54 protein-coding genes (1 of these 54 cut by a window edge) are annotated in these 56,526 nt (G+C 57.3%); 35 read left to right on the forward strand and 19 right to left on the reverse strand.

Annotated elements, in window-relative coordinates; genetic code table 11:
* Positions 1-127: 127 nt before the first annotated feature.
* The 3 genes from gntR to gntU all read left to right on the forward strand — a co-directional run bounded on the left by gntR (position 128) and on the right by gntU (position 3,144).
* Entirely contained in the window at positions 128-1,123 is a 996-nt protein-coding gene (gntR, locus tag C1Y42_RS15585; protein WP_021507996.1) for a gluconate operon transcriptional repressor GntR, read from the forward strand.
* 141 nt (positions 1,124-1,264) lie between these two features.
* Positions 1,265-1,801: a gluconokinase gene (gntK, locus tag C1Y42_RS15590; RefSeq protein WP_010615889.1), complete on the forward strand. Its 537-nt coding sequence runs from the start codon at positions 1,265-1,267 to the stop codon at positions 1,799-1,801.
* A 2-nt stretch (positions 1,802-1,803) separates the two neighbouring features.
* Positions 1,804-3,144, forward strand: coding sequence for a gluconate transporter (gntU, locus tag C1Y42_RS15595; protein WP_021507994.1), 1,341 nt, complete (start codon positions 1,804-1,806; stop codon positions 3,142-3,144).
* 81 nt (positions 3,145-3,225) lie between these two features.
* Here gntU and C1Y42_RS15600 read toward each other — a convergent pair whose 3' ends face one another.
* The 6 genes from C1Y42_RS15600 to C1Y42_RS15625 all read right to left on the reverse strand — a co-directional run bounded on the left by C1Y42_RS15600 (position 3,226) and on the right by C1Y42_RS15625 (position 9,605).
* Entirely contained in the window at positions 3,226-4,851 is a 1,626-nt protein-coding gene (locus tag C1Y42_RS15600) for a Na/Pi cotransporter family protein (protein WP_031279764.1), read from the reverse strand.
* Between the two features lie 108 nt (positions 4,852-4,959).
* Entirely contained in the window at positions 4,960-5,952 is a 993-nt protein-coding gene (locus tag C1Y42_RS15605; protein WP_021507867.1) for an ABC transporter ATP-binding protein, read from the reverse strand.
* A gap of 2 nt (positions 5,953-5,954) precedes the next feature.
* The gene (locus C1Y42_RS15610) at positions 5,955-6,740 is read right to left on the reverse strand and encodes an ABC transporter permease (RefSeq protein WP_058757571.1); all 786 of its coding nucleotides are present in this window, start codon (positions 6,738-6,740) and stop codon (positions 5,955-5,957) included.
* Between the two features lies 1 nt (position 6,741).
* The gene (locus tag C1Y42_RS15615; RefSeq protein ID WP_104093906.1) at positions 6,742-7,593 is read right to left on the reverse strand and encodes an ABC transporter permease subunit; all 852 of its coding nucleotides are present in this window, start codon (positions 7,591-7,593) and stop codon (positions 6,742-6,744) included.
* Positions 7,593-8,402, reverse strand: a complete 810-nt coding sequence (locus C1Y42_RS15620; protein ID WP_104093907.1) for an alkaline phosphatase family protein — start codon at positions 8,400-8,402, stop codon at positions 7,593-7,595. Before C1Y42_RS15620 ends, C1Y42_RS15615 begins: the two co-directional genes overlap by 1 nt.
* Before the next feature lie 141 nt (positions 8,403-8,543).
* On the reverse strand, positions 8,544-9,605 hold the full coding sequence (locus C1Y42_RS15625; RefSeq protein ID WP_058770009.1) for an ABC transporter substrate-binding protein: 1,062 nt from the start codon (positions 9,603-9,605) through the stop codon (positions 8,544-8,546).
* Between the two features lie 226 nt (positions 9,606-9,831).
* Here C1Y42_RS15625 and C1Y42_RS15630 point away from each other — a divergent pair, with 226 nt between their 5' ends.
* From C1Y42_RS15630 to ubiA, 4 genes are all read left to right on the forward strand, one after another.
* Positions 9,832-10,530: a UTRA domain-containing protein gene (locus C1Y42_RS15630; protein WP_021507862.1), complete on the forward strand. Its 699-nt coding sequence runs from the start codon at positions 9,832-9,834 to the stop codon at positions 10,528-10,530.
* Between the two features lie 70 nt (positions 10,531-10,600).
* A complete protein-coding gene (gene psiE / locus C1Y42_RS15635; RefSeq protein ID WP_010616618.1) occupies positions 10,601-11,011 on the forward strand; it encodes a phosphate-starvation-inducible protein PsiE in 411 nt (136 codons plus the stop codon).
* A gap of 92 nt (positions 11,012-11,103) precedes the next feature.
* On the forward strand, positions 11,104-11,622 hold the full coding sequence (gene ubiC, locus C1Y42_RS15640) for a chorismate lyase (RefSeq protein WP_010616617.1): 519 nt from the start codon (positions 11,104-11,106) through the stop codon (positions 11,620-11,622).
* Positions 11,623-11,646: 24 nt separating this feature from the next.
* Positions 11,647-12,513 carry a 4-hydroxybenzoate octaprenyltransferase gene (gene ubiA, locus C1Y42_RS15645; protein ID WP_021507861.1) on the forward strand — a complete coding sequence of 289 codons (867 nt, stop codon included), beginning with the start codon at positions 11,647-11,649 and terminating at the stop codon, positions 12,511-12,513.
* Positions 12,514-12,648: 135 nt separating this feature from the next.
* Here the strand turns inward: ubiA and plsB are convergent, their stop codons facing one another.
* A complete protein-coding gene (plsB, locus tag C1Y42_RS15650; protein WP_031279763.1) occupies positions 12,649-15,072 on the reverse strand; it encodes a glycerol-3-phosphate 1-O-acyltransferase PlsB in 2,424 nt (807 codons plus the stop codon).
* A gap of 125 nt (positions 15,073-15,197) precedes the next feature.
* On the opposite strand from plsB, the gene C1Y42_RS15655 reads away from it, so the two are divergent.
* From C1Y42_RS15655 to C1Y42_RS15670, 4 genes are all read left to right on the forward strand, one after another.
* Positions 15,198-15,566 (forward strand): diacylglycerol kinase, encoded by a 369-nt coding sequence (locus C1Y42_RS15655; RefSeq protein WP_058780895.1) that lies wholly within the window; start codon positions 15,198-15,200, stop codon positions 15,564-15,566.
* Between the two features lie 105 nt (positions 15,567-15,671).
* Entirely contained in the window at positions 15,672-16,286 is a 615-nt protein-coding gene (gene lexA / locus C1Y42_RS15660) for a transcriptional repressor LexA (RefSeq protein ID WP_031279762.1), read from the forward strand.
* Between the two features lie 128 nt (positions 16,287-16,414).
* Positions 16,415-17,740 carry an MATE family efflux transporter DinF gene (gene dinF / locus C1Y42_RS15665; RefSeq protein WP_104094032.1) on the forward strand — a complete coding sequence of 442 codons (1,326 nt, stop codon included), beginning with the start codon at positions 16,415-16,417 and terminating at the stop codon, positions 17,738-17,740.
* A 159-nt stretch (positions 17,741-17,899) separates the two neighbouring features.
* The gene (locus C1Y42_RS15670) at positions 17,900-18,112 is read left to right on the forward strand and encodes a CsbD family protein (protein ID WP_021507857.1); all 213 of its coding nucleotides are present in this window, start codon (positions 17,900-17,902) and stop codon (positions 18,110-18,112) included.
* Between the two features lie 70 nt (positions 18,113-18,182).
* Here C1Y42_RS15670 and zur read toward each other — a convergent pair whose 3' ends face one another.
* Positions 18,183-18,704 carry a zinc uptake transcriptional repressor Zur gene (zur, locus tag C1Y42_RS15675; protein ID WP_088515725.1) on the reverse strand — a complete coding sequence of 174 codons (522 nt, stop codon included), beginning with the start codon at positions 18,702-18,704 and terminating at the stop codon, positions 18,183-18,185.
* Positions 18,705-19,152: 448 nt separating this feature from the next.
* Between zur and traF the strand changes: the two genes are divergently transcribed.
* From traF to pspG, 3 genes are all read left to right on the forward strand, one after another.
* Entirely contained in the window at positions 19,153-20,400 is a 1,248-nt protein-coding gene (traF, locus tag C1Y42_RS15680) for a conjugal transfer protein TraF (RefSeq protein ID WP_088515724.1), read from the forward strand.
* A 90-nt stretch (positions 20,401-20,490) separates the two neighbouring features.
* Positions 20,491-21,486, forward strand: coding sequence for a tRNA dihydrouridine(20/20a) synthase DusA (gene dusA, locus C1Y42_RS15685; RefSeq protein WP_104093908.1), 996 nt, complete (start codon positions 20,491-20,493; stop codon positions 21,484-21,486).
* A 209-nt stretch (positions 21,487-21,695) separates the two neighbouring features.
* A complete protein-coding gene (gene pspG / locus C1Y42_RS15690) occupies positions 21,696-21,962 on the forward strand; it encodes an envelope stress response protein PspG (RefSeq protein WP_058770016.1) in 267 nt (88 codons plus the stop codon).
* Positions 21,963-22,153: 191 nt separating this feature from the next.
* Here the strand turns inward: pspG and C1Y42_RS15695 are convergent, their stop codons facing one another.
* Entirely contained in the window at positions 22,154-23,137 is a 984-nt protein-coding gene (locus C1Y42_RS15695) for a quinone oxidoreductase (RefSeq protein WP_058774935.1), read from the reverse strand.
* A gap of 73 nt (positions 23,138-23,210) precedes the next feature.
* On the opposite strand from C1Y42_RS15695, the gene dnaB reads away from it, so the two are divergent.
* The 7 genes from dnaB (at position 23,211) to C1Y42_RS15730 (ending at position 30,006) form a co-directional block, all read left to right on the forward strand.
* A complete protein-coding gene (gene dnaB / locus C1Y42_RS15700; protein ID WP_021507851.1) occupies positions 23,211-24,617 on the forward strand; it encodes a replicative DNA helicase in 1,407 nt (468 codons plus the stop codon).
* Positions 24,618-24,745: 128 nt separating this feature from the next.
* Complete coding sequence (locus C1Y42_RS15705) at positions 24,746-25,237, forward strand: Lrp/AsnC family transcriptional regulator (RefSeq protein WP_058757562.1); 492 nt, start codon at positions 24,746-24,748, stop codon at positions 25,235-25,237.
* Between the two features lie 228 nt (positions 25,238-25,465).
* Positions 25,466-26,080: a YitT family protein gene (locus C1Y42_RS15710; protein ID WP_104093909.1), complete on the forward strand. Its 615-nt coding sequence runs from the start codon at positions 25,466-25,468 to the stop codon at positions 26,078-26,080.
* 45 nt (positions 26,081-26,125) lie between these two features.
* Complete coding sequence (locus tag C1Y42_RS15715; RefSeq protein ID WP_104094033.1) at positions 26,126-27,319, forward strand: amino acid aminotransferase; 1,194 nt, start codon at positions 26,126-26,128, stop codon at positions 27,317-27,319.
* A gap of 316 nt (positions 27,320-27,635) precedes the next feature.
* Positions 27,636-29,123, forward strand: coding sequence for a catalase (locus C1Y42_RS15720; protein ID WP_370445712.1), 1,488 nt, complete (start codon positions 27,636-27,638; stop codon positions 29,121-29,123).
* 106 nt (positions 29,124-29,229) lie between these two features.
* Positions 29,230-29,646: a secondary thiamine-phosphate synthase enzyme YjbQ gene (locus C1Y42_RS15725; RefSeq protein WP_104093911.1), complete on the forward strand. Its 417-nt coding sequence runs from the start codon at positions 29,230-29,232 to the stop codon at positions 29,644-29,646.
* A gap of 3 nt (positions 29,647-29,649) precedes the next feature.
* Positions 29,650-30,006: an MmcQ/YjbR family DNA-binding protein gene (locus C1Y42_RS15730; RefSeq protein WP_104093912.1), complete on the forward strand. Its 357-nt coding sequence runs from the start codon at positions 29,650-29,652 to the stop codon at positions 30,004-30,006.
* Here the strand turns inward: C1Y42_RS15730 and C1Y42_RS15735 are convergent, their stop codons facing one another.
* The gene (locus C1Y42_RS15735; protein WP_058757558.1) at positions 30,007-31,071 is read right to left on the reverse strand and encodes an NAD(P)-dependent alcohol dehydrogenase; all 1,065 of its coding nucleotides are present in this window, start codon (positions 31,069-31,071) and stop codon (positions 30,007-30,009) included. It abuts the gene before it with no gap.
* Between the two features lie 272 nt (positions 31,072-31,343).
* Complete coding sequence (uvrA, locus tag C1Y42_RS15740) at positions 31,344-34,172, reverse strand: excinuclease ABC subunit UvrA (protein WP_104093913.1); 2,829 nt, start codon at positions 34,170-34,172, stop codon at positions 31,344-31,346.
* Between the two features lie 221 nt (positions 34,173-34,393).
* On the opposite strand from uvrA, the gene ssb1 reads away from it, so the two are divergent.
* A complete protein-coding gene (gene ssb1, locus C1Y42_RS15745) occupies positions 34,394-34,936 on the forward strand; it encodes a single-stranded DNA-binding protein SSB1 (protein ID WP_104093914.1) in 543 nt (180 codons plus the stop codon).
* Positions 34,937-35,042: 106 nt separating this feature from the next.
* Here ssb1 and C1Y42_RS15750 read toward each other — a convergent pair whose 3' ends face one another.
* Positions 35,043-35,570 (reverse strand): isochorismatase family protein, encoded by a 528-nt coding sequence (locus tag C1Y42_RS15750; RefSeq protein ID WP_104093915.1) that lies wholly within the window; start codon positions 35,568-35,570, stop codon positions 35,043-35,045.
* Between the two features lie 126 nt (positions 35,571-35,696).
* Here C1Y42_RS15750 and C1Y42_RS15755 point away from each other — a divergent pair, with 126 nt between their 5' ends.
* Both C1Y42_RS15755 and C1Y42_RS15760 read left to right on the forward strand, forming a co-directional pair.
* Entirely contained in the window at positions 35,697-36,527 is an 831-nt protein-coding gene (locus C1Y42_RS15755; RefSeq protein ID WP_058757554.1) for an AraC family transcriptional regulator, read from the forward strand.
* Positions 36,528-36,599: 72 nt separating this feature from the next.
* Positions 36,600-37,553 carry a DMT family transporter gene (locus C1Y42_RS15760; RefSeq protein WP_104093916.1) on the forward strand — a complete coding sequence of 318 codons (954 nt, stop codon included), beginning with the start codon at positions 36,600-36,602 and terminating at the stop codon, positions 37,551-37,553.
* Between the two features lie 909 nt (positions 37,554-38,462).
* On the opposite strand, the gene C1Y42_RS15765 is transcribed toward C1Y42_RS15760, so the two are convergent.
* Positions 38,463-38,858, reverse strand: coding sequence for a transposase (locus C1Y42_RS15765; protein WP_031279757.1), 396 nt, complete (start codon positions 38,856-38,858; stop codon positions 38,463-38,465).
* A 527-nt stretch (positions 38,859-39,385) separates the two neighbouring features.
* Between C1Y42_RS15765 and C1Y42_RS15770 the strand changes: the two genes are divergently transcribed.
* Together C1Y42_RS15770 and C1Y42_RS15775 are read left to right on the forward strand one after the other, a co-directional pair.
* Positions 39,386-40,642 (forward strand): polysaccharide biosynthesis C-terminal domain-containing protein, encoded by a 1,257-nt coding sequence (locus C1Y42_RS15770; RefSeq protein WP_021507835.1) that lies wholly within the window; start codon positions 39,386-39,388, stop codon positions 40,640-40,642.
* A gap of 8 nt (positions 40,643-40,650) precedes the next feature.
* Complete coding sequence (locus C1Y42_RS15775; RefSeq protein ID WP_031279756.1) at positions 40,651-41,601, forward strand: ATP-grasp fold amidoligase family protein; 951 nt, start codon at positions 40,651-40,653, stop codon at positions 41,599-41,601.
* A 54-nt stretch (positions 41,602-41,655) separates the two neighbouring features.
* Here the strand turns inward: C1Y42_RS15775 and C1Y42_RS15780 are convergent, their stop codons facing one another.
* On the reverse strand, positions 41,656-41,937 hold the full coding sequence (locus C1Y42_RS15780; protein WP_010618515.1) for a YjcB family protein: 282 nt from the start codon (positions 41,935-41,937) through the stop codon (positions 41,656-41,658).
* A gap of 244 nt (positions 41,938-42,181) precedes the next feature.
* Positions 42,182-42,610 (reverse strand): superoxide response transcriptional regulator SoxS, encoded by a 429-nt coding sequence (soxS, locus tag C1Y42_RS15785; protein WP_058757551.1) that lies wholly within the window; start codon positions 42,608-42,610, stop codon positions 42,182-42,184.
* A gap of 99 nt (positions 42,611-42,709) precedes the next feature.
* On the opposite strand from soxS, the gene soxR reads away from it, so the two are divergent.
* The 4 genes from soxR to C1Y42_RS15805 all read left to right on the forward strand — a co-directional run bounded on the left by soxR (position 42,710) and on the right by C1Y42_RS15805 (position 47,390).
* Positions 42,710-43,186 carry a redox-sensitive transcriptional activator SoxR gene (gene soxR, locus C1Y42_RS15790; protein WP_021507832.1) on the forward strand — a complete coding sequence of 159 codons (477 nt, stop codon included), beginning with the start codon at positions 42,710-42,712 and terminating at the stop codon, positions 43,184-43,186.
* A 43-nt stretch (positions 43,187-43,229) separates the two neighbouring features.
* Complete coding sequence (locus tag C1Y42_RS15795; protein WP_021507831.1) at positions 43,230-43,898, forward strand: glutathione S-transferase family protein; 669 nt, start codon at positions 43,230-43,232, stop codon at positions 43,896-43,898.
* 356 nt (positions 43,899-44,254) lie between these two features.
* Positions 44,255-45,604 carry an NCS2 family permease gene (locus C1Y42_RS15800; protein ID WP_021507829.1) on the forward strand — a complete coding sequence of 450 codons (1,350 nt, stop codon included), beginning with the start codon at positions 44,255-44,257 and terminating at the stop codon, positions 45,602-45,604.
* Between the two features lie 136 nt (positions 45,605-45,740).
* Positions 45,741-47,390, forward strand: coding sequence for a Na+/H+ antiporter (locus C1Y42_RS15805; RefSeq protein ID WP_021507828.1), 1,650 nt, complete (start codon positions 45,741-45,743; stop codon positions 47,388-47,390).
* 60 nt (positions 47,391-47,450) lie between these two features.
* On the opposite strand, the gene C1Y42_RS15810 is transcribed toward C1Y42_RS15805, so the two are convergent.
* On the reverse strand, positions 47,451-48,353 hold the full coding sequence (locus C1Y42_RS15810) for a LysR family transcriptional regulator (protein ID WP_021507827.1): 903 nt from the start codon (positions 48,351-48,353) through the stop codon (positions 47,451-47,453).
* A gap of 103 nt (positions 48,354-48,456) precedes the next feature.
* Between C1Y42_RS15810 and C1Y42_RS15815 the strand changes: the two genes are divergently transcribed.
* The 4 genes from C1Y42_RS15815 (at position 48,457) to C1Y42_RS15830 (ending at position 50,883) form a co-directional block, all read left to right on the forward strand.
* Positions 48,457-48,882 carry a CidA/LrgA family protein gene (locus tag C1Y42_RS15815; protein WP_021507826.1) on the forward strand — a complete coding sequence of 142 codons (426 nt, stop codon included), beginning with the start codon at positions 48,457-48,459 and terminating at the stop codon, positions 48,880-48,882.
* Positions 48,875-49,570, forward strand: a complete 696-nt coding sequence (locus C1Y42_RS15820; protein WP_021507825.1) for an LrgB family protein — start codon at positions 48,875-48,877, stop codon at positions 49,568-49,570. Before C1Y42_RS15815 ends, C1Y42_RS15820 begins: the two co-directional genes overlap by 8 nt.
* An 82-nt stretch (positions 49,571-49,652) precedes the next feature.
* The gene (locus C1Y42_RS15825) at positions 49,653-50,198 is read left to right on the forward strand and encodes a YfaZ family outer membrane protein (RefSeq protein ID WP_199188995.1); all 546 of its coding nucleotides are present in this window, start codon (positions 49,653-49,655) and stop codon (positions 50,196-50,198) included.
* Positions 50,199-50,337: 139 nt separating this feature from the next.
* On the forward strand, positions 50,338-50,883 hold the full coding sequence (locus tag C1Y42_RS15830; protein ID WP_031279754.1) for a YfaZ family outer membrane protein: 546 nt from the start codon (positions 50,338-50,340) through the stop codon (positions 50,881-50,883).
* Positions 50,884-51,040: 157 nt separating this feature from the next.
* On the opposite strand, the gene C1Y42_RS15835 is transcribed toward C1Y42_RS15830, so the two are convergent.
* The 3 genes from C1Y42_RS15835 to acs all read right to left on the reverse strand — a co-directional run bounded on the left by C1Y42_RS15835 (position 51,041) and on the right by acs (position 55,148).
* Positions 51,041-52,693, reverse strand: coding sequence for a cation acetate symporter (locus tag C1Y42_RS15835; protein WP_058774927.1), 1,653 nt, complete (start codon positions 52,691-52,693; stop codon positions 51,041-51,043).
* The gene (locus C1Y42_RS15840; RefSeq protein WP_021313201.1) at positions 52,690-53,019 is read right to left on the reverse strand and encodes a DUF485 domain-containing protein; all 330 of its coding nucleotides are present in this window, start codon (positions 53,017-53,019) and stop codon (positions 52,690-52,692) included. Before C1Y42_RS15840 ends, C1Y42_RS15835 begins: the two co-directional genes overlap by 4 nt.
* 173 nt (positions 53,020-53,192) lie before the next feature.
* Complete coding sequence (gene acs / locus C1Y42_RS15845) at positions 53,193-55,148, reverse strand: acetate--CoA ligase (RefSeq protein WP_058774926.1); 1,956 nt, start codon at positions 55,146-55,148, stop codon at positions 53,193-53,195.
* A gap of 580 nt (positions 55,149-55,728) precedes the next feature.
* Here acs and gltP point away from each other — a divergent pair.
* On the forward strand, positions 55,729-56,526 hold the 5' portion of the coding sequence (gltP, locus tag C1Y42_RS15850; protein ID WP_021507820.1) for a glutamate/aspartate:proton symporter GltP. 504 nt of this gene lie beyond the right edge of the window; 798 of the gene's 1,302 nt are visible here — the first part of the coding sequence; its start codon is at positions 55,729-55,731; its stop codon lies beyond the right edge, outside the window.

The following is a 56,526-nucleotide window of genomic DNA, read 5'->3' on the forward strand; positions in this document are numbered from 1 at the left end:
TTTTTGCCTGCGCCTCAGCCGAACGCCGTCCTCAGCATTTTATCCCTCTTCTCCTTCCGTGGCCGCAACGGCATAACATGACAAAAAAATGATAAACTCAGCGTATCTCTGACCTCAGGCGCACACGATGAAGAAGAAAAGACCGGTATTACAGGATGTTGCCGATCGCGTCGGCATCACAAAAATGACCGTCAGCCGCTACCTGCGGAACCCCGATCAGGTCTCTGCGGCGCTGCGCGACAAAATCGCCGTGGCGCTGGATGAACTCGGCTATATCCCCAACCGTGCGCCCGACATGCTCTCTAACGCCACCAGCCGCGCGATTGGCGTGTTGCTACCCTCGCTCACCAACCAGGTGTTTGCCGACGTGCTGCGCGGCATTGAAACCGTGACCGATGAAGCGGGCTATCAGACGCTGGTGGCGCACTTCGGCTATAACCCGCACAAAGAGGAGCTGCAGCTGCGTTCGCTGCTGGGCTGGAACATTGATGGCGTGATCCTGACCGAACGTTCCCACACGCCGGGCACGCTGCGCATGCTGGAAGTGGCGGGCATTCCGGTGATCGAAATGATGGATTGCGTCACGCCGTGTCTTGATATGGCCGTGGGCTTCGACAACGTCGAGGCGGCGCGGCAGATGACGCATGCTATCCTCAGGAAAGGCCATCGTCACACCGTCTATCTGGGCGCGCGCCTCGATGAGCGTACGCTGCAAAAGCAGCAGGGCTACGAACAGGCGATGCGCGAAGCCGGGCTGACGCCACACAGCGTCATGATGGAAGATGCCTCCTCCTTCAGCGCCGGTGCCCAGTTGCTGCGCGAGGCGCAGAAGCGCTATCCGCACACTGACAGCCTGTTCTGTACCAATGATGACCTGGCGGTAGGCGCGATGTTTGAGTGCCAGCGCCAGGGGTTGCGCGTGCCGGAGCAGATGGCGATCGCCGGCTTTCACGGCCACGACATCACGCAGGTGGTCAATCCGCGGCTGGCTACGGTGCTGACGCCACGCGAACGCATGGGGCGTGAATCAGCCGCCATGCTGCTGGCGCGGATTGGCGGCGATCGCAGCGTGACCGCGCCGCTGGATGTCGGTTTTGAGATTGCCGAAGGTGGCAGCATCTGATTTTGGCGATTTTTTGAGTCAGTTCACACTTTCGTGCTTTTCCGCCTGACAAGGGTTGCCAGCGTCTGAGTGCGCTCGGACAATGGCAATCAAAATTGTTATCGGTAACATTGGCAGCTTAACCTGCCGGAGCGCAAAACCATGACCACGCCATCTCCATCGCACCACGTCTTTATCCTGATGGGTGTTTCCGGCAGCGGAAAGTCTGCCGTCGCCAATCAGGTGTCTCATCAGCTCAGCACCGCGTTTCTGGATGGTGACTTCCTGCATCCGCGCAGCAACATTACCAAAATGGCGGAAGGCCATCCGCTGAACGACGACGATCGCCAGCCGTGGCTGCAGGCGCTGAATGATGCGGCGTTCGCGATGCAGCGTACCCAGGCGATCTCGATCATCGTCTGTTCAGCGCTGAAAAAGTCCTATCGTGACATCCTGCGTCAGGGCAATCACAACCTGAAATTCATCTATCTGAAGGGTGATTTTGCCACCATTGAGTCTCGTCTCAAGGCGCGCAAAGGCCACTTCTTCAAACCGCAGATGCTGGTGACACAGTTTGAAACCCTGCAGGAACCGGGTGCCGACGAGCCGGATGTACTGGTTGTCGATATCAATCACTCACTGGATGAGGTAGTTGCGGCCACGGTTGCGACCATCGAGGGCGCAATCAACAAGGGCTAGTCATGAGTACCGCAACGCTGGTGTTAACCGCAGCAGGCTCTGTCCTGCTGCTGCTGTTTTTGGTGATGAAAGCGCGGATGCACGCCTTTGTCGCCCTGATGTTAGTATCGATGGGTGCCGGTCTGTTCTCCGGTATGCCGCTGGATAAAATTGCCGAGACCATGCAAAAAGGCATGGGCGGCACGCTCGGCTTTCTCGCCATTGTGGTGGCGCTGGGCGCCATGTTCGGCAAAATTCTGCATGAAACCGGTGCGGTCGATCAGATCGCCATTCGCATGCTGAAAACCTTTGGCGAGCGGCGCGCGCACTATGCGATGGGCATTGCCGGGCTGATCTGTGCGCTGCCGCTGTTCTTTGAAGTGGCCGTGGTGTTGTTGATCAGCATCGCCTTCGCGGTGGCACGTCGTACCCACGATAATCTGGTTAAACTGGTGATCCCGCTGTTTGCCGGTGTCGCCGCCGCGGCGGCCTTTTTGCTGCCCGGACCGGCACCGATGCTGCTGGCGGCGCAGATGCACGCTGACTTTGGCTGGATGATCCTGCTGGGGCTGTGCGCGGCGATCCCCGGCATGCTGATTGCCGGTCCGCTGTTCGGCAACCTGATTGCGCGCCATGTGACGTTCAGCGCGCCGCCGGAAGATCATCAGCCGGACGTCAGCGAGGGCCAGCTGCCGTCGTTTGGCTTTAGCCTGTCGCTGATTCTGTTCCCGCTGCTGCTGGTCGGGCTGAAAACCATCGGCGCGCGCTTTACCACACCGGATTCACGTCTGTATGCATGGCTGGAGTTTATCGGCCATCCGTTTACCGCCATCCTGCTGGCGCTGCTGGTAGCGATTTACGGCCTGGCTTACCGTCAGGGCATGGATAAAGAGAAGGTGATGCAGGTATGCGGCAGCGCGCTGCAGCCGGCGGGGATTATCCTGCTGGTGATTGGTGCGGGCGGCGTGTTCAAGCAGGTGCTGGTGGATTCCGGCGTTGGCCCGGTGCTGGGCCACGCGCTGACCGGTGCCGGCATGCCGATTGCGCTGGCCTGTTTTATTCTCTCCGGCGCGATTCGGGTGATTCAGGGCTCGGCCACGGTGGCCTGTTTAACCACCGTCGGTCTGGTGATGCCGGTGATTGAACCGTTGCATTACAGCGGTGCGCAGCTGGCGGCGCTGTCGATCTGCATCGGCGGCGGCTCGATTATTATCAGCCACGTCAACGATGCCGGTTTCTGGCTGTTTGGTCGCTTCACCGGTGCCACCGAAGGCGAGACGCTGAAGACCTGGACGCTGATGGAGACGATTCTCGGCACCACCGGCGCCATCGTCGGGATGATCGCGTTTAGTTTGTTGTCGTAATGGCAATGCGCAATAAATTGCGCCGTTACAGATTAATGCACAGCCTGTAGCGGCGCGATTTATCGCGCGTTGTAAAAATGATCAATCCACCTCGCGCTCATCGTCCGGCTGGTCCAGCACAGTGTACGCCACCGCGCAGAACAGCGAATTCAGGCGCTTCATATCTCCCAGCAAACCTAAATGCAGCGAACTGGTTTCGATGCTTTGCACATTCTGCCGGTGCAGGCGCTCGACGTGGGCGTGGGAATAACGGCGAATCAGGATGCGGAAACGGTGCTTGGCACGGCGCAGGCGCTTGGCGCTGGTGACGTCGTGTGACAGAAACACCGACAGGCTCAGGCGCAGGTTGCTTAACACCTGCTCCTGCAGCGAATTCAGCTCTTCCAGCCCTTCCGGCGAAAACGCCCGGCGCGCCTGCAGCGATTTGTCCGCCACGTCGGCGCTCATGCGCTCGATAATGTCGCCTGCCTGCTCCAGATTCAGCGCCATCTCAATCACCTCGGCCCAGCGGCGTGAATCCTCTTCCGCCAGATCCTCCTTCGGCATGCGCGCCAGATAGAGCTTAATGGCGGTGTACAGCACATCCACATCATCATCCAGCCGCCGCACTGCGCGCTCCTCGCGCAGTTCGCCCATCACCACCTTGTTGAAGCTCTCCAGCATCTGCTCCACTACATCGCCAATGCGCAGCGTCTCCCGCGCCGCGTTGGCCAGCGCCAGCGCCGGGGTATCCAGCGCGCTGCTGTCGAGGTGTTTAGGTTTGAGATGGGTCTGGTTTTCCGCATCGTCGGCGATCATGCGGCGGCACAGGCGCGCCATTGGTTCGGCAAACGGCACCATCACCAGACAGCGCACCAGGTTGTAGAACACGTGGAAGAAGATCACCATCTCTTCATCGTTAACCGGCAGCTTATCCAGCAGATCGGCGATGTAATCGACAAACGGCAAAATAACGATGCTGCCAATCAGCTTGAACAACAGGCTACCGAGCGCCACCCGCTTGCCGGCAGCATTCGATCCGCTGGCGTTGATCATCGCCAGCAAGCCGCTGCCGAGGTTAGCGCCAATCACCAGACACAGCGCCACTTTGAACGAGATAACGCCGGTGGCGGTCAGCGTGGCGGTAATCAGCACCGCAGCCAGGCTGGAGTAGCTGATGATGGCGAATACCGCGCCAATCAGCGCATCCAGCATGATATCGCCGGTCAGCGTGGAGAACAGTACCTGCACGCCGGCGGCCTGGGTAATGGGTTTGGCGGCGGCGACAATCAGCTGCAGCGCCAGCAGAATCAGCCCGAGGCCGATGGCCGCGCGTCCGATCTGACCGGCGCGCGTCTGTTTGCGGCTGAGGAAAAATACCACGCCAAAAAAGATAAACAGCGGCGACAGCCAGGAGAGATCGAAGGTCAGGATGCGCGCCATGATGGCGGTACCGACGTCGGCTCCCAGCACCACCACCAGCGCGGGCGTCAGGCTGACCAGATTCTGCGCCACAAACGAGGTGACTAATAACGTGGTGGCGTTACTGCTCTGCACCAGCGCGGTAACGCCAATCCCGGCAAGAAAGGCCATCGGCTTTTTTTCCACGCTGCGGCTTAACACGCGACGCAGATCGGCACCGTACACGCGCATCACGCCGGTGCGGACAATGTGGGTGCCCCATACCAGCAGGGCGACGGCGGAGAGAAGGTTAAGCAGGGTTAGCACGAATAAAGGCTCCTATGCGCCAGGCAGAAAACAGGCGGCTGCCTGCCTGGCGATAAGCACAGCCGATAAATACCTGCGTCGCGCTGCGTTGCCAATTTTTCGTTTAATTTAAGCGACCTGGCGCAACGTCGACATCTCTAACTGTAGTCCAATCTGCATGCCGGCGGGGTGTAAATCTGCCACGCTGCGGTTGAGCACATCCACCGACAACTCGACCTGATTCGCCAGCACGCGATAGCGGATCACGTTCCCGAGCAGGCTATGGCTGAGAATGGTGGCCGCGATGCCTGCCTGCGGTGCGCACAGCTGGATGGATTCCGGACGAATCGCCACCTGGCTGCTGAACGGCTGACCGGTCAGCTGCGTTGCCTGTTCGGCACTCAGCAGGTTGTAGTTGCCAATAAAGCCCGCGGCGAACAGATCCACCGGCTGGGTATAGAGCGTTTCCGCGTTGCCGTTTTGCACAATGCGACCGCGGTTCATCAGCACAATACGGTCCGACAGCGTCAGCGCCTCTTCCTGATCGTGGGTGACAAAAATGGTGGTTAGCTTCAGCTCCTGCTGAATGTGGCGAATCTGCTCGCGCAGATGGCGGCGAATGCGGGCGTCCAGCGCCGACAGCGGTTCATCCAGCAGCAGCAGACGCGGCCGCGTCACCAGCGAACGCGCCAGCGCCACGCGTTGACACTGACCACCCGACAGCTGGTGCGGATAGCGGCGCGCGAAGTCGGTCAGCTCCACCAGCGCCAGCGCTTCCATCACGCGTTGCTGAATCTCGCCGGCGGGCAGTTTCTGCATCTTCAGGCCAAACGCGACGTTCTTCTCTACCGTCATATTGGGAAACAGCGCATAGCTCTGGAACACCATGCCAATGGTACGTTTCTGCGGCGGCAACGGCACCAGATCCTGGCCCTGCAGCAGAATGGTGCCGCTGTCGACATCGGTCAGGCCGGCGATGCAGCGCAGCAGCGTTGACTTGCCGCAGCCGCTCGGGCCGAGCAGGGTGACAAACTCACCTTCGTCGGCGCTGAAATCGATGTTTTCAAAAATGGTGGTGGGGCCGTAGCTTTTATTCAGTTGGGTAACGTTCAGGTAACTCATGGTCAGCCTCGTTCAGGATTGAGGGCATTGGCCAGCCAGGTGACCAGCAGGACAACCGCAAAATAAGAGATCACCAGCGCGCTGGTGAAATGCCCGCTGCCGTTGCGCATGTTGTAGAGATAAACCTGCAGCGTTTCATAGCGGGTGCCGACCAGCAGGTTAGCAAAGACAAACTCACCAATCAGAAAGGAGAAGGAGAGCAGCACGGCAATAAACACCCCTTTGCGCAGATTTGGCAGCACCACAAACAGGGCTGCCTGCCAGGTGCTGGCGCCCAGCAGATGAGCCGCGTCAATCAGCTCTTTCAGGTTGATGGCCTGCATATTGTTGGCAATGGCGCGGTAGATAAACGGCAACGCAATGGTGAAGTAACAGCCGATGAGAATCCAGGGCGTGCCGGTCAGCATCAGCGGGCCCGAGGAGTAGAGCTGCAGCAGCCCGACCGACGAGACCACTGGCGGCACGGCAAACGGCATCAGAATCAGCACGTTCATCACCGCGTCCAGTTTTGGATAGTAGTAAGCGATTACAAACATCGCAGGCAGCACCAGCAGCAGGGAGAACAGCAGCGCACCCACGCAGATCAGCAGTGAATGACCGAGCGCGGTGAGGAAGCGAGGATCGCTCCACAGCTGCGTCAGCCACTTCAGGGTAAAGCCCTGCGGCAGAATGGTATCGCTCCACTCGCTGGAGATGCCGTACAGCAGCGTCGCCAGCAGCGGTGCGGCGAGCACGATCAGCAGCAGCCAGACAATCAGGCGGTGGTAGAGTTTTTCGACGCGAGACATGTCAGGACTCCTGTACGCGGGCATGCAGATAGCTGCGACGCACCAGATACTGCTGCACCACGGTAATCAGCGCCATAATCAGCACCAGCAGCATCGCCAGCGCGCCGCCGGTATTGGGATCGAGCGAGATATCGCCTGACACCAGCGCGGCGATGCGCACCGGCACCACGTTGAAGTTGCCGGTGGTCAGCGCGTAAATGGTGGCGTAGGCGCCCAGCGCGTTGGCCAGTAAAATCACGAAGGTGCCGAGCAGCGCCGGAAACAGAATCGGCAGGCCGATGTGCCACCAGTAGCGCCAGCGGCTGGCACCGAGCAGTGCCGCCGACTCTTCCCAGTCTTTCCGCAGCCCGTCAAACGCCGGGTAGAGCAGCAGAATACCGAGCGGAATCTGGAACCAGGTGTAAACCAGCACCATGCCGTCGCGCGAAAACAGCTTAAAGCTGTTCAGCCAGCCGTAGTGGCGCAGCAGCAGCGTCAGGCAGCCGTTAAGTCCGAGCAGGATGACAAAGGCGAAGGCCAGCGGCACGCCGGCGAAGTTGCTGGTCATATTGGTGAACGACAGCAAAAAGCGCTGAAAACGCCCGGTGCCGAGCTTGTGCAGCGAATAACCGGCAAGCAGCGCGATCAGCAGGCCGTAAACGCTCGACCACAGCGAAATATCCAGCGACAGGCGAAAAGCCTGCAGGTAGAACGGTGAAGTGAGGATATCGCTGTAGTTATCGATGCCCCAGCGCTCATTGATATCGCTCCAGAAGCTGTTGATGGCAATCCACAGCAGCGGCGCGAGCTGGAAGGCGATCCAGAACAGCACGAACGGCAGCAGCAGCAGCGAGGCCAGGGTTTTGCCCTTCATCAGCGCGGCTCCGCCAGCAGATCACGACACAGCGGTTTGTCGTGTGGGACGCCGAGCAGGGTGCAGACGGTGCCGCACAGGTCGGTTTGCTGCGGTTCAAGGTCGGGCTGCAGCGAGAAGCTGCGGCCAAAAACAAACAGCGGCACCTGCGTCTCTTCCGGCAGAATACCGCCGTGCGAGCGATCGTCGTTCATGCCGTGATCGGCGGTGACAATCACCTGATAACCGGCGGCCAGCCAGCCGGGCATCCACTGCGACAGATAGCCATCCGCCATTCGTGCCCGGTTACGGTACTGCGATGATGACAGGCTGTGCTTGTGCCCGGCATCGTCGATGTTCATTGGGTGAATCAGCAGGAAATCGGGATCGTGCTGCAGGCGCAGGCTTTCGGCATCCTCAAACAGATGCGAGTCGGGGTAACCGTCGTCCCAGTAGAAATGGCCGTACTGGATCGGCAGGTCGGGCGCGTTAGTGTGGCGATCGCGCGCGGCGTTGAACGGCGAGCGGTTATACAGTTCGCTCACCCAGTGATAAGCGGCAGCGGCGGTAGTGAGTCCGGCGTCGCGCGCGTAGTGGAAGATACTGCGCTGAGTGCTCAGGCGATTGACGCCGTTGTGAATGATGCCGCTGCGCACCGGCGGAATGCCGGTCAGAATGCATTCGTACAGCGGACGCGACAGCGACGGCAGTTCGCAGGTCAGCGTGTAATAGTGACCGTTGCCCTGTTTGCATTCGGCAAACAGATAGCCCATGGCGTGCTGCGCCACCTGATTACTCAGCCCATCGAGTACCACCAGGATTGTTTTCATCCCCGCTCCCTCAGGTGCGCATGAATGCGCACCCTGTAAAAATTGGTGATAGGTACCGGCGCAATGTATTGCGCATTGCCGGAAAACGGATGCGCGATACATCGCGCCGCTACGGTATGTGCGACTGGCAAAACGTCTGCGTTACTGCTTCATGTTAATCACTACATTCTCCTGCCACAGACGCGGCAGCAGTTTTGAGGTCTTATCCCAGGCAGCCTGATCTTTGATCGGGCGGGCATTTTTGTATTCGGACTGTGGCAGCAGCTTGGCCTGCACGTCTGCCGGCAGCGTTAAATGCTCGGCGCGAATCGGGCGCGCATAGCCTTTCGCCAGGTTGATCTGGCCCTCATCCGACAGAATGTATTCACGCGCCAGCTTCGCCGCGTTCGGGTGGCGGGCGTATTTGTTGATAATGGTGGTGTAGCCAGAAGTCACGGACCCGTCCGACGGAATCACCACTTCGTAGCGATTTTTATCAATCTGATCGCGGTAGTTCAGGCCGTTGAAGTCCCACACCACGGCGACCTGAATCTCACCTTTTTCGATGTTGGCGATCACCGGATCGGTCACGCCAAGGCGGCCCTGTTTCGCCAGCTCGCCAAAGAACGCCAGCGCCGGCTTGATGTTCTTCTCGTCACCGCCCAGCGCATAGCTGGCGGCGAGGACGCCGTTTGCCGCCTGAGCTGCCGTGCCGACGTCGCCGATAGTGACCACATACTTACCTTTTTTCAGATCGGCCCAGCTGTGCGGTGCGTCTTTCACCTGCTGCTTGTCGATCAGGAAAGCGATGGTGCCGGTGTAGGCCAGCATCCAGTTGCCATCGGCGTCTTTCGCCCATGCCGGAATCTGATCCCAGTGCGTCGGTTTATAGGGTTGCGCCACGCCTTTGGCGACGGCAATCGGACCGAAAGCGGCGCCCACGTCGCCGATATCGGCGCTGGCGTTATCCTGCTCGGCGGCAAACTTCGCCAGCTCCTGCGCCGAAGACATATCGGTATCGCTGTGCTTCAGACCATATTTGGTGCTGAGATCGTTCCAGGTATCTTTCCAGTTAGCCCAGGTGTCAGGCATACCGACGCTGTTAACCTGGCCTTCGGCGCGCGCGGCTTTTTCCAGTGCGGCAACATCGTTATCGGCGGCATGCGCGGCGGGCAGCGCAAGCAGAACAGCACTGGCTACTACAGAAGAGATAAACGCTTTCATCTCGATTGCTCCGGGTGTAAGTTGTGGGTCGTCGTGGTCTAGTCCAGCAAGAACCGAGCCAATGTAGCCCGGATAGATGAAGGTTTTATGACCGGGGTGTTGAAATGGGATGTGGCGCGTCGTTCCACATGCGGTTACAGCGCGCTAAAGCGTGGGATGTGCCTTGTCACATTGTAGTCATCGAACTGTCATAGTGCAGATTTGCCCCAAAATGAGGCTGAAAAAAATGTCGTCGAAAACCGCAGATGTGATCGCCGCCGCACTATGCGAACGGATTGAAAACGGAGAGTTTGTCACCAGACGATTGCCGGCCGAGCGCGCGTTGAGCGAACAATATTCCACCACGCGCATCACGCTGCGTGAAGCGCTTGGCCTGCTGGAAGCGCAGGGCGTCATCTACCGCGAATTACGGCGCGGCTGGTTTATTGCGCCGCCGCGTCTCATCTATAACCCGGCACATCACAGCCACTTTCACGCCATGGCGCTGCAGCAGGGGCGCATTGCCAGCACTGAGGTGATGGAGGCGCGCGAGGTGCCGGCGCAGCTGGCAATTGCGCGTCATCTGCAACTGCTGGAAGGCGATCAGGTGTACCGCATTCGCCGCCTGCGCCGCATTGATGGCCGCGCGGTGCTGTACGTCGAGCACTACCTCAATCCGGCCTTCTTTCCTGGCCTGCTGCGTGAAGATCTCACCCGCTCGCTGACCGATTTGTATGACCAGCGCTACGGCATTCACTACGGCGGTGCGCGATTTACTATTGTACCCGGCCCGCTACCGGCACGGGCGGCGCCCGCACTGAACGTGGCGAGCGGTACGCCCGGCCTGCTGATTACGCGTATCAACCGTGACCAGCATAAGCGGGTGATTGACTGCGACTGCGAGTACTGGCGTTATGACGCGCTATGCGTTGATGTTGAGGTGTGATGTATTGTGATTTAGATCACATTACAGCATGATAGCGCCAGAAGAATCTCGTCATCTGAGGCGCAAAATAATGACAACAAAACCAGCGGCGGGGCAGCTTATTGCTTCGGTATTACAGTGGGTACTGAACATTGGCCTGGTGATTCTGGCCGTTATTCTGGTGGTGTTTCTTGGTAAAGAGACCATTCACCTGGCGAATGTGCTGTTCAGCACCGGTGAGCAGGCGTCCTCGTATCTGCTGATCGAAGGCATTGTGATCTACTTTCTCTATTTCGAGTTTATCGCGCTGATTGTGAAGTACTTTCAGTCCGGCTATCACTTTCCGCTGCGCTACTTCGTCTATATCGGGATCACGGCGATTATTCGTCTGATCATTGTCGACCATAAAAATCCTTTCGATACGTTGTGCTACTCGGCGGCCATTTTGATTCTGGTGGTGACGCTGTGGCTGGCCAACAGTAACCGCCTGAAACGCGAGTAATTCCTCCCGCGACGCCAGCGTGGCACAAGCAGATGTGTCACGCTGAGCGCGGTGCGCTACACTAGGGCAACTTTTTTACCGGAGATGTCCTGATGTCGCATGACGCGCTGCGCCAGTTACGCGCACTGCACTGGCTGCCAGCCTCTTCCCCGTTACTTTCACCGCCGCTGCTTGACTGGCTGCTGGAAGAAGACTCAATGACGCGCCGCTTTGAGCAGCACTGCCAGCAGGTTACCGTACAACTGCTGCGGGAAGCGTTCATTACCGCCGATGAGATGCCGCAGGAAGCGGCGTTTCTGCCTGCCGACACGCGCTTCTGGCTGCGTGAAATCGTGCTGTGCGGTGACAATGAACCCTGGCTGATTGGCCGTACCGTGGTGCCGGAGAGCACGCTGAACGGCCCGGAACAGATGCTGCAAAATCTCGGCACGCGACCGCTGGGACGCTATCTGTTTTCCTCCTCGACGCTGAGCCGCGATTTTATCGATCCGGGCCAGATTGATGACCTGTGGGGACGCCGCTCGCGGCTGCGCCTGTCCGGAAAACCGCTGCTGTTAACTGAACTGTTTTTACCGGCGTCGCCGCTGTACCGCGCGCTGAAGCAAGGATAACGCCCCGTGCAAAAGACTTTAACCATGAGCAAATGGCAGGCCTATAGTCGCCTGATGCGTATTGATAAACCGATTGGCACGCTGCTGCTGCTGTGGCCGACGCTGTGGGCACTGTGGCTGTCCGGCATGGCGATTCCGCCGCTGTCGGTGCTGCTGGTGTTCGTCCTCGGCGTATTTGTGATGCGCGCGGCGGGCTGCGTGATTAATGATTACGCCGACCGTAACGTCGACGGCCACGTGAAACGCACCGCCGCGCGACCGTTAGCCAGCGGTGCAGTGACGGAGAAAGAGGCGAAGCTGCTGTTCGCCGGCCTCGGTCTGCTGGCGTTCCTGCTGGTGCTGACCATGAACCGCATGACTATTCTGTTGTCATTTGGCGGGCTGGCGCTGGCGTGGGTTTATCCCTTTATGAAACGCTATACCCATCTGCCACAGGTGGTGCTGGGCGCGGCGTTTGGCTGGGCGATTCCGATGGGCTGGGCGGCGGTTAGTGAGTCCTTACCCTTTGTCTGCTGGCTGGTGTTTCTTGCCAATATTTGCTGGACGGTGGCTTATGACACCCAGTACGCCATGGTTGACCGCGACGACGATCTGAAGATTGGCGTGAAATCGACGGCGATTCTGTTTGGGCGTTACGACAAGCTGATTATCGGGCTGTTACAGCTGGCCGCGCTGGGCCTGATGGCGCTGGTGGGCATTTTACTGCATCTGAACGGTGCGTTTTACTGGTCGCTGCTGCTGGCGGGCGGGCTGTTTGTGCATCAGCAGAAACTGATCGCCGGGCGTGAACGTGAGCTGTGCTTCCAGGCATTCCTCAACAACAACTACGTTGGCCTGGTGCTGTTTATTGGCGTGCTGCTCAATACCCAGCCGTTTGTCGCGCTGTTTTGATGGTGGGGTGATTAACCCCGGCGGTGCGTCGGTCGCCGCAGTGGGAAGCGCGTTCTTTCCGCGTCTGAATTCTGACAACGAAAACCGCGGCGCAATCTGGCGTGTGACAGATGCGCCGCGGTTTCCAGTCGTCCATTAGTCGTGCGCCACGGCACTCTCAATGGTCAGACGGACATCGCTGGTGACCAGTTCGGCCAGCATCTGCCACATCATATTGGTACGTTCAGCATCCGCATCACCGGAATCACTGATATAGCCTTCATCACGCAGCGACAGCACCAGCGCGGTAAAGACCGCCTTATCAAAGAACTCCGGCGCATTGATACCGTGCAGCACTGACAGACGCTGAGCCAGCGTGCGGCTCTCTTTCTCCAGCGTGCCACGGTTAATGGTCGGCTTGGCGCTGAGAATGGCGAAGGTAATGGCGAAACGCTGCAGCGTTTCACGAATCCCGGCCGCCAGCAGCTGCAGCGTACGGTAACGCGCCGCACTCATTTTCAGCTGGCCTTCCTGTACGGTAATCAGCCCCTGCCGCGCCATTTCGGCGCAGAGCGCATTCAGCAGGGCCGGCAGTTCGGCACTGTCCCAGCGCAGGAACAGTTCGCTCTTCAGCATCGGATAGACCAGGCTGACCTGACGCAGCAGTTCCGCCTCGCTGATCTCCCGATGCTGCTGCACGATAGCGGCAATCAGCGACGGCATCACCAGCATATGGTGGATGTTGTTGCGATAGTAGGTCATCAGCACCGCCTGCTCGCGCGGCAGAATGATGATCTCGCCAATACTGTCCTGCTCGGTCTCGAACTTGTTCATGCCCATGGCGTGATCGAGCAGCGCTTCAGCGCTGAGATCCGGCACGGTTGACTCGGGTGAGTACGGCACATTGCGCAGCAGCTGGGTATAGCACTCCAGCTGTTCCGTCAGCTGTTCACGCGTCAGCGAGCGCTGGCGCGATGCCAGCAGCGCGGTCACGCACAGGTTCATGGCGTTGGCCGCGCCGGCTTCGTTGATGCGAACCATCAGACGTGCCGCGATATCGTTCACTACCGGCGTCATCCACGCCGGACGCTGAGGATCGATAGGGTCAATCGCGTCGCGCCACTCCGGAACCTGTTTATTGAGATAGTTAACCAGCGACAGCGGCTCACCGAAGTTCACATAGCCCTGGCCGAGGTTACGCAGCTTGCGCAGGCCGCGCACCATCTGCATGAAGCCCTCTTTCTCTTTCGCGGCACCGCGCAGCTCTTTGGCATAAGTGCCGACTTCCATCACGTGCTCATAACCGATGTAGATCGGCACAAAGGTGATAGGACGGCTGCCGCCGCGCAGCAGCGCCTGTAACGTCATCGACAGCGTGCCGGTTTTCGGGTCGAGCAGACGGCCAGTACGTGAGCGCCCGCCCTCAACAAAATACTCAACCGAATAGCCGCGGCTGAACAGCTCGCCCAGATACTCGCGGAACACCGTGGAGTAGAGCTTGTTGCCTTTAAAGGTACGACGAATAAAGAAGGCACCGAGGCGACGGAAAATCGGTCCGGCTGGCCAGAAGTTGAGATTGATACCGGCAGCAATGTGCGGCGGCACCAGGCCCTGATGATAGAGCACGTAGGACAGCAGCAGATAATCCATGTGGCTGCGGTGGCAGGGCACGTAAACAATTTCGTGACCATCCTGCGCCAGCTGGCGCACGCGTTCGCCGCCGTGCACGTTAATGCCCTGATATAGCCGACTCCACAGCCAGCCCATCACACGGTCAGTCACGCGGATCGCTTCGTACGAGAAATCCGCCGCCACTTCTTCCATCATTTCGATGGCATTCTGCTGCGCTTTTTCATGCGAAATCTTCTTGCTGCGCGCTTCGTCTTCAACCGCTTTCTCAATCGCTTTGGATTGCAGCAGCTTGTTGAACAGATCCTGGCGTGCCGGCAGACGCGGGCCGACGGCTGCCAGCCGCTGGCGGGCAAAATGAATGCGCGCGACACGTGCCAGTTTCTGCGCGATCGACTGATCGGTACCGTGTTCGGTGGCCATCTGACGCAGCGAAACCGTGGGCGAGAAACGGACAAAGCTGTCGCGACCGTGCCACAGGATGGCAAAGAACTTCTGTATGCCGTTAAGAATACGCAGATGTGGCGTCGGTTCGCCCTGAATTTCACGGCCTGGCGCACGGCCAAACATCACGGAAACCGGCAGCATCTGTACGTCCAGCGCCGCATTATTGCGGTGCAGATCGAGGTAGTCATGGAAAAGCTTGACCGACTCCGGGTTCGCCACGAAATAGGGGAAGACGCGCGGCCCATCGTGAATAAATACGTGGCGCGGCAGCAGGGTGCCGTCAATCTCCAGCGGCGCCAGCGGATCCGGCAGATCGTGCTTCAGGCACTGTGCGCGTAGCGTGAGCAGGTCCGCCTTTGAATCATAAGGCAAAACATACATCACCGGACGGGTCGGATCGATACCGTGTTCCGAGATCGGATCGGTCGGAATGACCTTACTTTTTACCAAAATAGAGAGTGGTAAATTCAACAATTTGTAATAGAGTTTACGCCAACCTGACATAGACAACTTGAAGCCTCTTGTTAGCAAAGCGCGGCAAGCATACCAGAAAGTGCGGCGAAGATCTGTGGCTGTGCCACCTCGCGCGCCCAGACATTGACGTCAAAAACAGTTAAGGGTTCCACAACATGGCAAATAACGTCACCGGTTTCCTGAGAATCATTAAAGCCGCCGGTTATTCCTGGCAGGGGCTGCGCGCTGCCTGGCAGCATGAAGCCGCTTTTCGCCAGGAGGCGATTGCCGCACTGGTCGCGGTTGCCATCGCCTGCTGGCTGGATGTCGATATCATCACGCGTGTGTTGCTGATTGGCTCGGTGGTGCTGGTAGTCATTGTTGAGATCCTTAATAGTGCCATCGAAGCCGTGGTGGACCGTATTGGTCAGGAACGCCATCCGCTGGCGGGACGCGCCAAAGACATGGGCTCGGCGGCGGTACTGCTGGCTATCTTACTGGCTCTGTTTGTCTGGATCGCGCTGCTTTGGTCGCATTTGCGATAAACATTCCACATTCATCAAGCCGCTGATTTTTCCCTCTGTTTCGGTTTTCATTTCGCCAATACCTGTATATACTCACAGCGACTGTATAAACAACCAGGGGGCGGGATGAAAGCGTTAACCAGCAGGCAGCAACAGGTCTATGACCTGATTCGCGACCATATTAATCAGACCGGCATGCCGCCAACGCGTGCTGAAATTGCTTCGCAACTGGGCTTCCGCTCGCCTAACGCTGCTGAAGAGCACCTGAAAGCGCTGGCGCGTAAAGGTGTCATTGAAATCGTCTCCGGTGCATCGCGCGGTATCCGCCTGCTGATGGAAGAAGAGGCGAGTGAAGGGCTGCCACTGATCGGTCGCGTCGCCGCCGGTGAACCGCTGCTGGCACAGGAACATATCGAAGCCCACTATCAGGTCGACGCCAACCTGTTCAAACCCTCTGCCGATTTCCTGCTGCGCGTCAGCGGTATGTCGATGAAAGATATCGGCATTATGGACGGCGATCTGCTCGCGGTGCATAAAACGCAGGAAGTGCGCAATGGCCAGGTGGTGGTTGCGCGTATTGATGATGAAGTCACGGTGAAACGCTGGAAGAAGCAGGGCGCGATTGTGCAGCTGCTGCCGGAAAACAATGATTTCCAGCCGATTGTCGTGGATACCCGTGAACAGTCGCTAACCGTGGAAGGGCTGGCCGTAGGCATCGTGCGCAACGGCGAGTGGCTCTGAAACCCGGTTGATCTCCCCCGCTGCGGCGGCGCACGCGCGCTGGCCGCAGTCTGCTTTAATCATACTTTTGTTCCCGGCCCGTAAGGCGCTCGCTCAGGCCGACTACCGTAACCCTCGGGATGGGGCTGATGCAGCTATTTTCCTCTTCTGATAAAGCGCTGTGGCGACTGGCGTTGCCAATGATCCTCTCCAATATCACCGTGCCGCTGCTCGGCGTGGTCGATACCGCCGTGATTGGCCATCTTGATAGCCCGATCTACCTCGGTGGCGTGGCCGTAGGCACCACGGCAACCAGCTTCATCTTTATGCTGCTGCTGTTTCTGCGTATGAGCACCACCGGTTTAACCGCGCAGGCATTCGGGGCCGGCGATAAACAGGCACTGGCGCGCGCACTGATGCAGCCGCTGCTGATCGCCCTCGCCGCCGGGTTGTTGCTGGCGCTGCTGCGTTCTCCTGCCAGTAGCCTGGCGGCAACGCTGATGGGCGGCAGCGCGGAAGTCCAGCAGCAGGCGCAGATCTTCATTGAAATCCGCTGGCTGAGCGCACCAGCTACGCTGGCTAACCTGGTGATTCTCGGCTGGCTGCTGGGCGTGCAGTATGCGCGTGCGCCGATGGTTCTGCTGATTGTCGGAAACCTGGTCAACATCCTGCTCGATCTGCTGCTGGTGCTGAAACTGCACTGGGGCGTTGCCGGTGCTGCCGCCGCCACAGCGCTGGCCGAATACGTGACGCTGGCTGTGGGATTATGGATGGTGGCGCGCGTGCTGAAACTGCGCGGCATTGATTTCAAGCTGCTGAAAAACAGCTGGCGCGGTGACGCGGCGCGGTTATTTCGCCTTAATCGCGACATCATGCTGCGCTCGCTCATGCTGCAGATCTGCTTCGCCTCGCTGACCCTGATGGGTGCACGCATCGGACCGGATGTGGTTGCGGTCAATGCGGTGCTGTTGATGTTCCTGACGTTTACTGCCTATGCGCTGGACGGCTTTGCTTACGCGGTGGAAGCCTGCTCGGGTGAAGCGGTAGGGGCAAAAGATCGCAGCCGGCTGCTGCTGATCTGGCATGCCGCCTGTCGCCAGGCGGGTATCGTTGCGCTGCTGTTTGCGCTTATTTATGCGCTTAGCGGCGCGCACATTGTTGCACTGCTTACCTCGCTGCAGCCGCTGCGTGAGATGGCCGATCGCTTTCTGCTGTGGCAGGTAATTTTACCGCTGGTTGGCGTCTGGTGTTATCTGCTGGACGGCATGTTCATCGGCGCGACACGCGGCCGCGAAATGCGTAACAGCATGATAATGGCAGCAGCCGGTTTCGGTATCACTTTGCTAACGCTGCCGTGGTTAGGGAATCACGGTTTATGGCTGGCGATCACGGTGTTTCTGGCGCTGCGTGGCCTGACGCTGGGATGGATGTGGCGCCGCCACTGGCAGCGTGACAGCTGGTTCAGTCAGCCATAAGCGCAGCGCAGGTGTCAGAATAATCTGTAATTCCGTGCACAATCCGAAGCGGCTACTATAATTATCTCAAACGGCGCAGATAAGTAGCGCGTTATATGGTTATTTCCGGCATTACATGAGAAATACACCATCTCACTCAGGAAGACGTGGAGGATTGTTATGAACAAAGACGAAGCGAGCGGAAACTGGAAGCAGTTTAAAGGGAAGTTTAAAGAGAAATGGGGCAAGTTAACCGATGACGATTTGACCGTGATCGAAGGGAAACGCGATCAGCTGGTGGGTAAAATTCAGGAACGTTACGGTTACGCCAAAGATGAAGCTGAACGTGAATTGAAAGACTGGGAAAGTCAAAACAAAGATTACCGCTGGTAAGTCTCCCGCTTTAAGGATGATGCTCCTACCCGCTGATCGTTACGATCGGCCTGGCACACGGAGGTGCCAGTTACCCTTTACGCACCTTCTTCTTACTTTCCACTTCATGATCGTGCTGACAGCTACCCGGCTGCGTGCAGGCCGCCACTTCGGCACAGTTTTCACACAGGCCGTGCGCCTCAATAACGCTATGACGTAAGGTAAAACCTGCCTGATCGGCCAACCCGGCAATGATCTTTTCCACGCCGTGCGCGTGCTTCTCACTGACGGCGGCACAGTTGTCGCACACCAGCATCACCGATGTGTGCGCCGGCTCGTCGAAATGGTGGCACACCACATAACTGTTATTTGACTCCACCCGATGAATAAATCCCTGCTCCAGCAGGAAATCCAGCGCGCGATAAATAGTCGGTGGTTTCGCCTGGGGTTCACTGATGCGCAGCTGGTCCAGCAAATCGTAAGCGCTAATGGAACCGTTCTGCTCCGCCATCAGGCGCAGCACTTCTGCGCGCTGCGTAGTGAGGCGCACGCCACGGTCAAGGCACAAAGATTCAGCCTGCGTGAGCAGTTGTTCGGGCGTGAGGTTTGGCATAAGCATTCTCCAGGTGATGGGTGATGTTATTTTATCACACAAACTTTTACGCTGCTGCCATTGCTTTTTTACCTTATATCATCCAGGAAATGTCTGGCTTTCAGCCACTTATCTGCCGCGTTGCGTCCTGGTACTTCCTTCTGTTAAGCCATGCTTTTCCTTCCTGAGTTTTTTCTCACAGGTTAACCCATCTTTTTGCTTTGCAACTCACTGACTTAGTGGCTATGGTTCAAAAGGTTTTAAGTAATTTCTGGCATCAATTTAGCTGACGTTCATATTTCTGCATAAAACAACAGCAGAATGGTGCGGGCGTGACCAATTCTGCGAATAGCAATGCTAATTCCTTTCAATTCACAGCAATAAAGCGTTAGCCAGCGTTCAGAATAGGGCTAATAAACTATTCCGTCGTAGAGACAGTCCACGACAATTAAAAGGTGATGGCAGACTCATGGTGAAGACATTATTCAGACGCAAGAAAATTGCTTATGTTGTTGGTTTTAATGCGGTATTTGTTACCACATCAGCATTTGCTGCTGGCACCTGGTACGATGCGCGTAACGATGCCATGGGGGGAACCGGTGTCGCTTCCTCAACCTGGAGCTCGGCAGTGCTGGCTAACCCGGCATTGATGACCAAAGCGCAGCCTGAAGATAACGTCAGCATCATTTTTCCTTCAGCCGGTGTGCAGATTACTGACAAAGACAAATTAGTGGATCGCGTAGACGAAATTACTGATACGGTGGACCGCTATCGTGACGTGATCAACAACATCACGCTGCCGGAGATCATCAATGGCGCGCCTCAGGTCAGAGCGGCGGCAGGTGATATGGCTAATCAGCTGCGCGATCTGCGCGGTGATAAAGCAAATGGCACCGCAGGCGTGGCGTTAGCCGTCAGCATTCCCAACGAGACCCTTCCTTTCGCCTTCATCACCAAAGCCTACGGCACGGCGCACATCCGCGCTAACGTGGTACAGAGCGATATCGATTATCTGGATCAGGTCGCAAATGGCCGCATTCCCTTGCCGGGCGACCAAAATAATCTGCGCTCCAGTGCCAACGGCCTGGCTGCCCTGATCACCGATTACGGCGTCGCAATGGCGCACGAGTTCACCATCGCCGGTCACCCGGTCTCCGTTGGCGTCACGCCAAAGCTGCAGAAAACCTGGCTGTATAACTACACCGCCAGCGTTTATAACTACGACAAGAATGATATTAACGACAGCCGCTATCGCAGCACCGATACCGGTTTCAACGTCGATGCCGGTATCGCTACCGACTTCGCGGAGAACTGGACCTTCGGCGTGACCGGGCAGAACCTGGTATCGCGCGATATCGACACCAAAGAGGTTAACGGCTATCGCGATACGTATCAGATTCGCCCGCTGGTAACTACCGGACTGGCGTGGAATCGCGGACCCTTTACCCTGACTGGCGATGTCGATCTGACGGAAACCAAACGTTTTAAATCGCAGGAGAGCAGTCAGTACGCTGGCGTGGGTGGTGAATATCGCGTGCTGGACTGGCTGGCGCTGCGTGCCGGCTATCGCGCGGATATGAAGTCGAATGACACCGATGTGTTTACGGCCGGTCTCGGCGTGTCGCCGTTCAACAACGCGGTGCATCTGGACCTGGCCGGTTCGGTCGGCAAAGACAATACCTGGGGCGCCATGGTGCAGCTCGGGTTTAACTTCTGACCACACGATGACGGGCGGCTGTGTCGCCCGTCACAGCTGTGATATCATTGCGCAGTTTCTCATCACTTAACTGCGGATTTACTGCGTTTCATGACCGATACATTCTCTTCGCAACGTTTCTCCATCGCACCCATGCTGGACTGGACCGACCGTCACTGTCGCTATTTTCACCGTCAGCTGAGCGGCGACACGCTGCTGTACACCGAAATGGTGACCACCGGCGCCATCATCCACGGCAAAGGCGACTATCTGGCCTATAGCGAGGCGGAGCATCCGCTGGCGCTGCAGCTGGGCGGTAGCGATCCGGCCGCGCTGGCAACCTGTGCAAAGCTGGCAGAAGCGCGCGGATACGATGAGATCAACCTGAACGTCGGTTGTCCGTCCGATCGGGTACAGAACGGCCGTTTTGGCGCGTGCCTGATGGGTGAGCCGGCGCTGGTCGCGGACTGTATCAAAGCGATGCGCGATGTGGTCAGCATTCCGGTCACGGTGAAAACCCGCATCGGTATTGACGACCAGGACAGCTACGCCTTCCTGTGCGATTTTGTCGGCACCGTGGCGCAGCAGGGCGGTTGTGATACGTTCATTATTCATGCGCGTAAAGCGTGGCTGTCGGGTCTCAGCCCGAAAGAGAACCGTGAAATTCCACCGCTCGACTATCCGCGTGTTTACCAGCTGAAGCGGGATTTCCCGGCGCTGACCATAGCAATTAACGGCGGCGTTAAGACGCTCGATGAGGCCAAAGCGCATCTGCAGCACCTGGACGGCGTGATGATGGGGCGCGAGGCCTATCAAAATCCCGGCATTCTGGCGCAGGTTGATCGCCAGCTGTTTGGCCGCGAGACACCGGTGGCCGATCCGGTCGCCGTGGTGCGTTCCATGTACCCTTACATCGAAGCCGAACTGGCCCAGGGCACCTATCTGGGACACATTACGCGCCACATGCTGGGCCTGTTCCAGGGCATCCCCGGCGCGCGCCAGTGGCGCCGTCACCTGAGCGAAAATGCCCACAAACCGGGCGCCGACGTCCGCGTGCTGGAAGCGGCGCTGGCGCTGGTGGCAGACCGCATTGTGCAGGAAGCCTGATGCCGCGAGCCGGCCTGGTCAGGCTGGCAGGACGGTTTAAACCGCACGGTTTCATCGTGCGGTTTTTAATTCACCAGCAGTTAGTCAATTTCACCAAATCAACGTCCCCTCTGTCCTGCATCTAAGCGATAATTCAATGGCTTAGCGCTCGTTACGACCTGGCACGTATCTTGTAATACCTTCTGCATTACTGATACAGGAGAGCGCTCGTGGAAATATTATTCGTTATCGGCTTTTTTATGATGCTGCTGCTGACAGGCGTATCGCTGCTGGGCGTGATCGCCGCGCTGCTGGTGGCCACCGTGGTGATGTTTCTCGGTGGGCTGTTTGCGCTTGTTATAAAATTGTTGCCGTGGCTGGTGCTGGCGGTGGTCGCCGTGTGGCTGTATCGCGCATTTACCACGCCGCAGGGAGAAGTGAAACTTAACCGGCTGAAAAGGAAAATCAGCGACTTAGAGAAGAGAAGCTGGCGCTAAATGCGGTTACGATCACAGAGTTGGTGATTGCTTAGTACGAATTCGCAATTAAACATATTTTTTACTTATGTTTTCTGTCAGGATAGGTAAAGAAATTCAGACGAATTCATCGCCGCTGTCCCTACACCAGCGCGAACTATAAAAAAGAAAGAAAAGGGCTTCCTTCGGGAAGCCCTTCATCATTTCTGCTATCAGGGAATCAACAGGCTGGAACCCTGAGTGGCACGACTCTCCAGCACCTGATGCGCACGCACTGCATCGCTCAGGGCAAATTTCTGCTGCTCCGGCACGTTAAGCTGAATAGCGCGGCTGGCGATAAGCGAAAACAGTTCGCCGCTGGCGCGATCGAGCTCTTCACGGTTGGTGATATAGCCAAACAGGGATGGGCGGGTGACAAACAGCGAGCCTTTCTTGTTGAGAATGCCGAGGTCAACGCCGGTCACCGGGCCGGAGGCATTACCAAAGCTCACCATCAGGCCGTGGCGGCGCAGGCTGTCGAGGGAGGGTTCCCAGGTATCTTTGCCCACTGAGTCGTACACTACCGCCACTTTTTCACCGTTGGTCAGTTCGCTGACGCGCTGGGCGATATCCTCTTCGCGATAATTGATGGTGGCCCAGGCACCGGCATCTTTGGCGATCTGCGCTTTCTCCGCAGAACCGACGGTGCCAATCAAATGCGCGCCCAGCGCTTTCGCCCACTGGCAGGCAATCAGGCCCACGCCGCCCGCGGCGGCATGAAACAGGAAAATTTCATCGGCTTTTACTTTGTACGTCTGACGCAGCAGATACTGCACCGTCAGGCCCTTGAGGAAGGAGGCCGCAGCCTGCTCAAAGCTGATGCTGTCCGGCAGAATCACCAGCCGATCTTCCGCCACATTGTGCAGCTCGCTGTAGGCGCCCAGCGCGGCCTGGCAGTACACCACGCGATCGCCCGGCTTGAAACGCGAAACCGCGCTGCCCACTTTTTTCACGATGCCTGCCGCTTCAGTGCCCAGGCCGGACGGCAGCGAGGAGACCGGATACAATCCGCTGCGCACGTAGGTATCGATGTAGTTAATACCAATCGCCTTGTTCTCCACCTGAACTTCATGGTCGGCGGGATCGGCTAGTGTGAAATCGACCCATTGCAATACTTCCGGGCCGCCGTGCTGGTTGAACTGAATTCGCTTTGCCATTCTGACTCCTGTGATTGTTCATCCTGGGACGGTATACTTGCGCGTCCCTTTCACGATCGGTAATGCATTCACTATGGCAGGAAATAAACCCACCAACAAATCGAACGAACCCCGCGATCGGCAGCTCGAAGGCGTGAAAATGCCGCCGCACTCTCTCGAAGCGGAGCAGTCGGTGCTCGGTGGGTTGATGCTGGATAACGAACGCTGGGATAACGTCTCCGAGCGCGTGGTCGCGGAAGATTTCTTCAACCGCTCGCACCGCATGATTTTCTCTGAAATGCAGCGCCTGCTGGAAGCCGGTCAGCCCATTGATCTGATAACCCTGTCAGAGTCGCTGGAAACGCGCGGTGAGCTGGAAATGGCGGGCGGCTTTGCCTATCTGGCCGAGCTGGCAAAAAATACCCCAAGTGCGGCAAACCTCGGTGCTTATGCCGACATCGTGCGTGAACGTGCGGTGGTGCGTGAGATGATTTCGGTGGCTAACCAGATCGCTGATGCCGGTTACGATCCGCAGGGCCGCAGCAGCGAAGAGCTGCTGGATTTTGCTGAATCCAACGTTTTTAAAATTGCCGAACAGCGCGCCAATAAGGATGAAGGCCCGCAAAATATCGAGCAAATCCTCGAAGCGACGGTATCGCGCATTGAAGCGCTGGTGTCAACGCCGCACGATGGCGTGACCGGCGTCGATACCGGCTATCAGGATCTCAACAAGAAAACCGCCGGTCTGCAGGGTTCAGATCTGATCATTGTCGCGGCGCGTCCGTCGATGGGTAAAACCACTTTCGCCATGAACCTGTGCGAAAACGCCGCCATGCTGACAGACAAACCGGTGCTGATTTTCAGTCTCGAGATGCCCAGCGAACAGCTGATGATGCGTATGCTGGCCTCGCTGTCGCGCGTTGATCAGACGCGTATCCGTACCGGTCAGCTGGAGGATGAAGACTGGGCGCGCATCTCGGCCACCATGGGCATTCTGTTAGAAAAGAAGAACATGTTCATCGATGACTCGTCCGGCCTGACGCCAACCGAAGTGCGTTCACGCGCGCGCCGCGTGTTCCGTGAAAACGGCGGCCTGAGCATGATCATGATCGACTACCTGCAGCTGATGCGCGTACCGGCGCTCTCCGACAACCGTACGCTGGAGATCGCCGAGATCTCACGCTCGCTTAAAGCGCTGGCGAAAGAGCTTAATGTACCGGTGGTGGCGCTGTCGCAGCTTAACCGCTCGCTGGAGCAGCGCGCCGATAAGCGTCCGGTTAACTCGGATCTGCGTGAATCGGGCTCGATCGAGCAGGATGCGGACCTGATCATGTTCATCTATCGTGACGAGGTATATCACGAAAACAGCGATCTGAAAGGCATCGCCGAGATCATCATCGGTAAACAGCGTAACGGTCCGATCGGCACAGTACGTCTAACGTTCAACGGCCAGTGGTCACGCTTTGATAACTACGCCGGACCGCAATACGACGACGAATAATCGCGCTTCCGCAGTTGCATGCACGATTTGTGCATGCATTTCACGTCATCAGAAAATAGTGTTGGACAACCTCGTCAATTATCAGGTTATCTGTAGCAAAGCGAATCCTATAACGCTGTGGACACAGAATGACTCAGGTAGACGATTACGACCTTAAGATACTGACACTACTACAATCTAACGGCCGCCTTACCAACCAGGAACTCAGTGATTTAGTCGGACTTTCGGCGTCGCAATGTTCACGCCGGCGCATTAATCTCGAACAGGCAAATCTTATTCTTGGCTATCACGCGCGGCTCTCGCCGGACGCGGTAGGGCTGGGCATGGTCGGCTTGATCGAGGTGCGACTGAAAAATCACACGCCCGATTACGAAGAGAGTTTTCACCGCATGGTGGAGCAGGAAGCGGCGATTGTCGACGCGTTCAAAACCACTGGTGACGCCGACTATCTGTTAAAAGTCGCGGTGGCCGATTTAGCGGCGCTGAGCGCGCTGATCAGTCAGCTCGTCGCTGGCCATCAAAGCGTGGCGCATGTGAAAACCTCGGTGGTACTCAACCGTTTAAAAGAGAACGGCTTGATGATGATCCCCGAGCACAAAGTGCGCCAAAAGAGTGCATGATGTGCCAGTGTGGTGCAGATTTGTGCCGTTTTTCGCGCAAAGCGCGCACCAGAAACCGAATTTGTGCATGAATCGATTATTTTACGGCAGATTGATGCACATAAACCTGCAATAAAGCGCCTTAGTTATCAATTGGATAATCGCTGGCACCCATCGGCGGCGACAGGAAGCCGCCGATGTGGTGCGTTTTTTGCAAATGAACGCCATCATTTGCAAAGAGATCGCGCCATGGATAACGCTGTACAATCTTCCCGCATTCCCCACACCCGTACAGAAGATGCGCTGGCTATCGTGCTTGGCACGCTGATGGTGTCGTTTGGCGTCATTTTGCTGAAACAGGCGGGCGCGCTGACCGGCGGTACGGCGGGCGTGGCTTTTCTCATCAGCTACCTGTCGCCGCTCTCGTTCGGCAGCGCCTTCTTTCTGATTAACCTGCCGTTTTACTGGCTGGCCATTCGTCGCATGGGCTGGGAATTTACCCTGAAAACCTTCTGTGCGGTGGGGCTGGTATCGCTGTTCACCCATTTGCACCCGCTGTTTATCCATTTTTCTGCGCTAAATCCGTTTTATGCGACATTGTTCGGTAACGTGGTGATGGGGATTGGGTTTATAGTGTTGTTTCGTCACAAAGCCAGCCTCGGTGGTATCAATATTCTGGCGCTCTGGCTGCAGGATCGCTCTGGTCTGCGCGCCGGCAAACTGCAAATGGCGCTGGATACCTGTGTGGTACTGGCCTCGCTTTTTGTGGTATCGCTGCCGATGCTGCTGGCCTCCATCGCCGGCGCGGTGATGCTCAATCTCATCATCGCCATGAATCACCGTCCCGGCCGCTATTTTGTTTGATGACGTCGACCCACACATTTATGAATAATCATGGAGATCTGCACCGTGTTTCAAAACGTTGATGCCTATGCTGGCGATCCGATTCTGTCGCTGATGGAAACCTTCAAACAGGACCCGCGTGACCACAAGGTGAATCTGAGCATCGGCCTCTATTACAACGAAGCCGGCATCATTCCTCAGCTGCAGGCGGTGGCCGCCGCGGAAGAGCGTTTGCAGGCGCAGCCACATCAGGCTTCGCTCTATCTGCCAATGGAAGGGCTGGGTCCGTATCGTAACGCCATTGCGCCGCTGTTGTTTGGTAAAGAGCACCCGATGCTGCAGGCGGGGCGCATTGCTTCCATCCAGACGCTGGGCGGATCCGGCGCGCTGAAAGTGGGCGCAGATTTCCTGAAGCGTTACTTCCCGGACGCCAGCGTATGGGTCAGCGATCCGACATGGGAAAACCATGTGGCGATCTTTAACGGTGCCGGTTTTAACGTTAACACCTACCCATGGTACGACGACGCCACCAACGGCGTGAAGTTCGATGCCTTCATCACCAAACTGAAAACGCTGCCGAAGCAATCCATCGTGTTGCTGCATCCGTGCTGCCACAACCCGACCGGTGCGGATCTGACCAACGCGCAGTGGGATCAAACCGTTGAGGTCCTGAAAGCGCAGGAGCTGATTCCGTTCCTCGATATCGCCTACCAGGGCTTTGGTGCCGGCATGGAAGAGGACGCTTACGCGATTCGCGTGATTGCCGCGGCGGGCCTGCCGGCGCTGGTGAGCAACTCCTTCTCGAAAATCTTCTCGCTGTACGGTGAGCGCGTTGGCGGCCTGTCAATTGTCTGCGACAGCGCAGAAGAGTCGGCACGCGTGCTGGGTCAGCTGAAAGCGACCGTGCGTCGCAACTACTCCAGCCCGCCGAACTTCGGTGCTCAGGTGGTTTCCTGCGTGCTGAACGACGAAGCGCTGCTGAACAACTGGCTGGCGGAAGTGGAAGCGATGCGCCTGCGCATCATCGAAATGCGCCAGGTGCTGGTCAATGTGCTGAACAGTAAACTGCCCGGCAAAAACTTTGATTATCTGCTGAAGCAGCGCGGCATGTTCAGCTATACCGGCCTGAGCGCACAGCAGGTGGACCGCCTGCGCGAAGAGTTCGGTGTGTACCTGATCGCCAGCGGCCGCATGTGTGTCGCCGGTCTCAACAGCCGCAACGTCAATCAGGTAGCTGAGGCGTTTGCTGCCGTAATGTAATTGACGCGATGCCTGTCAGCCGCGCGGCTGGCAGGCACCCGTTTCAGTCATCCACGCATTGTCTGTTCCCGCTGTACCTTCGCCGCACCCCGCTTTTCCACGCTTCTCTTTGCCAACCATGTTGGCTGGCGGCCGCATTCCGCATGGCTATAACACCTTAACCCCGGGTAATCGGGACGGGTCTTGTGTGTTCCTGTTAGTGAGGGCGCTATTTTTTGCCGGCGCGCTTTGGCGCACTGCCAGAGCGCTCGCCAATCACAATAAGGAACCGCCCATGAGCTATTTCCCTTCCGCACTGAAACCCCTCTGCATTGCCATGACGCTGGCGCTCGCACTGCCTGCTGCGGCCGTTGAGCTGACGCGTGATAACGGCGCGCCGGTCGGCGATAACCAGAATTCACAAACTGCCGGCGCCAATGGCCCGGTGCTGTTACAGGACGTGCAGCTGATTCAAAAGCTGCAACGCTTTGATCGTGAACGTATTCCGGAACGTGTGGTGCACGCACGTGGCACCGGCGCGCACGGTGAATTTCGCGCCAGCAAAGATATCAGCGATCTGACTATCGCTGAGGTGTTTAAACCGGGAACGGTGACGCCGGTCTTTGTGCGCTTCTCCAGCGTGGTGCACAGCAAGCATTCGCCGGAAACGCTGCGCGACCCGCGTGGTTTTGCCACCAAATTCTATACCAGCCAGGGCAACTGGGATCTGGTGGGCAACAACCTGCCGGTGTTCTTCATCCGCGATGCGATCAAGTTCCCTGATATGGTGCACGCGTTTAAACCGGATCCGCGCACTAACCTCGATAACGATGCGCGCACCTTCGATTTCTTCTCCCACGTACCGGAAGCCACGCACGCGCTCACCATGCTGTTCTCCAACATGGGCACGCCGGCAACCTATCGGGAAATGGACGGTAACAGCGTGCACGCCTACAAATTTGTGAACAGCAAAGGCGAAGTGCACTACGTGAAGTTTCACTGGAAAACGTTACAGGGCGAACGCAACCTCGATCCGGCTGAATCGGCAGCGATCCAGGGGCGCAGCTACAGCCACATGACAGAAGATCTGGTGGCGGCGATTAACCGCAAAGCGTTTCCGAAGTGGGATCTTTACATTCAGACCATTAAAGCCAGCGAAGTGGATAAGTTCGATTTCAATCCGCTCGACTCCACCAAAATCTGGCCGAACGTGCCCGAGGTGAAAGTCGGGCAGATGGTGCTGAATCGCAACGTCGACAACTTCTTCCAGCAAACCGAGCAGGTGGCGATGGCGCCGTCCAATCTGGTGCCGGGCATTGAGCCGTCTGAAGATCGCCTGCTGCAGGGCCGCCTGTTCTCCTATGCTGATACCCAGCTGTACCGCGTGGGCGCGAATGGCCTTAGCCTGCCGGTCAACGCGCCGCGCGTACCGGTCAGCAACGGCAATCAGGATGGCCTGATGGACAGCGGTAACGCCGATGACAAGGGTGTTAATTACCAGCCAAGCCGCATCTATCCGCGTGAAGAGCTGCAAAGCGCGCGTTACAGCCATACGCCGCTTAGCGGCAGTACGCAGCAGGCGATGATCGCCAAACCGCAGAATTTCCGCCAGGCAGGGGAGCTGTATCGTTCCTTTAACGCGAAAGAGCGGGGCGATCTGATCACCTCTCTCGGTGGCGCGCTGAAAAGCGCCGACGCGCAAAGCCGGCTGGCGATGCTCTCGTTCTTTTATAAGGCCGATAGCGAGTACGGCACGCGTCTGGCGGCGGTAACGCAGGACGATATCACCACGGTAAAAGCGCTGGCTGACAAGCTGAGCGACTGATGCGCCGGCGGCAGAGCAAGCGCTCTGCCGCTTTTTCCCGCTGAAGGGTTTACCTTTCGCCGACATGCTGCACACTTAAGTAAACGGTTTAACCCAGGAATGTGGCATGTGGCAGCAACAAACTCTCACGCTGAGCGCGAAGGCGCGCGGCTTTCATCTGATCACCGACGAGATTGTCGGCCAGCTTAATGGCTTAACGGACCTGCGCATCGGCCAGCTGCATCTGCTGTTGCAGCACACCTCAGCGTCGCTGACGCTTAATGAAAATTGCGATCCTACGGTACGCAGCGACATGGAGCAGCACTTTCTGCGGTGCGTTCCAGAGGATGCGCCCTACCAGCACGACTATGAAGGCGCTGACGATATGCCGGCGCACATCAAATCGTCACTGCTTGGCGTATCGCTGCTGATCCCGGTCAGCCGCGGCAAACTGCTGCTCGGCACCTGGCAGGGGATCTGGCTGGGCGAACATCGGGTACACGGCGGCGCGCGGCGCATCGTCTCCACCTTACAAGGGGAATAAAACATGAACACGTCGGATTTACTGACCTACTGCATGAGCAAACCGGGCGCTTCACAAAGTTATAAAGATGAGTGGGACGCAACCCAGGTGAAAAGCGATGGCGTGCTGTTTGCCATGGTGCATGACGTTGAAGGGCGGCCGGCGTTGTCGCTGAAAACCTCGCCCGCGCTGGCGGAGTTGTTGCGCGATGAACACCACGATGTGTTTCCCAGTGAACATCTCAATAAGTCGCACTGGAGCACGCTGTGGCTGGATGGATCGCTGAAGGATTCGCAGATTTACTATCTGGTTGATGCGTCATGGCAACAGGCTGACGCCACGCGCGCGGCGGGCGTCAGCCATGATGATGAGATGCGCTGATTAAGCCGCAGACTCTTCACGCAGAGTGTTGATATCAATCACGAAGCGATACTTCACGTCGCTTTTCAGCATGCGCTCGTAGGCGTCGTTGATTTGGTTCATGGCGATCAGCTCGATATCCGAAGTGATACCGTGCTTGCCGCAGAAATCCAGCATCTCCTGGGTTTCGGCGATACCGCCAATCAGTGAACCGGCAATGCTGCGACGCTTGAGGATCAGGTTAAACACCTGCGGTGCCGGGTGATCGTGCTCCGGCGCGCCGACCAGCGTCATGTTGCCGTCGCGCTTCAGCAGGGCGATAAACGGGTTGAGATCGTGCTGCGCGGCGACGGTATTTAAGATGAAGTCGAAGCTGTTGGCGTGCTGCGCCATCTGGTCAGCCTCTTTCGAAATCACCACTTCGTCAGCGCCGAGGCGTTTGCCATCTTCAATTTTTGACGGTGAGGTAGTGAACAGCACCACGTGCGCGCCCATCGCATGCGCGATCTTCACGCCCATATGGCCGAGGCCGCCCAGACCAACGATACCGACTTTTTTGCCGGGACCGACATTCCAGTGACGCAGCGGGGAATAGGTGGTGATACCGGCGCACAGCAGCGGCGCAACGCCCGCCAGATCGAGGTTTTCCGGTACGCGCAGCACAAAGCTTTCATCAACCACCATGCTGGTGGAGTAGCCGCCGTAGGTGATGGCGCCGGTTTCACGATCCTGGCCGTTGTAAGTGCCAACAAAGCCGTTTTCACAGTACTGCTCGAGTCCTTCCTGACAGCTTGGGCAGCTGCGGCAGGAGTCGACCATACAGCCGACGCCGACTAAATCGCCCACTTTATATTTGTGCGTGTGCGCGCCAACGGCGGTGACGCGACCCACGATTTCATGGCCTGGCACCACCGGGAATACGGTGTTGCGCCATTCGTTGCGCGCCTGGTGCAGGTCCGAGTGGCAGACGCCACAGTACAACACTTCAATCTGCACATCATGAGCGCGCAGTTCGCGCGGCTTATAATCGAACGGGGCGAGTTTGGCTTTCGCGTCCTGTGCGGCATAGGCATGCGTAATATTCATGGTGTCTCCAGTCAGATGTGTCGTGAGTATTTGCGAGGGGTCCGTTCAGTGAGGACACTGAAGGACAGAGGCGCTTCAGCGGCGCCAAAAGGAACGCAGTAAGAATAGTCAGCGGGACGCGATGCGTATATGCCTGAAGTTGTCTGTTTCTTGCCTGTTTCTGCATTTGCTAAGGCATTCAGACAATGGCACCGGCTGGCGAGTAACCGGAGCGGTAAGCCGTGGCGAGATCAGAAAAAACGCGCCGCAACAGCGGGTGCGGCGCGTTAAACCTACTTTTTCAGCATCGGCTTGAGGAAGCGTGCAGTATGCGATTTTTCGCACTGTGCAACGGTTTCCGGCGTACCAGCCACCAGGATTTCACCACCGCCGCTGCCGCCTTCCGGACCGAGATCGACAATCCAGTCAGCGGTTTTGATCACGTCGAGGTTGTGCTCAATGACCACGATGGTATTGCCCTGATCGCGCAGTTGATGCAGCACTTCCAGCAGCTGCTGGATGTCGGCAAAATGCAGGCCGGTGGTCGGTTCATCTAGAATGTACAGCGTCTGACCGGTGCCGCGCTTCGACAGCTCACGCGCCAGCTTAACGCGCTGCGCTTCACCGCCGGACAGCGTGGTTGCCGACTGGCCAAGACGAATGTACGACAGACCGACATCAATCAGCGTCTGCAGCTTACGCGCCAGTGCAGGTACCGCATCAAAGAACTCACGCGCCTCTTCGATGGTCATCTCCAGCACTTCGTGAATGCTCTTGCCTTTGTATTTAATCTCCAGCGTTTCGCGGTTATAGCGTTTGCCTTTGCACTGATCGCACGGTACATAAATGTCAGGCAGGAAGTGCATTTCGACCTTAATCACGCCGTCGCCCTGACAGGCTTCACAGCGGCCGCCGCGCACGTTAAAGCTGAAGCGGCCCGGATTGTAGCCGCGCGAACGCGCTTCCGGCACGCCGGCAAACAGTTCACGCACCGGGGTAAAAATCCCGGTGTAGGTGGCCGGGTTTGAGCGCGGCGTCCGGCCGATCGGGCTCTGATCGATGTCGATCACTTTATCGAAATGCTCCAGCCCGGCGATCTCGCGATACGGTGCAGCTTCACCGCTGGTAGCACCATTCAGCTGGCGCTGCGCAATCGGGAACAGCGTATCGTTAATCAGAGTTGATTTGCCGGAACCGGACACGCCGGTGATACAGGTAAACAGCCCAACCGGAACCGTCAGCGTGACATCCTTCAGGTTATTACCACGCGCGCCGCTCAGTTTCAGTACTTTGGACGGATCGCCTTTCACCCGCTCTGCCGGCACCGCGATTTCACGCTTGCCGCTGAGGAACTGACCGGTGAGAGAATCTTCGTGCGCCATGATGGCATGCACATCGCCCTCGGCTACCACCTGGCCGCCGTGCACGCCAGCGCCCGGACCGATATCGATAATATGGTCAGCGGCGCGAATCGCGTCTTCATCATGCTCAACCACGATCACGGTATTACCGAGATCGCGCAGGTGAATCAGCGTCGACAGCAGGCGCTCGTTGTCGCGCTGATGCAGACCGATGGACGGTTCATCCAGTACGTACATGACGCCAACCAGACCGGCACCAATCTGGCTCGCCAGACGAATACGCTGTGCTTCACCGCCGGACAGCGTTTCCGCTGAACGCGACATCGACAGATAATTCAGGCCGACGTTGACCAGGAAGCTCAGACGGTCGCCAATTTCCTTCAGCACTTTCTCGGCGATTTTGGCGCGCTGGCCGCTCAGCTTCAGATTGCGGAAGAAGTCCATGGCGTGGCCGATGCTCATATCCGAGATGGTCGGCAGGTTGGTATCTTCCACGAACACATGGCGCGCTTCACGACGCAGGCGCGTCCCTTCGCAGCTGGCGCAGGCGCGGTTGCTGATAAACTTCGCCAGCTCTTCGCGCACCGCGTTGGATTCCGTCTCTTTGTAGCGGCGCTCCATGTTATGCAGCACGCCTTCAAACGGATGACGACGCACCGAGGTATCGCCGCGATCGTTGATATATTTGAACTCAATGTTCTCTTTGCCGGAGCCGTACAGAATCACTTCGCGCGCTTTGTCGCTCAGGCTATTGAACGGCGCTTCGACATCGAAATCCAGATGTTCCGCCAGCGAGCGCAGCATCTGGAAATAGTAGAAGTTACGGCGATCCCAGCCGCGAATGGCGCCACCGGCCAGCGACAGCTCCGGATTTTGAACCACGCGATCGGGATCGAAATATTGCTGAACGCCGAGGCCGTCACAGGTCGGGCAGGCACCGGCCGGGTTATTGAACGAGAACAGGCGCGGCTCCAGCTCACGCATGCTATAACCGCACACCGGGCAGGCAAAGTTAGCCGAGAACAGCATCTCTTCGGTATCGGGATCGTCCATATCCGCGACGATCGCCGTGCCGCCACTCAGTTCCAGCGTCGTTTCAAAGGATTCGGCCAGACGCGTCGACAGATCGTCACGCACGCGGAAACGATCGATCACCACCTCAATGGTGTGTTTCTTCTGCAGCTCCAGCTTAGGTGGATCCGAAAGATCGCACACTTCGCCATCGATACGTGCGCGGATGTAGCCCTGCGCCGCCAGATTTTCCAGCGTTTTGGTGTGCTCGCCTTTGCGATCTTTTACCACCGGCGCCAGCAGCATCAGGCGCCGACCCTCTTCCTGCGCCAGGACCTGATCGACCATCTGGCTGACGGTTTGTGCCGCCAGCGTGACGTTATGATCCGGACAGCGCGGCTCGCCCACGCGGGCAAACAGCAGACGCAGGTAGTCATGAATTTCAGTGATAGTGCCAACGGTCGAGCGCGGGTTGTGCGACGTCGATTTCTGCTCAATGGAAATGGCAGGCGACAGCCCCTCGATGTGGTCTACGTCCGGTTTCTCCATTAAGGAAAGAAACTGGCGCGCATAAGCAGAAAGCGATTCAACATAGCGGCGCTGGCCTTCGGCATACAGCGTATCAAACGCCAGCGAAGACTTACCGGAACCCGACAGACCGGTCACTACAATGAGCTTGTCGCGTGGGATGATCAGGTTGATATTCTTCAAATTATGGGTGCGAGCACCGCGGACTTCAATCTTATCCATTCACCTTTCCCGGATTAGGCAACGCTCGCCATGCCTTGCCAGCACGACCAGCAGAAACGCATCATTATGGCACAAAAAATAAACTGAATAAATATCCAGTGTTTTTGCTATCCTGTCACGGTCGAAAAACTGGAATCCCGCTCGAAAGTGGGAAGCGTCATTGTGACGTGATACAATTTTTCGCTTAGACTTTTAGCATCAACTCATCGGGAGACAGCAACATGGCCAGTCGTGGCGTAAACAAAGTGATTCTTGTCGGGAATCTGGGTCAGGATCCGGAAGTGCGCTACATGCCGAATGGTGGCGCGGTAGCCAACATTACGCTGGCCACGTCAGAGAGCTGGCGCGACAAGCAAACCGGTGAAAATAAAGAGATCACCGAGTGGCACCGCGTCGTGCTGTTCGGCAAGCTGGCTGAAGTCGCCAGCGAATATCTGCGTAAAGGTTCGCAGGTCTACATTGAAGGCCAGCTGCGCACCCGTAAATGGCAGGACCAGAGCGGTCAGGACAAATACACCACCGAAGTGGTGGTGAACGTGGGCGGCACCATGCAGATGCTGGGTGGTCGTCAGCAGGGCGGCAACGGCGGTGGCGCACCGATGGGCGGCCAGGGCGGCGGCAACAATAACGGCTGGGGCCAGCCGCAGCAGCCGCAGGGTGGGGGCAACCAGTTCAGCGGCGGCGCGCAGCAGCGTCCACAGCAGCAGAGCGCACCGGCGAACAACGAACCACCAATGGATTTCGACGACGATATCCCGTTCTGATTGGCGTACCGATTACCGCGTTATTCAGCCCTCGCTTCTGCGAGGGCTCCATTTCAAAAGCTCTTGTCCAACAAAACTTTTCTCTCCGCACGTTCATACAACGACGTTAATGCGCGCGCCACTCCCGCAGTAATTCTTCCGTGGTTTTAACCCGTACCGGATTGCCCGGCATGATCAAATCCGCCCACACCTCGTTGTGCTGATTAATAAGCTGCTGCGCTGACACATAAGTGCGATCGGCGGTAGTGTGCGCGTCGGCCGCCACGGTGATGTGATAGCCAAGGCTGGCCCCGACTTTGATGGTGGTATCGACGCAATAATCGGTGGCGCAGCCGCAAATGACAAAGCTTTCAATCTGATGCTGTTCAAGCTGCGCCGCGAGCCCGGTTTGCCAGAAGCTGTCGCAGGCGGTTTTGGTGATGTAAAGCGCGTCGGCGGGTTGTTCCAGTTCGGCGACTATTTGCCAGTCTGCGGAGTCGACGGCTAAATCCGGCCCGCTATGCTGAATAAAAATGATCTGATCGGCGGCGGCCATCAGCTGATTAATGCGCGCGCAGCGTCCGGCGCGGTCGTAACGCGGCGTTGCCAGCACGCCATTTTGCATATCCACTACCATTACCACCCGTTGTGCCATTGTCGCCTCCTTTATAGGTCAGGCCCCAGTGTCGCGCTGAACGGGTAGGCGCGTAAAGCGATTGGGCTTTGCTTTTTTTGTGCGCGCCGCGCATGCTTACTGCCTGATAGCGTATGGAGGTGTGTGGTGACGGTGGTTCCCGAAGTCTTTCCCTGTGAGCAGGATCGTGCGCAGTTTCAGCACTTTGCTGAGCTGCCGGGCATTGAGCTTTATCAGGCGCACATCTCCCGCTACGCTTTTGAGCCCCATACCCACGAAGCCTTCGGGATTGGCACCATTGAATCCGGCGCGCAGCGCTTTCGCTACCGCGGCACCAATTATGTCGCGCCGGTGCATTCGCTGGTGATGATGAATCCCGATGAACTGCACACCGGTGAATCGGCCTGCGCCGAAGGCTGGCGTTATCGCATGATCTATATCGATCCGGCGGAGATGGATCGGCTGACCGGCGATCGCAACTGGTGGTTTAGCGATGCGCTGCGCACCGATGCGCGCCTGGCGCAACCTTTCTCCCACGCGCTGGCACAGATGTGGCAGGCGCAAAGTGCGCTGGAGCGGCAGGGCGCGCTGCTGGATCTGCTGGAGTGGCTGCGTCCGCTGGCGCAGCAGGGCGTCGCGCGGCCGCGCGAAGGCGCCCACCGGTTTGATGTGGTAAAAGCCTGGCTGCGCGATAATCTGGCAGAACCGGTGCGGCTGGAAGAGCTGGCGGCGCTGGTATCGCTGTCGCCGTGGCATTTTCTGCGCAGTTTCAAACAACACTTTCACGTCACTCCCCATCAAATGCTGATGGCCTTCCGCCTGTTCGAGGCCAAGCAGCGGCTGGCGCAGGGCGAGAGCGCCGCCAGCGTGGCGGCGGCGGTTGGCCTCACCGACCAGGCGCATCTGACGCGGGCGTTTGCCCATCGCTACGGCATTACGCCGGGACGCTATCAAAAGCAGGTGTTCAGCGGACGTTAACCGCAATCTGCTACAAGCCTTTCACCTTTTCCTGCGCCACACTGTGGCGGATTAAAGATAAAGGAAAGGTGTATGTTTGCAGGAATAGTGTTTGCCCTCGCGGCGGGGCTGATGTGGGGCATGATTTTTGTCGGGCCGCTGCTGATACCCGATTATCCGGGCACGTTGCAATCGGCGGGTCGCTATGTTGCCTTTGGTCTGGTGGTGCTGCCGCTGGCGTGGCTTAGCCGGCGCCGGCTAAAACAGCTGACGCGCCCGGACTGGACGGAGGCGGTGAAGCTGTCGCTGGTGGGCAATCTGCTCTATTACGCCTGCCTCGCCAGCGCGATTCAGCGCACCGGCGCACCGGTCTCCACCATGATCATCGGCACGCTGCCGGTGGTGATCACCGTCACCGCTAACCTCTGTTACGGCCATCTCGAAGGGCGCCTGCCATGGCGCCGGCTGATGCCCGCGCTGGTCATCATTGCTGCCGGTCTGGGCTGCGTTAACGCGGCGGAACTGCACGGGCAGGGGCCGGCGTTTGATCTCTGGGGCTACCTGAGTGGCCTGCTGCTGGCGGTGCTGGCAGTGGTGTGCTGGACCTGGTATCCGCTGCGCAATGCGCGCTGGCTGCGCGAACATCCTCAGCACAAACCGTCGAGCTGGGCCACCGCGCAGGGGCTGGTGACATTGCCGCTGGCGCTGGTGTTTTATGGGCTGGTGAGCCTGCAGATTCACTGGCAGCAGCCCGATTTCGCTTTGCCGTTCGGCCCGCAGCCGGCGCGTTTTATCTGGCTGATGCTGGCGATTGGTTTGTTCTGCTCATGGCTGGCGGCGTTGTGCTGGAATGCCGCCAGTCAGCGTTTGCCAACGGTGGTGATGGGGCCGCTCATCGTATTCGAAACGCTCTCTGGCCTGCTGTGGACCTTTATTTACCGCCAGAGCTGGCCACCGCTGCTCACCAGCATCGGTATCGGCTGTCTGATTGTTGGCGTGATCTATGCCATGCGCATTAAACCGCAGCGGTTGACCGCACTTCCTTAACCCTGCCTCGCTGCTGAGTCATCCACTCAGCAGCGCTTTCCCCTGATATTTTAGGAATTTGACCAGCCGGTAATCCCGCCTCAGTGACCTGATACTGGCCGCCACGCGCACGCTATATAACCGACCAGCGCTACGGCCGCCCGGTTTTCATTCTCTTCCGCTATAAAACTCCCTGCCGTCAGCACGCTAAAAGGTCGACTTTCGCTGCCTTATAGCGTTCCGGTGGGATAAAAAAAGCGCATATCGGGCAACAATTCGCCGGTTTAGCGCGTAAAAAACGCTTCGCCAGTCGGATTTTTACCCGGCTGTGGCACTGAAATACCAGCGTGAGAAGCCACCTTAGCCTTAAGCGTTACCGGCATTGTTAAGAATGATTCCCAACAGCTGCCAGAAAAAAAGATTAAAGATGACGATGGATTTAAGCGCAGTATTTACCGTGGATAACCGTTTTTCGGCATTATAGTTTAAACATCATAACGTTTTTGAACCGGAGTATTCCTGGTGTGGTTTAAGAGTTAGCCGACTAGCGCTGATCGCCAAAGCGATCATAAACGCAGCGGCCAGATCCAGTTTAAAACTGAGCCAATGTGTGAGCGGTTACACTGTGTTGTTCATTAACGCTTAACAGAATTGTCTGTGATCAGGTCTGATTATTAGTAATCGTGAAGTAATAGACTAAGCACCAATCTCACCAAAATGAGATTGGGCTAAGTCTAAATGGCTTGAAACGCGAGGCTTTTGCTGGTGTGAATCAATTTTACCGCAAAAAAGGAAGTGATTCCGTGATGGCATTCATCAGGAAAAAGTGGTTCGAATTGTTATGTAGCGAATGCCGAATTTAATGATCTTCATCTCTTCTGGTAAGAACAAATCTCAGCATTAAGTCATATAACATCGGCCTCAATGGTATTAGCGATTATCGGAACCGGAAGGGTAATGATAAACGCTACGGCTAATATCCAGTAAACGACAGCTGCGACGGGTACCGATGTCGAAAGTGGTTTGCAGGAAGTTGACCGCCTGACGCTTTTCATTCGTAGTGAAGAAGTTTTTCAGCACGCTTTGCAGCATCTCCTTGTCGGAACTCAGGGTCTGCAGCTCGCGCGTAAGGTTCTGCAGTTTATCTTCCAACTCCTTGATTTTTCGCCCCTCCTCTGATGAAAGCCCGGAGAACTTCTTCTTCCAGCTATAGAAGGTGGCCTCGGAAATGCCCAGCTCCTCACAAATCTCCCTGACTTTCACTCCCGTTTCAGAAGCTTTAATGGCATTTGTGATTTGCTCTTCGCTATATCGTGACTTTCTCATAAATGCTCTTACCTTTCTTATCAATTAGTGGATGAGAATTACTGTATTAATATCTGGTACTGCAAAAACGGTATTAATGCAGTATTAAAGTGCGCGATTAGAATTGCGAGGGTTAAATTAAGTTATTTAGAATAAATATCATCATGGGATAAATCTTATTTTATTCTGAATGCCATTGAACGCCTTCCTGGTGCTGGGTTTTTGATATAGATTCATTCCATCCCAAATGCAGAAAAATACGACAATCATTGGAAATTCGGCATAGCCTGCTTGCAAAAAATTCAGGATATGCCTGTGAACTTTTGTCCTGAATTCGGGTTGAAATCGTTTACATCCATCGGGCTTCGCACCAGGTTTAATCGGAATTTTCCTGAATTTAATCGCTAAACTCTGACGCGAGTCTCATTTTTCGGACCAGCCTGGTTTGAAGTTATTAAATTGTGTCAGGCCCACTGAGCGCTTGTTAATTCATTTCAAGGACGTTGTACCGAAAAGCAGTTGCTGTACGTAATACTAAGGACCAGTCAATGAAATTGAGCGTAATGTCTAATGCCGCCTGGATGATGTCTGAGAAGATCGTCTCGGTATTCGGCGTCATATTTGTGACCTCCTACGTGGCAAAATCCTTTGGCCCAACGGTGTTTGGCCAAATGGCATTTTCGACCTCGCTGTTCTCCATGGTGCAAACCGTGGCGATTTTTGGTACCGAAACCATCCTGTTCAAGCGCATCAGCAAAAGTGCGCCGAAAGGCCTGCGGCTGATGACCGTGGCGCGGACCATGCGCCTGGTGCTGCTGTTGCTGACATCAATCCCGGTGTTGATTTGGGTCTGGTACAACATGCAGGAAAACTTCCTTGCGTTTGCACTGGCCTCGTTTATCTCGTCGGTGTTTGTCACCCAGGACACGTTCAGCGTTTATAATAATGCGCGGCTGGCGTCGCGGCTCAATACCATTGCTAACTCGGCCGGCTTGCTGCTGGGCTTTGCCATGAGCTTCACCATCGCCTGGCTGCACCTCAATCCACTGTGGCTCACCGCCTCGATTGTGGCCGTCACGCTTGTGCCGTACGCCATCAAGCGCGTCAATTTCTATCGCGAACATCAGGATCTGGCACCGCCGCAGGACAAGCGCACCACCTACCTGCGCTACCTGATGTATGCCGGCCTGCCGCTGGCCATCTCCAGCATCTTTATCTCGGTGCAGGTGAAAGCCGCACAGATGTTCCTCGCGGGCATCGCCTCAGCGCGCGACCTTGGCCTGTTCGCCGCCGCGAATACCATTTCGGCTTCCTGGATTTTTATCCCGGTTGCCATCATCACTTCCTGCTTCTCGGAGATTTTCCGCGAGCGTGGAGCAGCCGCGATCAAGCTCACCGCGCGGCTGAACGGCTATGTCATGGGAGTTTCATTGCTGTTATTAGCGGTGATCGCCTTGTACGGCGAAAAAATCATCATCGCTTTATATGGTCACGAGTACACACAGTCCGGAAGTCTCATTACGTTACTGTCGTTAGCAACCTGCTTTTCGGCAATGGGGACCGTCGCTTATCGCTACATGGTGAAAGAGGGCGGGTTTAACTATCTGTTGAAGAAGATCATTTGTCTGATGGTCATCAGCCTGCCGCTGTCGTGGTGGCTGATCCAGGGCTACGGCATCATGGGTGCCGCCTGGAGCGTCTTCATCACGGAGTTACTGTCCCTGACCGTAATGAATTACTTCTTCAAAAACGGCGTCATCCAAAAAATTCAGGTTTCCTCACTCAACTACAAAACCTACAAATGAGGTCAGATATGATCAGGTTGAAAGACGAACTCAGAAGAAGCGTACAGTATTTCATCAAAAAGATGCCCTGGGCTTACCAGGATCGCATCTACTACTTTCACAAATTCCGTAAGCTGCCGAACCTGCGTCAGCCGAAGGTGTTCAACGAGAAAGTGCTGTATCGCAAATTCGTCTACGGCGACTACCAGTGCTATGGCCGCCTGTCGGACAAATTTTCGGTGCGTGAGTACATTGCCGAAAAGGTGGGCAGTGAGTATCTGATTCCGCTGGTTTATGAGACCAGCGATCCGCACTCACTGCATACGCTGCCGAGCTGGAAGAACACGGTTATCAAGCCGAATCACGGCTCCAACATGGTCGAGATCCTGCTGGAAGAACCGGATGCGCTGAAAAAACAGCAGATTATCAGCGACTGCCAGCGCTGGCTGAAGACCGACTTCGCCAACGAGGCGCGCGAGATTCACTATCGCTATATTAAGCCGCGCATTCTGGTAGAGAAGTACATCGGCGATGGCAAAACCGCGCCGATCGATTACAAGTTTCACATGTTCAACAAGCGCGACGGCAATTTTGAATATGTGCTGCAGGTGATCTACAACCGCTGTAATCCGCTGCTGTCGATGAACTTTTACGTCAACAATCTTAACGAGGCGTATCACAAAATTCGTGATACCGGGCTGGATGTGTCACCGCTGCTGCCACAGCTGCAGCACGCGCTGGCGCTGAGTAAAACGCTGGCCAGCGATTTCGATTATGTGCGCGTGGACTGGTATATCGATGGCGAACAGATCTACTTCGGTGAGTTGACGTTCACGCCAGGCGCCGGGCTGGTCACCGGGTTGGATCGGGGGCTTAATCAGATGATGGGTGATATGTGGATTCAGGATCGTCGCGATACGCAGAGATCGGACGTCACGGTGCCGGAAGTGCCACTTCCAGCCGTATTGAAGAAAATTTGAAATCACACAGCAAAATAAAAAACCCCGCTTAGCGGGGTTTTTTATGCGCCGCGTTTACGGCATTGGCCAGTCGGCTGGTGTCTGGCTCATCACCTGAATAAACGCTTCTTTGGTGATGGACATAAAGTTATGCACGTTTTCCATGCTCAGCGTAATGCCGAGCAGACCGGTAACGAACCAGCATGACATCGCTACGCCCACGCCGCCGCACATCAGCGCCATCACGTGGTGGCTGTTCTGACGCAATTTAATTTTCATGGTGCTGGCGAAGAACATCATTACCGCGCTGAGCAGTTCCCAACGCATGACGATCAGACTGGTAGTTAACGTAGCCATCGGCGAAAAACCTCTTGAGATCAGTAATATCCCTGACATTCATCGGACATCACTGGCGGCAGAAAAGGGAGGTCAGGGAAGCCCTTCTGTCGTCTTAATACAGCTTGAATCTGTGACTTGGGTCACATTATATCACTGGATTTGAAAATTTGAACAAAATTTAGACCTGGTATGGCAGGCAAAGAAAGGGCTGGAGGAAAGTGGAGAGGAGGGGAAAGGCGCGCCCGCGTGGGGCGCACTGACTTCAGCGTACCGGACAGCACTCACCGGTGGTGCGCTGGGCAAAGCTGTTCATGCCTTCGCTGCAGTCAAAGTTGACCAGACGCGGACGCTGCACCATCGCCTGGCGACGCATGCTGTGACGATAAGCGGTAGGGGTTTGCGAGAACTGACGGCGGAACACGCGCGAAAACGTCTGCTGCGAGTCGTAGCCGTACTGCATCGCAATGTCGAATACCGGACGCTGCGTCTGACGCAAGGCTTCGGCGGCCAGCGTGAGACGGCGTTCACGAATATAACCACCCAGCGTTTGTTTCGTAACCGTACGGAACATACGCTGAAGGTGCCATTTCGAGTAACCCGATTTTGCCGCCACTTCATCAATCGACAATGTTTTATCCAGATTCTGATCGATCCAGTTAGTCAGTGAATGGATGATTTCCTGTTGCATCATAGCCTGTTCCTTCTGCAAGGTTATCGCCTGGTTTGAAATTCGCTGTTTTGCTGGGGTGCGAGTATAATTCCTCAAGTTAACTTGAGGTAAAGGCCCTAAATGAAAAAAGAACGCAATTACCCGAAACCGGTGCTGACGCCGGGCGAAGTGGCGAAACGCAGCGGCGTGGCGGTATCGGCACTGCACTTTTATGAAAGCAAAGGCTTGATCAGCAGCACGCGCAATGGCGGTAATCAGCGCCGCTACAGCCGTGATGTGCTGCGCCGTGTGGCAATCATCAAAATTGCCCAGCGCATCGGGATTCCGCTGGCGACGGTCAGCGACAGCCTGATGCACGTGCCGGCGAATAAGCGCATGTCGACGCAGGAGTGGGACGCGCTGACGCAGCACTGGCGCGAAGAGCTGGATAAACGCATCGAAACCCTGACGCGTCTGCGCAACGATCTTGACGGCTGCATTGGTTGCGGCTGCCTGTCGATGCGCGACTGTCCACTGCGCAATCCGGGTGACCGCCTGGGGCAGCAGGGCTCCGGAGCGGTCCTGCTCGATCCGCAACAGGACGAGCCGCAGCGTTAATCCGCTATACTAGATGCCAACCCTTAGCAGCAAGGAATCGCGCATGATTACCGTTCACCATCTGGAAAACTCCCGTTCTCATCGGGTGCTGTGGCTGCTGGAAGAGCTGGCGGTGCCGTATCAAATCAAACGCTATCAGCGGGAAAATACCCTGCTGGCGCCGGACGAATTAAAGAAAGTGCATCCGCTGGGTAAATCGCCGGTGATTACCGATGGTAATCGGGTGATCGCCGAATCGGGCGCCATCCTCGAATATCTGCAGCTGAAATACGACAGCGAGCATCTGCTGGCGCTGCATGAGGAAGAGGAGCAAATTCAGGCGCGCTACTGGCTGCACTATGCTGAAGGTTCGCTGATGCCGCTGCTGGTGATGAAGCTGGTGTTTGCGCAACTGGGCAAAAAGCCGGTGCCATGGCTGCTGCGCCCGGCCGGCGTGGCGCTGAGTAAAGGCATTCAGAAAGCGTGGCTGAACAAGCAGCTGGCGCTCCACGGGCGCGTGATTGAGCAGCATCTGAGCCAGCAGCGCTTTTTTGCCGGTTCACGCTTCAGCATTGCCGATGTGCAGATGAGTTTTCCGCTGCTGGCGTTGCAGATGCGCGGCGCGCTGGGTGAGATGCCCGCCACGGCGCGCTGGCTTGAGAATATGCAGCAGCGCGCCGCGTGGCAGCGCGCGCTGGAGCAGGGCGGCCCGATTCAGTTCAATAACGGCTGAGGCGCAGCGGTAACGCGACGATACAGGATGCCGCGACGCGCTGTCGCGGCACCGCAGCAAACCACCTGAAATGCCAGCCTTTTTCCTCCATGATTTCCTGCTCCCGCTAGCGTAACGCCAGCCATAATGGCGCCAGAGCTGCGCATTATCCTGCCTGCCAGGTGATTAGCAGTTGAAAACGCCACCCCAAACGCCAGATAATCGTTTGCCTTTTTTCCGCGTCACCCCTTTTTGACCTGGAATACGCGGCCACGTAATCGTTTGCCTGCTTTTCTCTCTGAGACATCTTCACCAGGATGATGCGCAAACGCGAGCCGCGCGGTGACCTATATCTTAAAAAACACAGAGGAATAACTATGTCTGGCGAATCACGCCCGGCCAGGGGAAAACTGGACGCCTGGTTCCACATTTCAGCACGCGGCAGCAGTGTGCGGCAGGAAGTGCTGGCTGGCCTCACCACCTTTTTAGCGATGGTTTATTCAGTCATCGTGGTGCCTGGCATGCTCGGTAAAGCGGGCTTCTCACCGACGGCGGTGTTTGTCGCTACCTGTCTGGTGGCCAGCTTTGGCTCCCTCATCATGGGACTGTGGGCCAACCTGCCGATGGCGATTGGCTGCGCCATCTCCCTGACCGCCTTCACCGCGTTCAGCCTGGTACTGGGCCAGCACATTAGCGTGCCGGTGGCGCTGGGCGCGGTCTTCCTGATGGGCCTGCTGTTCACGCTGATTTCCGTAACCGGCATTCGCGCGTGGATTCTGCGTAACCTGCCGATGGGCGTGGCGCACGGCACGGGCGTCGGTATCGGCCTGTTTCTGCTGCTGATTGCCGCCGATGGCATTGGCCTGGTGGTAAAAAACCCGGCGGCAGGCCTGCCGGTGGCGCTTGGCCACTTCACCTCTTTCCCGGTGATCATGGCGCTGATCGGGCTGGCGGCGATTTTTGGTCTGGAAAAACGACGGGTACCGGGCGGCATTCTGCTGACCATCATTGCGATTTCGCTGCTTGGGCTGATTTTCGACCCGGCGGTAAAGTGGCAGGGGCTGTTTGCCATGCCAAGCCTGAGTGATGCCAGCGGCCAGTCGGCAATGTTTAGCCTGGATATCATGGGTGCGCTGCAGCCGGTGGTGTTACCGAGCGTGCTGGCGCTGGTGATGACCGCGGTGTTTGATGCCACCGGCACCATTCGTGCGGTGGCCGGGCAGGCGAACCTGCTGGATAAAGAGGGCCAGATTATCAATGGCGGTCGCGCGCTGACCACCGACTCAATCAGCAGCCTGTTTGCCGGACTGGTGGGTGCCTCGCCCGCCGCAGTGTATATCGAGTCCGCTGCGGGTACTGCCGCCGGCGGTAAAACCGGCCTGACGGCGATTGTCGTGGGTCTGTTGTTCCTGCTGATTCTGTTTATGTCGCCGCTGGCTTATCTGGTTCCGGCCTATGCCACCGCACCCGCGCTGATGTATGTCGGCCTGCTGATGCTGAGCAACGTGGCCAAAATCGACTTCAATGATTTCGTCGATGCGATGTCTGGCCTGCTGACGGCGGTATTCATCGTACTGACCTGCAACATCGTCACCGGCATCATGCTCGGCTTTGCCGCGCTGGTGATTGGCCGCCTGTTTGCCGGCGAGTGGCGCAAGCTCAACGCTGGCACGGTGGTGATTGCTGTGGCGCTGGTGGCGTTCTACGCGGGCGGCTGGGCTATCTGACCGCAATCCGGGCGTCAGTCCGGATTATTCTCTTTATCGCACACGCCGCACATCGGGTAGCCCCGCCGGGCGGCGTTTTGTTTTACACTTTCCGACGCAACATCGCTTCGATTAATATGATTCGCCTAAGGAAAGCATGGAAATCTTCTTTACTATTCTCATCATGACGCTGGTGGTTTCGCTGTCCGGCGTTGCGGCACGTATCCTGCCGTTTCAGATCCCGCTCCCGCTGGTACAGATCGCTGCCGGCGCGCTGCTGGCCTGGCCAACCTTTGGTCTGCACGTCGATTTTGACCCCGAACTGTTCCTCGTGCTGTTTATTCCGCCGCTGCTGTTTGCCGATGGCTGGAAAACACCGATCAACGAGTTTCTGCATCACGGCCGTGAAATTATCGGCCTGGCGCTGGTGCTGGTGCTGATTACCGTGGTCGGTATCGGCTACCTGATTTACTGGCTGGTGCCGGGTATTCCGCTGATTCCGGCGTTCGCGCTGGCGGCGGTGCTGTCACCGACCGATGCGGTGGCGCTCTCCGGCATCGTCGGCGAAGGGCGCATCCCGAAAAAGATCATGTCGATTGTCCAGGGCGAGGCGCTGATGAATGACGCGTCGGGCCTGGTGTCACTCAAGTTTGCCGTCGCGGTGGCGATGGGAACCATGGTGTTCACCTGGGGCGGCGCCAGCGTCGAATTCCTTAAAGTGGCGATTGGCGGCCTGGTGGCCGGTGTCGCCGTTTGCTGGCTGTATGGCCGTTCGCTGCGCCTGCTCAGCCGCTGGAGCGGTGACGATCCGGCAACGCAAACCGTACTGCTGCTGCTGCTGCCGTTCGCCTCTTACCTGATTGCTGAACACCTCGGCGTCTCCGGCATTCTGGCGGCGGTAGCGGCCGGTATGACCATCACCCGTTCCGGCATCATCCGTCAGGCACCGCTGGCAATGCGCCTGCGCGCCAACAGCGTATGGCAGATGCTGGAGTTTGTGTTCAACGGCATGGTGTTCCTGATGCTGGGCCTGCAGCTGCCGGACATTCTCTCCACCTCGATTGCTCAGGCGAACGCCGATCCTAACGTCGAGCTGTGGATGCTGTTCGCCGACGTCGGGCTGGTCTATGCGGCACTGATGATCGTGCGCTTCGGCTGGCTGTGGATCATGAAGCGCACCAGCCTGCGCCTGCTGAAGAAGAAGCCGCTGGAGTTCTCCAGCTACTCGCTGCGTGAACTGCTGATCGCCTCTTTTGCCGGCGTGCGCGGTGCTATCACGCTGGCCGGTGTGCTGTCGATTCCGCTGTTCCTCAGCAACGGCGAACCTTTTCCGGCGCGCTACGAACTGGTGTTTATCGCCACCGGCGTGATTCTGTTCTCGCTGTTTGTCGGCGTGATTCTGCTGCCGATTCTGCTGCGCGGCATGGAGAGCCACGACAAAGTGGGGCACCGTCGCGAAATCCAGAGCGCGCGTGCCGCGATGGCCGGCGTGGCGATCGAAAGCCTGCACAAAATGGAGCAGCGACTGGAAAACGACGCTGAAGAGAACATCGATCCTGAGCTGCTGAAAGAGGTCAGCCTGCGGGTGATTGGTAATCTGCGTCGTCGCGTCGATGGCAAAGATGATATGGAGCAGGCGCTGTTTGCGGAAAATCTGGAGCGCCGTTTCCGTCTGACCGCGCTGCGCGCCGAACGTGCCGAGGTTTATCATCTGCGCGCCACCCAGCAGATCTCCAACGAGACCATGCAGCGCCTGCTGCGCGATCTCGACCTGCTGGAAGCGTTGCTGATAGAGAAAGAGGAATAGCCGCCGCGTTTTGCTGCTCTCCGATCCCGCGGCCGCCTGACAGACAGGGCGGCCGCTTTGTTACAGCGATAGCCGTGGCGCGTTATCCGGCCAGTGTTCGCGGCAGCAGGCAATCCACGCCTGCGCGCTGCGCGACAGATAACTGCCTTCGCGCCAGATTAGCCCCAGACGCCACTGCAGCTCCGACTCCAGCGGCAGCCACAGCAAGGCCTGTTTATCCAGCCGCTGGCAGATCGGCTCCGGCAGGATCGCCAGCCCCATATCCGCCTGCACCATCGCGGCAAGAAAATCCCACTGCGCGCTACGCAGCGCGATATCCGGCATCACTCCCTGGCGCTGAAACGCTTTCATCAGCTGGCGGTTAAGCGAAAACTCTTCGTTGAGGATCAGCAGGGGATGCTGAGCCAGCTCTGCCAGCGTCAGGCTGGTGCGGTTGAGCCAGCGCGCGCTGCGCGGCAGCAGCACGCACAGCGGATGGCGCATCAGTTCCAGCGTGTTCAGCGGCAGCTCCGCATCAATCGGCAGGGCGGTCAGCGCAATATCCAGCCCGCCGCTCAGCACCGCCTGCTGCACCGTCAGGCCACCAAATTCGGAGATTTTCAGCTGTACGCCGGGATAGCGGCGGCGGAACGCGGAGATCGATCCGGCAATCTGCATGCCGACCATCGGCGGAATGCCCAGCCGCAGCTCACCGGTTTTCAGCTGGTTGATGTCACTGATTTGCGCCTCCAGCTGATGAAACTCCTGCAAAATCGCCAGGCCGCGCTGATACACCGCCTGGCCGCTGTCGGTGAGATGCAGCTTGCGTCCCTCGCGCAGCAGCAGCGTACAGCCCAGCTCTTCTTCCAGCTGGCGCAGCATTTTGCTGATGGTGGGTTGCGTGACGAACAGCTTCTCCGCCGCGCGGGTAAAGCTCTGCTGACGCACCACTTCGGTAAAATATCGCAGCGCACGCACGTCCATAAACATTCCTTTTTTGCATAGTTTGAATAATTTTAATTCATTTCTTTCACACTCTGGCGCGGATTTATACTGCAACCCTGAATTTTGAGGGGGGGAGAGAGAAATGGCGTCCGCGCTTCGTCCGCGCACCACGGATATCCTGCAACGCGTCACGGTGCCGCTGCAGCTGGTGCTGTATATCGCCCTGTTCGTTGCCAGCGGTCAGCTGGTGAGCTGGCTGCATCTGCCGTTACCGGCCAACGTCGTGGGTATGGTGTTGCTGTTACTGTTGATCGTTAGCGGTATCGTGCCGCTGCGCTGGGTTAAAGCCGGGGCCAACTGGCTGCTGGCCGAAATGCTGCTGTTTTTTATTCCGGCGGTGGTGGCGGTGGTGAATTACAGCGACCTGCTGCGCAGTGAAGGCTGGCGCATCTGTGTGGTGATCGCCGTCAGTACGCTGATGGTGCTGGCGGCCACCTCGCTGGTGGTCGATCGCTTATACCGTTTCGAACTGGCGCGCGCCGCGCGTAAGCAGGGCGATCGTGACTGACTTTATCATTAGCCTGTTATGTCTGGCGCTGACGCTGCTGGTTTACTACCTCAATAAACGCCTGTACCGGCGCAGACCCACACTGCTGCTGATGCCGTTGGTGTTAACGCCGCTGGTGCTGGTGGCGCTGTTGCTGCTGACGCACGTCAGCTGGCAGGATTACATCGCCGAAAGCCACTGGCTGCTGTGGCTGCTGGGTCCGGCGACGCTGGCCTTTGCGGTGCCGGTTTACGAAAACCTGCACATTATCCGCCGCCACTGGCTGTCACTGAGCGTGGGCGTGATCACCGCCACGCTGGTGGCCGTGTGCAGTTCGGTATGGCTGGCGCGGCTGCTGACGCTACCGGAGAGCATCCAGCGCAGCCTGGCGGTGCGCTCCATCACCACGCCTTTTGCGCTGGCAGCGGCCCAGCCGATTGGCGGCCAGCCCGATTTAGTCGCGCTGTTCGTGGTGATTACCGGCGTGTTTGGCATGGCGGTGGGCGACGTGCTGTTTTTACGCATCGCGATTAAGCAGGGCGTGGCAAAAGGCGCCGGCTTTGGCGCCGCCTCGCACGGTGCCGGCACGGCACGCGCTTATCAGCTCGGCCAGCAGGAGGGCGTGGTCTCCAGCCTGGTGATGATGCTCTCCGGCGTGCTCACGGTGCTGCTGGCCCCGCTGCTGGGCCAGCTGCTGTGGCATGCCTGACGGGCAAATTTGAGCCTGGGCTCATATCAGAGTTTCCTCGCTTTGCTTACCGTTTGCGCGCGCAAACAACAAGGAAGCGAGAATGAAAAATACCACATTAGCATTAGGCCTGCTGCTGGCCGCCACCGGGACCAGTGCCGCTGAGATCGGCGGGCAGGGCGGCAGCCATTTCTGGACAGCCCGGATTAACAGCGACCGCACCGCACCAGGCGTGCAGGCAGCACTGGAGTATGTGCATGGTCATCAGCAAACCCATCTGCTCGACGCCAGCCTCGGCTACGGCTTTTCCCTCGGCGCGCTGCAGGTAGCACCGCGTATCGGTGCATTCTGGGCCGATGTGAAAACCACCTCAACATCGAGTCGCGGCATGAATGGCGGGATTCGTCTGATGGCACCTCTGCCGCGGGCTGGGGCCACCTGGATCTATCTGGATTACAGCCTGTCACCTGATTTTGCCAACCACAATCTGCATGCGCTGCATCAGCTGGAAGCGGGCGTCTATTACCAGCCGGCGAAGTGGTTATCACTCAGCAGCGGCTATCGCTATCTCTCCGTCAACGGTGATTATGGCCATGCCGATCAAAGCCTGATGGATGGCCTGTTTATCGGCGCTGCCGTGCGCTTCTGATCCCTCCACGGCCGTTCGCGGCCGTTTTCTGCCCGCTGTAACCCATTTTTACGTAAAGCTTTCCAAATAAAGTTGTGTCACGTCGCCGCGCTGTTTACCCTTTGCGCCGAATTATGTGTCCTTCATGGAGTGGATTGTTATGTTTAAGCAACTTGTTACGGGAAGCGTTTTAGGTCTGGCACTGCTGAGCGGCGGCGCGCAGGCGATTGAGGGCAGTGTTGACGTGGGTGAGCACAGCACCAACCTGAACCTTGGCCTCGGCACCGCTTCACCGGGTCTGTTTCTGAAAGGCAACTGGCTGCGCAGCGATCACGACGGCAGCACTTACGGCCTTGGTATGGGTTATAACCTGGATGTGGGTGATTTCCGCGTGGCACCGACGGCGAAAGCGCTGTTCACCCATCCGGAAGATGGCCGTGATGGCTTCACCGTGGCGCTGGGTGCCGGTGCACAGTATAACTTCAACAGCATGTGGGGCCTGTACGGCGAATATTACTATGCGCCGGAAGCGTTCTCCGATCGTCTGGACAGCTATAAAGAAGCCTCAGGCGGCCTGAGCTTTACGCCGATTTCGCTGCTGAACCTGCGCGTTGGCTATCAGTACATTGAGCTGAACAACAAAGGCGACCGCAAAGATAACGTGCTGGTCGACGGCCCGTACGTCGGTGCGTCGCTGCGTTTCTGATGACGGGACCAGGTGCGCATGAATGCGCACCCTACGAAATTCCGTAGGGTCGCCATTTATGGCGACCTGGTCAATCACTGCACTACGTTCATGGCGACCTGGTCAATTACTGCACCGCTTCAATGGCGACCTGGTCAGTCACCGCACCCTCTCAATCTTAATGCGCTTTCCCCTGCGAAATGCCGACGCCCGTTTGTGAACGGATAAACTGTCCGCGGAATTTCGCCCGCTCCAGCGCCCCCTGCTGGGAATGATCGGTAATGGAAAACAGCCAGGTGCCGACAAACGCGACCAGCATCGAGAACAGCGCCGGATACTCATACGGATAGACTGGCGTCGCGTGTCCCAGTACCTGCACCCAAATGGTCGGGCCGAGAATCATCAGCACCACCGCCGTCAGCAGGCCCAGCCAGCCTCCCACCATGGCGCCGCGCGTGGTCAGCTTTGACCAGTACATCGACAGCAAAATAATCGGGAAGTTACAGCTGGCGGCAATTGAGAACGCCAGGCCGACCATGAAGGCAATGTTCTGTTTCTCAAACAGAATCCCCAGCGCAATCGCCACCACGCCCAGCACCAGCACGGTAATTTTCGACACCCGCAGCTCTTCACGCTCGGTGGCCTGGCCTTTGCGGATCACGCTGGCATACAGGTCATGCGACACCGCCGAAGCACCGGCCAGCGTCAGGCCGGCCACCACCGCCAGAATGGTGGCGAAGGCTACCGCCGAGATAAAGCCGAGGAACAGGCTGCCGCCGACCGCATTGGAGAGATGCACTGCCGCCATGTTAGTACCGCCAATCAGCGCGCCGCTGGCGTCTTTAAAGGCCGGATTAGCGCCGACCAGCAGAATCGCGCCGAAGCCGATAATAAAGGTCAGGAAGTAGAAGTAGCCCATAAAGCCGGTGGCCCAGAACACGCTTTTGCGTGCTTCCCGCGCATCGGCGACGGTGAAGAAACGCATCAGAATATGCGGCAGGCCGGCGGTGCCAAACATCAGGCCCAGACCGAGCGACAGCGCGGAGATCGGGTCTTTCACCAGACCGCCCGGCTGCATGATCGCGCTTCCTTTCGGATGCGCCGCCATCGCCTCGGTAAACAGCGTATTAAAGCTGAAACCGGTGGCTTTCATCACCATGATGGCCATGAAGCTGGCACCAAACAGCAACAGCACCGCTTTGATAATCTGCACCCAGGTGGTGGCGAGCATGCCGCCAAACAGCACGTACAGCACCATCAGAATGCCGACCAGCACCACCGCGATGTGGTAGTCGAGACCGAACAGCAGCTGGATCAGCTTACCGGCACCCACCATCTGCGCAATCAGATACAGCGCCACCACCACCAGCGAACCGCAGGCGGAGAGGGTGCGGATGGGCTTTTGCTGCAGGCGATAGGACGCCACATCGGCAAAGGTATAGCGGCCCAGGTTACGCAGGCGTTCGGCTATCAGGAACAGAATCATGGGCCAGCCGACGAGGAAGCCGAGCGAGTAGATCAGCCCGTCGTAGCCGGAGGTGTAGACCAGCGCGGAGATACCGAGAAACGAGGCGGCCGACATAAAGTCACCGGCCATCGCCAGGCCATTCTGGAAACCGGTGATGTTGCCGCCGGCAGTGTAGTAATCGCTGCGCGAGCGGGTGCGTTTGGACGCCCAGTAAGTAATGCCGAGCGTGGCCGCCACGAAGACCACGAACATGATGATCGCTTCGTAGTTGGTGGCCTGTTTTTGCACCGCGCCGGTAATGGCATCGGCGGCAAATACGCTGGCTGGTACGATAGCCAGCGAGGCGGAGAGCAGGCGCTTCATGATTTCACCTCGCTGACAATCTGTTTGGTCAGACGATCAAACTCGCCGTTGGCGCGCCAGACATAAACGCCGGTCAGCAGAAACGACACCACAATCAGGCCGACGCCGATGGGGATGCCGCGCGTCACATTGGTGCCGGCGTGCAAGGGCGTGCCGAGCCAGCCGGGCGCGAAGGCAATCAGCAGAATAAAGCCGACATACAGTACCAGCATGATGAGGCTGAGCAGCAGCGCAAACGACTGACGTTTGTGCACCAGCTCCTGAAAACGCGGATTGCTTTCGATTTGTTGCCAGACGGCTTCCTGTTGGTTCAGGGCTTCGTTCATCACATTTTCTCCAGAGGCAAGGCAGACAGAAAACTCACGGCAACGTGATTTAACTGGCTGAATATTCTAGTTATAAAGGTTGTGCGATGGTGAAAAGCATACGGCGTAAGGATGGAAGAGCGGAGAGTTGCCTGCCGGGGACAGGCTGATACTCTCCGCCGGGTCAATGCCGGTTATGGCATGGTGATCGATTGTTTCTCCTCGAGCAATTTCTCCACCACGCCCGGATCGGCCAGCGTTGAAGTATCGCCAAAGTTGCTGGTATCGCCGGCGGCGATCTTGCGCAGAATACGGCGCATGATTTTGCCGGAGCGGGTTTTTGGCAGCGAATCGGTCCAGTGCAACACGTCTGGCGTGGCAATCGGGCCGATCTCTTTACGCACCCAGTTGCGCACCTCACTGTACAGCTCTGGCGACGGCTCTTCGCCGTGATTCAGCGTGATATAAGCATAGATCGCCTGGCCTTTAATGCTGTGCGGTATCCCCACCACCGCGGCTTCGGCAATTTTCGGATGCGAGACCAGCGCGGACTCGATCTCCGCCGTGCCAAGCCGGTGGCCGGAGACGTTCAGCACGTCATCGACGCGGCCGGTGATCCAGTAATAGCCATCGTCGTCACGGCGCGCGCCGTCGCCACTGAAGTAGCGATTTTTAAACGTCGAGAAGTAGGTTTGCTCAAAGCGATCGTGATCGCCAAACAGCGTGCGTGCCTGGCCGGGCCATGAGTCGACGATCACCAGGTTACCCTCGGTGGCACCGTCCAGCGTATTACCTTCGTTATCCACCAGCGCCGGCTGGACGCCAAAGAAGGGTTTGGTGGCCGAACCGGCCTTCAGCTCGGTGGCACCGGGCAGCGGCGTAATCATGAAGCCGCCGGTTTCGGTCTGCCACCAGGTATCGACGATCGGGCAACGGCTGTCGCCAATCTTTTTGTAATACCACTCCCAGGCTTCCGGGTTGATGGGCTCGCCGACCGATCCCATGATGCGCAGGCTGCTGCGCTGGGTGCCGGCAATCGCTTTATCACCCTCGGCCATCAGCGCGCGGATAGCGGTCGGCGCGGTGTACAGCAGCGTGACCTTATGTTTATCCACCACTTCCGCCATGCGGCTGGGCTGTGGCCAGTTGGGTACGCCTTCGAACATCAGCGTGGTGGCCCCGCAGGCCAGCGGACCGTAGATCAGATAGCTGTGCCCGGTAATCCAGCCCACGTCGGCGGTGCACCAGTACACATCATCGTCATGATAATCAAAAACATATTTGAAGGTGGTGGCAGCATACACCAGGTAACCACCGGTGGTGTGCAGCACGCCTTTCGGCTTGCCGGTGGAGCCGGAGGTATAAAGGATAAACAGCGGATGTTCGGCCTCGACCGCCACCGGCTGATGCTGATCGCTGGCTTTCGCCATCAGTTCATGCCACCACAGATCGCGGCCTTCGCGCCAGCCGGTCTCTTTGCCGGTGCGCTGGAACACCACCACGTTTTTCACGCTGGTGACGTTTGGATTGTTCAGCGCATCATCCACGTTTTTCTTCAGCGGAATGCTGCGTCCGGCACGCACGCCTTCGTCAGCGGTAATCACCAGTTTTGCACTGGAATCCACTACGCGTCCGGCCACCGCTTCAGGTGAGAAGCCGCCAAAAATGACCGAGTGCACGGCGCCGATGCGCGCGCAGGCCAGCATGGCGACCGCGGCTTCCGGCACCATCGGCATGTAGATCGCCACCACATCGCCTTTCTTCACACCAAGGCCGGTCAGCACGTTGGCAAAGCGGCAGACGTCGGCGTGCAGTTCACGGAAGGTCAGGGTTTTGCTTTCGCTGGCGTCATCGCCTTCCCAGATAATCGCCGGGTGATCGCCGCGCGTAGCCAGGTGGCGATCGAGACAGTTGGCGGCAAGGTTCAGCGCGCCATCTTCATACCAGCGAATCGAAATATTGCCGGGGGCAAACGAGGTATTTTTCACTTTGCTGTAGGGCGTCATCCAGTCGAGGATTTTGCCCTGTTCGCCCCAAAAGGCCTCAGGATCGTCAACCGACTGTTGATACAGCGCCGCGTACTGATCGGCATTTATCAGGGCATTCGCTGCAATGGCAGCGGGTACGGGATGCTTGTGTATTTGGCTCATGGCTGACCTCCTTGAAGATGTTAATCATATGTCAATCAAAGGTTAATTGAAGAGTGAGGCCGGGCTTTGTTTCTGTTTTGCAGTCTGGATCACGACCTTGTGTAAGGCTGAAAAGTCACCCAATTCAATCTGTTTACCGGCGCAGGAAATGAGGCAAAACCACTGGCTGGATCAATAAAATTATGAACCAGCCGGTTAAATAAGCAGCAAACAGACCGGCACGTTTTTTCAGCAATCCTGAATAGCTATGCGGAAAATTATCGAATTAACACTTTTCATAACAGCGAGTTATGACAGGCGCATGTCAGTAGCATTTTATGCTGCCTGGCTGTGCAGGATTTAAGCTATCGCCCCAGGGGTTGCATTTACCGTAGTGAAAATGGTACTTATCTCGGCCCTGTTCAGCAGGTATCAACTCAGGCTGCATCATCGCGCGGGCGCATAATGCCGGCGCAGCGGTAACCGATGCAGTCCATTATAACCCTCTATTTTATCGGGCTTTTGCTCACTTCCCTGTGTGTAATGTCTTCTGCACCTTCGCAGCAGAGCAAAGGGGTTTTAACTGAGGAAATAACGCGTTATGAAAGGTTTTAAACTCACCCTCGCGTGGCAGATTCTGATTGCCCTGATTCTCGGCGTTATCGTCGGAACCGTGCTGCATAATCAGCCAGACGATCGTGAATGGTTAATCACTAACATTCTCACTCCTGCCGGCGACATCTTTATTCATCTGATCAAGATGATTGTGGTGCCGATTGTTATTTCCTCACTGATTGTCGGCATCGCCGGCGTGGGTGATGCGAAAAAGCTCGGGCGGATTGGTGTGAAAACCATCATTTATTTTGAAGTGATTACCACCATTGCCATTGTGGTCGGCATAACGCTGGCCAACGTATTCCAACCCGGCAGCGGCATTGATATGTCAACGCTGGCAACGGTGGACATCTCTAAATACGAAGCCACAACGGAAGCGGTGCAGGGAGCGCCACATGGCCTGGTGACCACCATTCTGTCGCTGATCCCGCAGAATATTTTTGCCTCGCTGGTCAAAGGCGACATGCTGCCGATTATCTTCTTCTCGGTACTGTTTGGCATGGGACTGTCTGCGCTGCCATCGGAGCATCGCGATCCGCTGGTGACCGTATTCCGTTCCATTTCCGAAACCATGTTTAAAGTGACGCACATGATCATGCGCTATGCGCCGGTCGGGGTGTTTGCGCTGATTGCCGTCACCATTGCTAACTTCGGTTTTGCCTCGCTCTACCCGCTGGCCAAGCTGGTGCTGCTGGTGTACGTGGCGATTCTGTTCTTTGCGTTCGTGGTGCTGGGTGCGGTGGCGCGCTTCTGCAAGCTGCGTATTACGACCCTGATGCGCATT

The sequence above is a fragment of the Pantoea sp. ICBG 985 genome (assembly GCF_002928365.1).
GTDB classification, from domain to species: Bacteria; Pseudomonadota; Gammaproteobacteria; order Enterobacterales; family Enterobacteriaceae; genus Pantoea; species Pantoea dispersa.

What these genes read in the sequence shown, in the direction of transcription:
- C1Y42_RS15710 (WP_104093909.1), top strand. Translation starts at nt 25,466, where the DNA reads ATGGATAACGCTGTACAATCTTCCCGCATTCCCCACACCCGTACAGAA.
- lexA (WP_031279762.1), top strand. Translation starts at nt 15,672, where the DNA reads ATGAAAGCGTTAACCAGCAGGCAGCAACAGGTCTATGACCTGATTCGC.
- C1Y42_RS15730 (WP_104093912.1), top strand. Translation starts at nt 29,650, where the DNA reads ATGAACACGTCGGATTTACTGACCTACTGCATGAGCAAACCGGGCGCT.
- ubiA (WP_021507861.1), top strand. Translation starts at nt 11,647, where the DNA reads ATGAGCAAATGGCAGGCCTATAGTCGCCTGATGCGTATTGATAAACCG.
- C1Y42_RS15815 (WP_021507826.1), top strand. Translation starts at nt 48,457, where the DNA reads ATGGCGTCCGCGCTTCGTCCGCGCACCACGGATATCCTGCAACGCGTC.
- zur (WP_088515725.1), bottom strand. Translation starts at nt 18,704, where the DNA reads ATGCCAAACCTCACGCCCGAACAACTGCTCACGCAGGCTGAATCTTTG.
- C1Y42_RS15735 (WP_058757558.1), bottom strand. Translation starts at nt 31,071, where the DNA reads ATGAATATTACGCATGCCTATGCCGCACAGGACGCGAAAGCCAAACTC.
- gntR (WP_021507996.1), top strand. Translation starts at nt 128, where the DNA reads ATGAAGAAGAAAAGACCGGTATTACAGGATGTTGCCGATCGCGTCGGC.
- C1Y42_RS15695 (WP_058774935.1), bottom strand. Translation starts at nt 23,137, where the DNA reads ATGGCAAAGCGAATTCAGTTCAACCAGCACGGCGGCCCGGAAGTATTG.
- C1Y42_RS15670 (WP_021507857.1), top strand. Translation starts at nt 17,900, where the DNA reads ATGAACAAAGACGAAGCGAGCGGAAACTGGAAGCAGTTTAAAGGGAAG.
- C1Y42_RS15775 (WP_031279756.1), top strand. Translation starts at nt 40,651, where the DNA reads ATGATCAGGTTGAAAGACGAACTCAGAAGAAGCGTACAGTATTTCATC.
- C1Y42_RS15840 (WP_021313201.1), bottom strand. Translation starts at nt 53,019, where the DNA reads ATGAACGAAGCCCTGAACCAACAGGAAGCCGTCTGGCAACAAATCGAA.
- dusA (WP_104093908.1), top strand. Translation starts at nt 20,491, where the DNA reads ATGACCGATACATTCTCTTCGCAACGTTTCTCCATCGCACCCATGCTG.
- C1Y42_RS15825 (WP_199188995.1), top strand. Translation starts at nt 49,653, where the DNA reads ATGAAAAATACCACATTAGCATTAGGCCTGCTGCTGGCCGCCACCGGG.
- ssb1 (WP_104093914.1), top strand. Translation starts at nt 34,394, where the DNA reads ATGGCCAGTCGTGGCGTAAACAAAGTGATTCTTGTCGGGAATCTGGGT.
- psiE (WP_010616618.1), top strand. Translation starts at nt 10,601, where the DNA reads ATGACAACAAAACCAGCGGCGGGGCAGCTTATTGCTTCGGTATTACAG.
- C1Y42_RS15780 (WP_010618515.1), bottom strand. Translation starts at nt 41,937, where the DNA reads ATGGCTACGTTAACTACCAGTCTGATCGTCATGCGTTGGGAACTGCTC.
- C1Y42_RS15610 (WP_058757571.1), bottom strand. Translation starts at nt 6,740, where the DNA reads ATGTCTCGCGTCGAAAAACTCTACCACCGCCTGATTGTCTGGCTGCTG.
- C1Y42_RS15795 (WP_021507831.1), top strand. Translation starts at nt 43,230, where the DNA reads ATGATTACCGTTCACCATCTGGAAAACTCCCGTTCTCATCGGGTGCTG.
- C1Y42_RS15800 (WP_021507829.1), top strand. Translation starts at nt 44,255, where the DNA reads ATGTCTGGCGAATCACGCCCGGCCAGGGGAAAACTGGACGCCTGGTTC.
- C1Y42_RS15805 (WP_021507828.1), top strand. Translation starts at nt 45,741, where the DNA reads ATGGAAATCTTCTTTACTATTCTCATCATGACGCTGGTGGTTTCGCTG.
- C1Y42_RS15655 (WP_058780895.1), top strand. Translation starts at nt 15,198, where the DNA reads ATGGCAAATAACGTCACCGGTTTCCTGAGAATCATTAAAGCCGCCGGT.
- gntU (WP_021507994.1), top strand. Translation starts at nt 1,804, where the DNA reads ATGAGTACCGCAACGCTGGTGTTAACCGCAGCAGGCTCTGTCCTGCTG.
- C1Y42_RS15625 (WP_058770009.1), bottom strand. Translation starts at nt 9,605, where the DNA reads ATGAAAGCGTTTATCTCTTCTGTAGTAGCCAGTGCTGTTCTGCTTGCG.
- C1Y42_RS15760 (WP_104093916.1), top strand. Translation starts at nt 36,600, where the DNA reads ATGTTTGCAGGAATAGTGTTTGCCCTCGCGGCGGGGCTGATGTGGGGC.
- uvrA (WP_104093913.1), bottom strand. Translation starts at nt 34,172, where the DNA reads ATGGATAAGATTGAAGTCCGCGGTGCTCGCACCCATAATTTGAAGAAT.
- plsB (WP_031279763.1), bottom strand. Translation starts at nt 15,072, where the DNA reads ATGTCAGGTTGGCGTAAACTCTATTACAAATTGTTGAATTTACCACTC.
- C1Y42_RS15770 (WP_021507835.1), top strand. Translation starts at nt 39,386, where the DNA reads ATGAAATTGAGCGTAATGTCTAATGCCGCCTGGATGATGTCTGAGAAG.
- ubiC (WP_010616617.1), top strand. Translation starts at nt 11,104, where the DNA reads ATGTCGCATGACGCGCTGCGCCAGTTACGCGCACTGCACTGGCTGCCA.
- gntK (WP_010615889.1), top strand. Translation starts at nt 1,265, where the DNA reads ATGACCACGCCATCTCCATCGCACCACGTCTTTATCCTGATGGGTGTT.
- C1Y42_RS15720 (WP_370445712.1), top strand. Translation starts at nt 27,636, where the DNA reads ATGACGCTGGCGCTCGCACTGCCTGCTGCGGCCGTTGAGCTGACGCGT.
- C1Y42_RS15620 (WP_104093907.1), bottom strand. Translation starts at nt 8,402, where the DNA reads ATGAAAACAATCCTGGTGGTACTCGATGGGCTGAGTAATCAGGTGGCG.
- traF (WP_088515724.1), top strand. Translation starts at nt 19,153, where the DNA reads ATGGTGAAGACATTATTCAGACGCAAGAAAATTGCTTATGTTGTTGGT.
- C1Y42_RS15725 (WP_104093911.1), top strand. Translation starts at nt 29,230, where the DNA reads ATGTGGCAGCAACAAACTCTCACGCTGAGCGCGAAGGCGCGCGGCTTT.
- soxR (WP_021507832.1), top strand. Translation starts at nt 42,710, where the DNA reads ATGAAAAAAGAACGCAATTACCCGAAACCGGTGCTGACGCCGGGCGAA.
- acs (WP_058774926.1), bottom strand. Translation starts at nt 55,148, where the DNA reads ATGAGCCAAATACACAAGCATCCCGTACCCGCTGCCATTGCAGCGAAT.
- C1Y42_RS15835 (WP_058774927.1), bottom strand. Translation starts at nt 52,693, where the DNA reads ATGAAGCGCCTGCTCTCCGCCTCGCTGGCTATCGTACCAGCCAGCGTA.
- C1Y42_RS15605 (WP_021507867.1), bottom strand. Translation starts at nt 5,952, where the DNA reads ATGAGTTACCTGAACGTTACCCAACTGAATAAAAGCTACGGCCCCACC.
- C1Y42_RS15830 (WP_031279754.1), top strand. Translation starts at nt 50,338, where the DNA reads ATGTTTAAGCAACTTGTTACGGGAAGCGTTTTAGGTCTGGCACTGCTG.
- C1Y42_RS15810 (WP_021507827.1), bottom strand. Translation starts at nt 48,353, where the DNA reads ATGGACGTGCGTGCGCTGCGATATTTTACCGAAGTGGTGCGTCAGCAG.
- C1Y42_RS15750 (WP_104093915.1), bottom strand. Translation starts at nt 35,570, where the DNA reads ATGGCACAACGGGTGGTAATGGTAGTGGATATGCAAAATGGCGTGCTG.
- dnaB (WP_021507851.1), top strand. Translation starts at nt 23,211, where the DNA reads ATGGCAGGAAATAAACCCACCAACAAATCGAACGAACCCCGCGATCGG.
- C1Y42_RS15765 (WP_031279757.1), bottom strand. Translation starts at nt 38,858, where the DNA reads ATGAGAAAGTCACGATATAGCGAAGAGCAAATCACAAATGCCATTAAA.
- soxS (WP_058757551.1), bottom strand. Translation starts at nt 42,610, where the DNA reads ATGATGCAACAGGAAATCATCCATTCACTGACTAACTGGATCGATCAG.
- C1Y42_RS15615 (WP_104093906.1), bottom strand. Translation starts at nt 7,593, where the DNA reads ATGAAGGGCAAAACCCTGGCCTCGCTGCTGCTGCTGCCGTTCGTGCTG.
- dinF (WP_104094032.1), top strand. Translation starts at nt 16,415, where the DNA reads ATGCAGCTATTTTCCTCTTCTGATAAAGCGCTGTGGCGACTGGCGTTG.
- C1Y42_RS15705 (WP_058757562.1), top strand. Translation starts at nt 24,746, where the DNA reads ATGACTCAGGTAGACGATTACGACCTTAAGATACTGACACTACTACAA.
- C1Y42_RS15630 (WP_021507862.1), top strand. Translation starts at nt 9,832, where the DNA reads ATGTCGTCGAAAACCGCAGATGTGATCGCCGCCGCACTATGCGAACGG.